Annotated in this window: 40 protein-coding genes and 1 tRNA gene (1 of these 41 cut by a window edge); 8 read left to right on the plus strand and 33 right to left on the minus strand. The window is 74.0% G+C overall.

Features of this window, described 5'->3' with window-relative positions; all coding sequences use genetic code 11:
- The 3 genes from BLV24_RS21745 to BLV24_RS18285 form a co-directional block, all read right to left on the minus strand.
- Positions 1 to 113: the beginning of a P-loop ATPase, Sll1717 family gene (locus BLV24_RS21745; protein WP_176954818.1), read on the minus strand. Its footprint begins 1,450 nt before the window's first position; the window shows 113 of its 1,563 coding nt (coding positions 1-113); the start codon lies at positions 111 to 113; the stop codon falls past the left edge of the window.
- Between the two features lie 184 nt (positions 114 to 297).
- On the minus strand, positions 298 to 1,260 hold the full coding sequence (trxB, locus tag BLV24_RS18280; RefSeq protein ID WP_092684500.1) for a thioredoxin-disulfide reductase: 963 nt from the start codon (positions 1,258 to 1,260) through the stop codon (positions 298 to 300).
- Positions 1,261 to 1,392: 132 nt separating this feature from the next.
- Positions 1,393 to 2,451 carry a mitochondrial fission ELM1 family protein gene (locus BLV24_RS18285; protein WP_176954819.1) on the minus strand — a complete coding sequence of 353 codons (1,059 nt, stop codon included), beginning with the start codon at positions 2,449 to 2,451 and terminating at the stop codon, positions 1,393 to 1,395.
- A gap of 145 nt (positions 2,452 to 2,596) precedes the next feature.
- Here BLV24_RS18285 and BLV24_RS18290 point away from each other — a divergent pair, with 145 nt between their 5' ends.
- Positions 2,597 to 3,094, plus strand: coding sequence for an Lrp/AsnC family transcriptional regulator (locus BLV24_RS18290; protein ID WP_092684504.1), 498 nt, complete (start codon positions 2,597 to 2,599; stop codon positions 3,092 to 3,094).
- Positions 3,095 to 3,119: 25 nt separating this feature from the next.
- Here the strand turns inward: BLV24_RS18290 and BLV24_RS18295 are convergent, their stop codons facing one another.
- The 7 genes from BLV24_RS18295 to BLV24_RS22925 all read right to left on the minus strand — a co-directional run bounded on the left by BLV24_RS18295 (position 3,120) and on the right by BLV24_RS22925 (position 12,706).
- On the minus strand, positions 3,120 to 4,268 hold the full coding sequence (locus BLV24_RS18295; RefSeq protein WP_092684506.1) for a M24 family metallopeptidase: 1,149 nt from the start codon (positions 4,266 to 4,268) through the stop codon (positions 3,120 to 3,122).
- 23 nt (positions 4,269 to 4,291) lie between these two features.
- Complete coding sequence (gene pgeF, locus BLV24_RS18300; protein ID WP_092684508.1) at positions 4,292 to 5,074, minus strand: peptidoglycan editing factor PgeF; 783 nt, start codon at positions 5,072 to 5,074, stop codon at positions 4,292 to 4,294.
- Between the two features lie 37 nt (positions 5,075 to 5,111).
- Entirely contained in the window at positions 5,112 to 6,317 is a 1,206-nt protein-coding gene (locus BLV24_RS18305; protein WP_092684510.1) for a class I SAM-dependent methyltransferase, read from the minus strand.
- Entirely contained in the window at positions 6,314 to 7,204 is an 891-nt protein-coding gene (gene lgt / locus BLV24_RS18310) for a prolipoprotein diacylglyceryl transferase (protein WP_092684512.1), read from the minus strand. Before lgt ends, BLV24_RS18305 begins: the two co-directional genes overlap by 4 nt.
- Before the next feature lie 304 nt (positions 7,205 to 7,508).
- The gene (gene smc, locus BLV24_RS18315) at positions 7,509 to 10,976 is read right to left on the minus strand and encodes a chromosome segregation protein SMC (RefSeq protein WP_092684514.1); all 3,468 of its coding nucleotides are present in this window, start codon (positions 10,974 to 10,976) and stop codon (positions 7,509 to 7,511) included.
- Between the two features lie 122 nt (positions 10,977 to 11,098).
- Complete coding sequence (locus BLV24_RS18320) at positions 11,099 to 11,755, minus strand: DsbA family protein (protein ID WP_092684516.1); 657 nt, start codon at positions 11,753 to 11,755, stop codon at positions 11,099 to 11,101.
- Positions 11,756 to 11,953: 198 nt separating this feature from the next.
- Positions 11,954 to 12,706 (minus strand): DUF721 domain-containing protein, encoded by a 753-nt coding sequence (locus BLV24_RS22925; protein WP_281242941.1) that lies wholly within the window; start codon positions 12,704 to 12,706, stop codon positions 11,954 to 11,956.
- 120 nt (positions 12,707 to 12,826) lie between these two features.
- On the opposite strand from BLV24_RS22925, the gene mutY reads away from it, so the two are divergent.
- Positions 12,827 to 14,089 (plus strand): A/G-specific adenine glycosylase, encoded by a 1,263-nt coding sequence (gene mutY, locus BLV24_RS18330; RefSeq protein ID WP_092684518.1) that lies wholly within the window; start codon positions 12,827 to 12,829, stop codon positions 14,087 to 14,089.
- A gap of 61 nt (positions 14,090 to 14,150) precedes the next feature.
- On the opposite strand, the gene BLV24_RS18335 is transcribed toward mutY, so the two are convergent.
- The 8 genes from BLV24_RS18335 to BLV24_RS18370 all read right to left on the minus strand — a co-directional run bounded on the left by BLV24_RS18335 (position 14,151) and on the right by BLV24_RS18370 (position 21,371).
- Entirely contained in the window at positions 14,151 to 14,552 is a 402-nt protein-coding gene (locus BLV24_RS18335) for a DUF805 domain-containing protein (RefSeq protein WP_176954820.1), read from the minus strand.
- A gap of 466 nt (positions 14,553 to 15,018) precedes the next feature.
- Positions 15,019 to 16,221 carry a site-specific DNA-methyltransferase gene (locus BLV24_RS18340; RefSeq protein WP_092684594.1) on the minus strand — a complete coding sequence of 401 codons (1,203 nt, stop codon included), beginning with the start codon at positions 16,219 to 16,221 and terminating at the stop codon, positions 15,019 to 15,021.
- Positions 16,222 to 16,312: 91 nt separating this feature from the next.
- Positions 16,313 to 17,002, minus strand: coding sequence for a ribonuclease HII (locus BLV24_RS18345; RefSeq protein WP_092684522.1), 690 nt, complete (start codon positions 17,000 to 17,002; stop codon positions 16,313 to 16,315).
- Positions 17,003 to 17,069: 67 nt separating this feature from the next.
- A complete protein-coding gene (locus BLV24_RS18350) occupies positions 17,070 to 18,197 on the minus strand; it encodes a PA0069 family radical SAM protein (protein WP_092684596.1) in 1,128 nt (375 codons plus the stop codon).
- Between the two features lie 103 nt (positions 18,198 to 18,300).
- Positions 18,301 to 18,627, minus strand: coding sequence for a TraR/DksA family transcriptional regulator (locus BLV24_RS18355; protein ID WP_092684524.1), 327 nt, complete (start codon positions 18,625 to 18,627; stop codon positions 18,301 to 18,303).
- A gap of 53 nt (positions 18,628 to 18,680) precedes the next feature.
- Positions 18,681 to 19,538 carry an ABC transporter permease gene (locus BLV24_RS18360; RefSeq protein ID WP_092684526.1) on the minus strand — a complete coding sequence of 286 codons (858 nt, stop codon included), beginning with the start codon at positions 19,536 to 19,538 and terminating at the stop codon, positions 18,681 to 18,683.
- Positions 19,539 to 19,560: 22 nt separating this feature from the next.
- Positions 19,561 to 20,328, minus strand: coding sequence for an ABC transporter ATP-binding protein (locus BLV24_RS18365; protein WP_092684528.1), 768 nt, complete (start codon positions 20,326 to 20,328; stop codon positions 19,561 to 19,563).
- Positions 20,329 to 20,345: 17 nt separating this feature from the next.
- Positions 20,346 to 21,371, minus strand: a complete 1,026-nt coding sequence (locus BLV24_RS18370) for an ABC transporter substrate-binding protein (protein ID WP_092684531.1) — start codon at positions 21,369 to 21,371, stop codon at positions 20,346 to 20,348.
- Between the two features lie 729 nt (positions 21,372 to 22,100).
- Between BLV24_RS18370 and BLV24_RS18375 the strand changes: the two genes are divergently transcribed.
- Complete coding sequence (locus BLV24_RS18375) at positions 22,101 to 22,727, plus strand: TetR/AcrR family transcriptional regulator (protein WP_176954821.1); 627 nt, start codon at positions 22,101 to 22,103, stop codon at positions 22,725 to 22,727.
- A gap of 59 nt (positions 22,728 to 22,786) precedes the next feature.
- Here BLV24_RS18375 and BLV24_RS18380 read toward each other — a convergent pair whose 3' ends face one another.
- The 3 genes from BLV24_RS18380 to BLV24_RS18390 all read right to left on the minus strand — a co-directional run bounded on the left by BLV24_RS18380 (position 22,787) and on the right by BLV24_RS18390 (position 25,439).
- Positions 22,787 to 23,041 carry a 2-hydroxymuconate tautomerase gene (locus BLV24_RS18380; RefSeq protein ID WP_092684535.1) on the minus strand — a complete coding sequence of 85 codons (255 nt, stop codon included), beginning with the start codon at positions 23,039 to 23,041 and terminating at the stop codon, positions 22,787 to 22,789.
- 78 nt (positions 23,042 to 23,119) lie between these two features.
- The gene (locus tag BLV24_RS18385) at positions 23,120 to 24,199 is read right to left on the minus strand and encodes a mandelate racemase/muconate lactonizing enzyme family protein (protein ID WP_092684537.1); all 1,080 of its coding nucleotides are present in this window, start codon (positions 24,197 to 24,199) and stop codon (positions 23,120 to 23,122) included.
- Between the two features lie 31 nt (positions 24,200 to 24,230).
- Entirely contained in the window at positions 24,231 to 25,439 is a 1,209-nt protein-coding gene (locus BLV24_RS18390) for an alpha-hydroxy acid oxidase (protein ID WP_092684539.1), read from the minus strand.
- 272 nt (positions 25,440 to 25,711) lie between these two features.
- Here BLV24_RS18390 and BLV24_RS18395 point away from each other — a divergent pair, with 272 nt between their 5' ends.
- Positions 25,712 to 26,686 carry a quinone oxidoreductase family protein gene (locus BLV24_RS18395; RefSeq protein ID WP_092684541.1) on the plus strand — a complete coding sequence of 325 codons (975 nt, stop codon included), beginning with the start codon at positions 25,712 to 25,714 and terminating at the stop codon, positions 26,684 to 26,686.
- Positions 26,687 to 27,171: 485 nt separating this feature from the next.
- Positions 27,172 to 28,740, plus strand: a complete 1,569-nt coding sequence (locus BLV24_RS18400; RefSeq protein ID WP_092684543.1) for a fatty acyl-CoA synthetase — start codon at positions 27,172 to 27,174, stop codon at positions 28,738 to 28,740.
- Between the two features lie 183 nt (positions 28,741 to 28,923).
- Here the strand turns inward: BLV24_RS18400 and BLV24_RS18405 are convergent, their stop codons facing one another.
- Entirely contained in the window at positions 28,924 to 29,349 is a 426-nt protein-coding gene (locus BLV24_RS18405; RefSeq protein ID WP_092684545.1) for an ABA4-like family protein, read from the minus strand.
- A 79-nt stretch (positions 29,350 to 29,428) separates the two neighbouring features.
- Here BLV24_RS18405 and BLV24_RS18410 point away from each other — a divergent pair, with 79 nt between their 5' ends.
- Positions 29,429 to 29,884 (plus strand): MarR family winged helix-turn-helix transcriptional regulator, encoded by a 456-nt coding sequence (locus BLV24_RS18410; RefSeq protein WP_218133468.1) that lies wholly within the window; start codon positions 29,429 to 29,431, stop codon positions 29,882 to 29,884.
- 219 nt (positions 29,885 to 30,103) lie between these two features.
- Here the strand turns inward: BLV24_RS18410 and BLV24_RS18415 are convergent.
- The 11 genes from BLV24_RS18415 to regB form a co-directional block, all read right to left on the minus strand.
- Positions 30,104 to 30,178 (minus strand) — tRNA-Val (locus BLV24_RS18415).
- A gap of 91 nt (positions 30,179 to 30,269) precedes the next feature.
- Positions 30,270 to 30,506, minus strand: coding sequence for an Lrp/AsnC ligand binding domain-containing protein (locus BLV24_RS18420; protein ID WP_092684547.1), 237 nt, complete (start codon positions 30,504 to 30,506; stop codon positions 30,270 to 30,272).
- Positions 30,507 to 30,568: 62 nt separating this feature from the next.
- Positions 30,569 to 31,516, minus strand: a complete 948-nt coding sequence (locus BLV24_RS18425; RefSeq protein ID WP_245710655.1) for a hormone-sensitive lipase — start codon at positions 31,514 to 31,516, stop codon at positions 30,569 to 30,571.
- A gap of 22 nt (positions 31,517 to 31,538) precedes the next feature.
- The gene (gene trxA / locus BLV24_RS18430) at positions 31,539 to 31,859 is read right to left on the minus strand and encodes a thioredoxin (RefSeq protein WP_092684549.1); all 321 of its coding nucleotides are present in this window, start codon (positions 31,857 to 31,859) and stop codon (positions 31,539 to 31,541) included.
- 285 nt (positions 31,860 to 32,144) lie between these two features.
- A complete protein-coding gene (addA, locus tag BLV24_RS18435; RefSeq protein WP_092684551.1) occupies positions 32,145 to 35,741 on the minus strand; it encodes a double-strand break repair helicase AddA in 3,597 nt (1,198 codons plus the stop codon).
- Entirely contained in the window at positions 35,738 to 38,743 is a 3,006-nt protein-coding gene (addB, locus tag BLV24_RS18440; RefSeq protein ID WP_092684553.1) for a double-strand break repair protein AddB, read from the minus strand. Before addB ends, addA begins: the two co-directional genes overlap by 4 nt.
- Positions 38,740 to 39,513 (minus strand): nucleotidyltransferase family protein, encoded by a 774-nt coding sequence (locus tag BLV24_RS18445; RefSeq protein WP_092684555.1) that lies wholly within the window; start codon positions 39,511 to 39,513, stop codon positions 38,740 to 38,742. The genes addB and BLV24_RS18445 overlap by 4 nt, the downstream gene beginning before the upstream one ends.
- A complete protein-coding gene (locus BLV24_RS18450) occupies positions 39,510 to 40,580 on the minus strand; it encodes an aminoglycoside phosphotransferase family protein (protein WP_092684557.1) in 1,071 nt (356 codons plus the stop codon). The genes BLV24_RS18445 and BLV24_RS18450 overlap by 4 nt, the downstream gene beginning before the upstream one ends.
- Positions 40,577 to 41,068 carry a tRNA (adenosine(37)-N6)-threonylcarbamoyltransferase complex ATPase subunit type 1 TsaE gene (gene tsaE, locus BLV24_RS18455; RefSeq protein ID WP_092684559.1) on the minus strand — a complete coding sequence of 164 codons (492 nt, stop codon included), beginning with the start codon at positions 41,066 to 41,068 and terminating at the stop codon, positions 40,577 to 40,579. The genes BLV24_RS18450 and tsaE overlap by 4 nt, the downstream gene beginning before the upstream one ends.
- A 336-nt stretch (positions 41,069 to 41,404) precedes the next feature.
- Positions 41,405 to 43,846: a sensor histidine kinase gene (locus BLV24_RS18460; protein ID WP_176954822.1), complete on the minus strand. Its 2,442-nt coding sequence runs from the start codon at positions 43,844 to 43,846 to the stop codon at positions 41,405 to 41,407.
- A gap of 593 nt (positions 43,847 to 44,439) precedes the next feature.
- The gene (regB, locus tag BLV24_RS18465; RefSeq protein ID WP_092684602.1) at positions 44,440 to 45,921 is read right to left on the minus strand and encodes a sensor histidine kinase RegB; all 1,482 of its coding nucleotides are present in this window, start codon (positions 45,919 to 45,921) and stop codon (positions 44,440 to 44,442) included.
- An 846-nt stretch (positions 45,922 to 46,767) separates the two neighbouring features.
- Between regB and BLV24_RS18470 the strand changes: the two genes are divergently transcribed.
- Together BLV24_RS18470 and BLV24_RS18475 are read left to right on the plus strand one after the other, a co-directional pair.
- On the plus strand, positions 46,768 to 47,412 hold the full coding sequence (locus tag BLV24_RS18470; protein WP_092684563.1) for an SCO family protein: 645 nt from the start codon (positions 46,768 to 46,770) through the stop codon (positions 47,410 to 47,412).
- Positions 47,413 to 47,702: 290 nt separating this feature from the next.
- Positions 47,703 to 48,269, plus strand: a complete 567-nt coding sequence (locus BLV24_RS18475; RefSeq protein ID WP_092684565.1) for an ActR/PrrA/RegA family redox response regulator transcription factor — start codon at positions 47,703 to 47,705, stop codon at positions 48,267 to 48,269.
- Positions 48,270 to 48,775: the final 506 nt, after the last annotated feature.

Consider the following 48,775-nt stretch of genomic DNA (forward strand, 5'->3'; position numbering starts at 1 on the left):
TGCTTATAAAGCCTGTCATGAAAGTCGAAAAGTATTCGTCGAGCTTCAGGATCCGAAATAATATCCGCGTCCGTTGGCCCGACGAGCTGATTTCGGAACACGTACTCCCGCATGAGAGCACAGGTGCGCTTATCTTCCCACCAATTAATCAAAAAATAGCCCTCCCTTAGATTTCCAATCTAAGGGTAGCATTCAAACTATCCCGCCATCAACGCCAATTTAAGGTTCGTTCATCCGCAAAAAAGCAGCTGGCATACAGCTAAGATGGCTCACCGCTTCTTCGGAGCAGACTGTTCTCTACTCCGCGGCGATCTGCGCCTCGCCGTCCGCGGCCAGGAACCGCTCCGCCTCCAGCGCCGCCATGCAGCCCATGCCGGCGCTCGTCACCGCCTGGCGGTAGACGTGGTCCGTCACGTCCCCCGCCGCGAAAACGCCGGGGACGGAGGTCTCGGTGGTTCCAGCCTTCACCTTCACGTAGCCGCCATGGTGCAGCTCAAGCTGGTCCGCGACCAGCTCCGAGCTCGGCGAGTGGCCGATGGCGATGAAGATGCCGGCGCAGTCGATCATCCGCTCCGCCCCCGTCGTCGCGTGCCGCAGCCGCGCGCCGGTGACGCCCAGCGGGTCGGCGTCGCCGATCACCTCGTCAAGCTGGTGGTCCCAGATCAGCTCGACCTTGGGATTCTTGAACAGCCGGTCCTGCAGGATCTTCTCGGCCCGCAGCCCGTCGCGGCGATGCACCAGCGTCACCTTGGACGCGAAATTGGTCAGGAACAGCGCCTCCTCGACCGCGGTGTTGCCGCCGCCGATCACCACGACCTCCTTGCCGCGGTAGAAGAACCCGTCGCAGGTCGCGCAGGCGGAGACGCCGAAGCCCTTGAACTTCTCCTCCGTCTCCAGCCCCAGCCAGCGGGCCTGGGCGCCGGTGGCGAGGATCACCGCCTCGGCCTCGATCACGTCGCCGCCGTCCAGTTCGGCCCGGAACGGGCGCTTGGACAGGTCCAGCTTGCCCACGAGGTCCGAGATGATCTCGGTCCCCACGGCGCGGGCATGGGCCTCCATCCGCTCCATCAGGGCGGGGCCCTGGACCTCGGTGTCGCCGGGCCAGTTCTCGACCTCGGTGGTGATGGTCAGCTGGCCGCCGGGCTGGATGCCCTGCACGAGCACCGGCTCCAGCATGGCGCGCGAGGCGTAGACGGCGGCCGTGTAGCCCGCCGGCCCCGAGCCGATGATCAGAACCTTCACCTGCCGCGTGTCGCCCATGTTCCCGCCTCCTGAATCCATTTCAGCCCATATAGCGACGCCTCCGCGCCGGCGAAACCCGTGCAAGGCCGGGATGCGCCTGCGCGTCGGCTGAGCGGGGAGGCGGGGTGGGCGGGCGGGCGCTCTCCCCGCTCAGTCGGCGCGCAGGCGCGGGGCGAGGATCGCGGCCACGCGCCCGGCTTCGTCCAGCGGAGCGACCTCCCAGACCTGCGGCGCCCCCGCCCAGTCCCGCGCCGCCCCGCGCGAGGCCAATCCCGCATGGAACCGCGCCAGCTTCGCCGCCAGCCCGGCCACCGGCAGCACGTTGACCGGCAGCCCGGCGGACGCGGCCTCGGACGCCATGTTCACCGAATCCGCCGTCGCCAGCGCCGCGTCCGCCAGCCCGAGGATGCCGGGATAGGGGTTCTCCCCCGTCCCGTCCCAGACGAAGGCGCCCGGCGCCGCATCGCGCATCGCCGCCACCAGCCCCGCCGGCGTGCGGCGCGAGGGCGTGACCATCAGCCCCCAGCCGTCCGCCTCCGCCGCGGCCAGCGCCGCCAGCACGGCCCGCCCCTCCGCCTCCCCCCAGCGGTTGGAGCCCGAGGGCCCGCCGATCAGCGCCGCCAGCCGCGGGCGCGCCAGCCCCTCCAGCCGCGCGGCCCAGGGGGCGGCGGCGGCGCGCGCGATCTCCGGCGTCACGGCGGAGAGGGAGCCCAGCGTGGTCACCACCCCCGGTCCCGTCCGTCCGTCATGCTCGGGCAGCACCAGCGCGTCGAAGGCGCCCGCGCCCATCCGGGGGTCCAGGATCTGCACCGCGCGCACCCGCCCGCCCGCCCCCATAGCCGACAGCGCCCGCATCGCCGCCGCCGCGGGGGCGGAGCGGCGTCCGGCCGAGATCACCAGCCCCGGCCAGGGCTTCGCCAGCCCCTCGGGCGCGGCGAATCCCGAGAACGGCCAGCCCCCCACCCGCGCCGGGATCATCCGCCACAGCCGCGCCGGCAGGCGCCCCGCCCAGGCGCGGGGGACCGCGCGGCGCAATTCGGCCGGGGCGAAGCCGTGCGGCTCCAGCGCGCGGGCCAGCGCGCGGGCCGGGTTCTCGTTGCCCGGCCGCCCGTCGGTCACCACCCAGACGGGCGTCTCCGCGCCCTCCGCCCGCCCGTCGGGCGAGTTTCCGCAGGGGCGGACGTGACGTCCTTCGCGATTGTTCGGCATCGGGTCCATTTCCGAATCTTGCGCTTCCGCGCAACATCATTGCATTGTCGCGGCCGACCTACGCAATTCGGCGCACTCGCGCCGCGCCCCTCCGCCCGCGCTTTCGCGGCGAGGCCGCGGCCGTCGCCCCCGTCCAGGACCGCCCATGCCGCCCGCCAAGCTCGACCCCATCGACCGCAAGATCCTCGCCGAGCTTCAGGCCGACGGCCGCATGACCAATGTCGAACTGTCGCGACGCGTCGGCATATCGGCCCCTCCCTGCCTGCGCCGCGTCCGCGCGCTGGAGGAGACCGGCTTCATCGAGGGCTACCACGCGCGGGTCAACACGCGGCAGCTCGGCTTCGAGGTCGCGGTCTTCGCCATGGTCTCCCTGCGCTCGCAGGCCGAAAGCGACCTGAACGCCTTCGAGGACCGGGTGCGATCCTGGCCGCTGGTACGCGAGTGCCACATGCTCAACGGCGAGATCGACTTCATCCTGAAATGCGTGGCGCCGGATCTGTCGACCTTCCAGCGGTTCCTGACCGAGGACCTGGTATCGGCGCCCAATGTCGCCGGCGTGAAGACCTCGCTGGTGATCCGCGAGACCAAATGGGAGCCCGGCGTCCCCTTCGACGTGCTGGAAGCCCGCGCCACGTCCGACTGACGACCGCCCTTCCGCCCTCCCCCCTCTACCCCGTCACCGTCAGGTCCAGCGGAATGCGGGACAGCGGCTCGGCCCCGTCCGGCCCGACCAGGCTGGTGCGCCCGAGGCTCATGGCGGCGCCGCTGTCGCTGTCCGCAAGGATCATGTGCAGGAAGAACACCATGTTCTCCGCCATGATCGCGGGGGCGCCTTCGTAAAACATCTGCGGGTCCATCCAGCTCGGCGCGAAGCGCGCCCCGAGGCTGTAGCCGCAGGCGTTGAGCCGATGCGCCGCCAGGCCATGGGCGTCGAGCACCCGCGCATGGGCGTCGAAGACCTCCGCCATCGGCCGGCCGGGACGCAGGGCGGCTTCGCAGGCTTCCAGCGCCTCGCGGGCGGCGGCGTGCATCTTCAGATGCTCGGGCCGGGGGTCGCCGACGATGGCGGCGCGCATGTTGGCCACGTGGTATTGCCGCGCGACGCCGGCCCATTCGAGAGTCAGCTGGTCCCGCGCCTCCAGACGACGGCGCCCGGACTGGAAGCGGCAGAGCAGCGCCAGGTCGCCCGAGCCGATGATCGTGGGATTGGCGGGATAGTCGCCGCCCTCCGCGAACATGCCGCCCTGAAGCGCCGCGAGGATCTCGGCCTCCTCCGCGCCGGGGCGGATGGCGGGCAACGCGCGCGCCCACCCCGCGTCGGCGATGCGGGCGGCCTCGCGCACCAGGGCGATTTCGGCGGGGCTTTTCACCAGCCGCAGGGCGGGAACCAGGTCCGAGGCCTCCACCAGCTCGGCCCGGCCCGACAGCCGCGCCTCGACCCGGCGACCATTGGCCATGGTCAGGCCGTGGGTGTCCGTCTCCCATCCCAGCCGCCTGCCGGACAGCCCGAAGCCTTCGAGCATCGCCCACAGATCCGCCGAGGGGTCGGCCCCCGCCGCATCCTTCCACACCCGGATGTCGTCGAGCGTCGAGGTCAGCTGCGCCTGCCGCAGATCGGCGGAGCGGGTGACCAGTGCCATGCGCTCGGGCGTCACCACCAGGCACTGGAAGAAGCAGTAGCCGAAGGTGTCGTAGCCGGTCAGCCAGTACTGGCTTTCGGGCGCGAAGAGCAGGAGCGCGTCGAGCCCCCGCGCCGCCATCTCCGCCCGCAGGCGGTCGGCGCGGGCGTCGAATTCGGCGGGGGCGAAGTGCAGCATGGAGGCTCCGGAGATGTCGGGGGTCAGGCGGGTAGGAGCGCGATGGCGGAGCAGAGCCGGCCGTAATCGCCCTCCGCCCGGTGCACGGCCCGGCGGTTGGAGAAGAACCGGGCCTCGTCGCGATAGGTGCAATGGCCGATCCACTCGGCCTCGCCCACCCCGGCCTCGCGCAGGCGGCGCAGGCCGTAGCCGGGCAGGTCGAACATCGGGCGCCCGTTGGGCCCGCCGGAGAAAAAGCGCTCGGCCTCCGGGTCGTCGAGGGTGAAGTCCTCGAAGAACTCCGGCCCGACCTCGTAGGCGGCCTGGGAGATGCAGGGACCGATGGCGGCGCGGATGCGGGCGCGGTCGGCGCCGCTGGCCTCCATGGCGTCCAGCGTCGCCTCCAGCACCCCGCCCAGCGCGCCGCGCCAGCCGGCATGGGCGGCGGCGATCACGCGCGCCTCGGGGTCGAGGAACAGGACCGGCATGCAATCCGCGGCCAGCGCCGCAAGCGCGAGGCCGGGTTCGGTGGTCACCATGGCGTCGGCCTCGCGCGACGCCTCCGGGCCCCAGGGGCCTTCGACGGTCAGCACCCGGTCGGAATGCACCTGGTGGAGGAACAGCAGCCGGTCGGGCGCGACCCCCATGGCGGCGGCGACGCGGGCCTTGTTCTCGGCCACCGCTTCGGGCGCGTCCTTCGAGCCCGCCCCGCAGTTCAGCCCCGCCCGGATGCCTTCCGAAACCCCGCCCTGCCGGGTGAAGAAGCCATGCGGGGTCCCGCGCAGGCCGGCGGCCAGCAGCGGGCGGAGCGGTTCGGCATCGGTCATCGGGGGGCTCCTGAAGCGCGGAGGACGTGGAACGGGCTCAGACCCCGGCGGGGCGCGGCTGCGCGGGGCCGGTCAGGGCGAGCGCCTTGAACAGGTCGCCCATCTCCTCGGGATGGGTCAACCGGCGATGGGCCGAAACGATGGCCTCCACCGGGTCATCCTGGGGCCCCGCCCCGCGCCCCGCTCCGGTCGGCGCGAGGGCGGGCGGGTGGGGAGCGCCGGCCGGAGCGGGGCGGGGGGCGGGGCGGGCCAGCGACCGGACCAGCGACTGGGCGCGCGCGGTGATCCCCAATCGCTCCAGGAACGCGCCCTGCGTCGCCAGCGGCCATGCGCGGGCGCCCTGCCCCTCCGCCGCCCGCGCCAGCGCCCCGAAATCCACATGGGCGGTCAGGTCGGCGCGCCCCGGCTCCGCCAGCGGGTCCACGTATTCATGGGCGCGCAAGGCCTGGAACGTGTCGCCGCCCATCGGCGGGCGCCGGCCATAGCCGTAATCGACGATCAGCGCCGCGCCCCCCGTCCGGGCCAGCCGGGCGCCGATCCAGCCGGCGGCGGCCTCGCCCGCCGGACAGATCTCCACCACCGCGCCGTCCGGCGCGCCCTGCGCCCCATCCCAGTTCCCGGGCGCCGCCCCGCCGAGGCCCAGCGTCAGGGCGCCGTCGCCGGTCATCCCCACCACCCGCTCCCGCCACGCGCCCGCGACCCGAAGAAACTGGCGGATCGGCAGCGCATCGAAGAACTCGTTGGCGACCAGCAGCAGGGGGGCGTCGTCGGGCAGATCCTCCAGCCGGTCGAACCAGCGCGGATCGCGCCCCGCCAGCGCCTCGGCCTGGCGGGCGCGCAGGGCGGGCGAGGTCTCGACCAGGTGCGGACGCGCGGCCTCGGCGAAGCCCGGAACCCGGCCGGCCGCGCGCAGGGCATCGGCCATCAGCGTGCCCCGCCCCGGTCCGGGCTCGGCCAGCACCACCCGCGCCGGGCTCCCGAGGTCCAGCCACGCCTGCGCCAGCCACAGCCCCACCAGTTCCCCGAACATCTGCGAAATCTCGGGCGCCGTCGTGAAATCCCCCGCCGCCCCCAGCGGGTCGCGGGTGATGTAGTAGCCGTGCCGCGGATGGCCGAGGCAGAGCCCCATATATTCCGCCAGCGGCATCGGCCCGCCCTGCGCGATCCGCGCCCGGATCAGGGGCAGCAGCGGCGGCTCGGGCGGGGACTCCGGCGGGGACTCCGGCGGGGACTCGGGGCTCATTCCGCCTCGGCCTCCCGCGGCGCGCCTCTCGCCCACGCCCCGCGCCGCGCCGCGACGATCACCGCCACGCCCGCCAGGATCATCGGGATCGACAGGATCTGGCCCATGGTCAGCCCCGCCTCCGGCCCCCATTGCCAGGCGAGCCCCAGCGGGTTGCCCTCGGATTGCAGGAAACGGTCGGGCTGGCGGAACAGCTCCACCACCGACCGCGCCAGCCCGTAGCCCACCAGGAACACCCCGATCAGCGCGCCGGGGCGCTTCAGCCAGCCGGCGCGGGTGGCCAGCCACCACATGACCAGGAACAGGACCGCGCCCTCCAGCCCGGCCTCGTAGATCTGCGAGGGGTGGCGCGGCTCCGGCCCGCCATTGGGAAAGATCACGCCCCAGGGCGCGTCCGTGGTCCGCCCCCAAAGCTCGGCGTTGATGAAATTTGCGATGCGCCCCAGCAGCAACCCGATGGGCGCGGCGCAGGCCACCGCGTCGCCGACCTCCATCACCGGGCGGCCCTTGGCGCGGGCCCATAGCCAGACGCCGGCGATCACCCCCAGGAACCCGCCATGGAAGGACATGCCGCCGTTCCAGATCGCCGGAATCTCGGCCGGATTCGCGAGGTAATAGGCCGGCTGGTAGAAGATCACGAAGCCCAGCCGCCCGCCGGCGATGACGCCGACCACCATCCAGGTGAGCAGCTCCTCGACCTCGGCCGGGCTCATCGGCGGGGCGCCGCGCCACAGGGCGGGGCGCGCCGCCAGCCGCGCCACGTAGCGCCAGCCGAGGATCAGCCCCGCGATATAGGCCAGCGCGTACCAGCGCAGCGAGAAGGTGAAGCTCCCGAGTTCCAGCGAGAAGATCGCCGGGTCGATGTTCGGAAAGGGAATGGCGAACATGGAGCCTCCGCCCGCTGGCCGTCCGGGCCGGATCGCCCGCGGGGAAGTCATGGCGCCTGAGCCCGGCCTTGGCCAGACCGGCGGGATCAACGGAGGTTGATGAGGCGCCGCCCGGATCATGGCGCCCTGATCATGGCGCGGGGATCATGGCGCCCGGACCATGGCGCGGGGCGCCCCTCGCCGCCCGCGACCGGCACGCCGCGCCGCGCGGGCGGATCGGCGCCGCCGGCGCGGCGGTCGACGCGCGGCTCCCCCGGCCTGCGGCGCGCGGCTCCGCCAACCCGCGGCGGCGCGGCCCGAAAGGCTAGCCCTCGACCAGCGCCTCGGCCTTCTCCAGGTCCACGGAGACCAGCTGCGACACCCCCTGCTCGGCCATGGTCACGCCGAACAGGCGGTCCATCCGGGCCATGGTCACCGCGTGGTGGGTGATGCACAGAAAGCGGGTGTCGGTGCGGCTCCGCATCTCGTCCAGAAGATCGCAGAAGCGGGTCACGTTGGCGTCGTCCAGCGGCGCGTCCACCTCGTCCAGCACGCAGATCGGCGACGGGTTGGCCAGGAACACCGCGAAGATCAGCGACAGCGCGGTCAGCGTCTGCTCCCCGCCCGACAGCAGCGACAGCGTCGACAGCTTTTTGCCCGGCGGCATGCACATGATCTCCAGCCCCGCGTCCAGCGGGTCGTCGGATTCCACCAGCACCAGATTGGCCTGCCCGCCCCCGAACAGCCGCGTGAACAGCTGGGCGAAGCTGGCGTTGACCTCGTCGAAGGCGGTCAGCAGGCGCTTTCGGCCCTCGGAATTCAGGCTCGCCACCCCCTGCCGCAGCTTGGCGATGGCCGCTTCCAGGTCGGTCTTCTCCGAATCCAGCATGTCGCGCTCGGCCTGGAGTTCCTTCGCGTCCTCCTCGGCCCGCAGGTTCACCGCGCCCAGCGCGTCGCGCTTGCGGCGCAGTTCGATGATCGCCAGCTCCGCCTCCTCGGCGCGGGGGGCGCGCTCGGCGTCGATCGACAGGCGGGCGGCGAGGGTCTGGGGGTTGCAGTCCAGCTCCTCCTCGATCCGCTCGGCGGCTTCGCCAACGCGGGAGACGGCGGCCTCGGCCACCGCCTCCAGCCGGGCGCGGCCCTCGCGGGCTTCGCCGGCGGCGCGCTCGGCTTCGCGCTGGGCGCGGTCGGCGTCGCGCAGGGCGGCCTCGGCGGCGGCGAGCGCGTCGCCGGCGGTCTTGCAGCGGATCTCGGCCTTGGAGATCGAGGCGACGAGTTCGTGGCGCCGGGTTTCCAGCTCCTCCGGCGCGGTGCGGGCGCGGGCCAGCTCCTCGGCGGTCTCGGCGATTCGGGCGTCGAGTTCCGCGACCCGCTGGCCGGCGCTTTCCTTGCGGCGATGCCAGCCGGCGCGCTCCTTCACGATGTCGCCCAGCCGCTTGAGCCGGGCCTCGCCCTCGCGCCGGCGCTCATCGGCGGCGGCGCGGGCGGCGAGCATGTCGGTGCGCGCGGCGGCGACGACGGATTTGGCGGCCTCGGCGGCGGCGCGGACTTCGCCCAGATCATCCAGCGCGGCGATGGCGGCTTCGGCCTCGGCGGCGGCGGCGCGGGCGGTGTCGGCCTCCTCCGCCCGTGCGGCGAGGCTGTCGACCAGCGCGGCGTGCCGGGCACGGCGCAGCTCCAGGTCGCCCTCGGCCCGGCCCAGGCCCTTCTCGGCCTCGGCCAGCGCGCTGTCGGCGCCGCGCCGCGCGGTGCGGGCGGCGGCGTCGGCCTCGGTGGCGCGGGTCAGGCGGGCGCGCGCGGCGGCATGGGCCTCACGCGTCGCGGCGGCGGCGGCTTCGGCGGTTTCCAGCTGGGCGCGCAGCGCGGCGAGCCGGTTGCGCTGTTGCAGCCGCAGCGCCGCGGCGGAGGGCGCGTCCCCCGCCCCGGCCCGCCAGCCGTCCCAGCGCCACAGGTCGCCTTCCCGGCTGACCAGCCGCTGACCGGGCGCGAGCGCGCCCTGCAGCCGGTCCCCGTCCGCCTGCGCCACGATCCCGATATGCGCGAGCCGGCGGGCCAGCGCCGCGGGCGCCTTCACATGCGGGGCGAGCGGTTCCGCGCCCTCGGGCAGGCCCGTCCCCGGCGCCGGATAGGCGTCGAGCGTCCGCCACCCGGCCCCCGCGGTCTTGCCCGGCGTGATCTCGGGCGCGCGCAGATCCTCGCCCAAAGCCGCGCCGAGCGCCGCCTCATGCCCCGGCGCGACCTCGATCCGGTCGAGCAGCTGGCCCTCGGCCCCCTTGTCGCGCGCCAGCATCCGGTCAAGCGCGTCGGCCTCCGCCTTCAGCGCGCTGGCCTCGCCCTGGGCGGAGGACGCCTCGGCCCGGGCGGCGGATTCAACGTCATGGGCCTCGGCGCGCTCGGCCTCCGCGGCGGCGAGCGCGGTTTCGGTGGCGGCGGCGCGGGCGCGGGCGCCCTCCGCGGTTTCGGTGGCGCGGGTCAGCGTGGCTTCGGCGGTCGCGATCCCCTGGGCCAGCTCCGCGGCGCCGGCTTCGGCGCGGGCGCGCTCGGCCTCGGCCTTGCGGGCGGCGGCGGCGGTCTCCTCGGCCAGCCGGCGGGCGGACTGGTGACGGGCGGCGAGCCGGGCGGCGTCGCCGGTCAGCCGGTCCAGTTCGCCCTCCTCCGCCTCCACCTTGGCGGTGGCGGCGCGGGCGGCCTCGGCGGCCTCGGCGATGCGGGCGGGGTGGCCGTCCTGCGCGTCCTGGAGCGCCTTCTCCTCCCAGTCCAGCCGGCCCACGGAGTCGTCCGCGTCGCGGCCCAGCGAGGATTCCCGCTCCAGATCCCTGGAAAGCTGCGTGCCCCGCGCCTCCAGCCGCCCGATCTCCGAGGCCGCCTGGCGCAGGCGCTCGTCGATCTGGTCCCGCTCCACCAGTTGCCGTTGCAGGATGGCGCCGGAGACCACGTCCTCCTCGCGCAGGGGGGGCAGCGCCTCCTCCGCCTTCAGGCGGGCGGTGGCGCGGGCGGCGGCTTCGGCCTCGGCGCGGGCGGCCTCGGCGGTGGCGTCGCGCAGGCGGGCGCGGGCGGCCTCGGCCTCCTCCGCGGCCTCGCGCCAGCGCAGCCACAGCAGCAGCCCCTCCGCCCCGCGCAGCTCGGCGGCGATCTCACGGTAGCGCGCCGCCTGTCTGGCCTGGCGGGCGAGCTGGGCGAGCTGCACGTCCAGCTTCTCCAGCACGTCCGACACCCGCAGCAGGTTGTCCTCGGCCGCCCGCAGCTTCAGCTCCGCCTCGTGCCGGCGCTGGTAGAGGCCCCCGATCCCCGCCGCTTCCTCAAGGATCGCGCGGCGCGCCTTGGGCTTGGCGTTGATCAGCTCCGAAATCCGCCCCTGCCGCACCAGCGCCGGCGAATGCGCGCCGGTGGAGGCGTCGGCGAACAGCATCCGCACGTCGCGGGCCCGCAGCTCCTTCCCGTTCAGCCGGAAGGCGGAGCCCGCGTCGCGGGTGATGCGGCGGATGATGTCGAGCTGGTCGGTCTTGTTGAACTCGGCCGGGGCGGTGAAATCCGAGTTGTCGATATGGATGGCGACTTCGGCGTAGGACCGGGCCGGGCGGGTCGAGGCGCCGGCGAAGATCACGTCCTCCATGCCGTCGCCGCGCATGGCCTTGGCCGAGGTCTCCCCCATCACCCAGCGCAGGGCTTCCAGCAGGTTGGACTTGCCGCAGCCGTTCGGGCCCACCACCCCGGTCAGACCGGGGGCGATCACCAGCTCCGTGGAGTCTACGAAGCTCTTGAAGCCCTGGAGCCGGAGACGGGTGAACTGCATGTGCGGAGGCCCTGGATGCGCCGAGTCGCGATTCAGGAAGCATCTGGGGATGGACCCCCAAGGTCAAGGGGGTCCATCAATATGTAGCCCATCAGGGGACAATGCCCCCTAGATACAGCGCGTCAGTCTTCCAGCGCCGCGTCGATGGCGGCGGAGAGGTTGGCGAGGGTCGGGTTCTCCACCTTGTCCTCGCCCACGATCAGGGTCGGCGTGCCGGTCAGGCGCGGATCGTTGCGGAACCCCTGATACATGGTGACCAGCGCGCGGGCGCCGTCCTCGTCGGCGATGCAGGCGTCAATCTGCTCGGCGGACATGCCGACCTGGCGGCCCATGGTCTTGAGCTTCTCGGCCGGATCATCGGCGCGGGTCCAGTCGTCCTGGCGGGTCAGCAGCAGGTCGATCAGGCCGAAATAGCGCTCCGGGCCGGCGCAGCGGGCGACCTGGGCGGCGGCGAGGCCGAAGCGGTCGAAATAGACCTCCCGGAACTCGTAGCGGATCTTGCCGCTGTCGATGTAGTCCCGCTTGATCCCGCCGAACACGTCGCGCTGGAAGGCGGCGCAATGCGGGCAGGTGAGCGAGGCGTATTCGATCACCGTCACCGGCGCGCTTTCCTCGCCCAGGGTGAACACGCCCAGCGCCATGCCCGACGGCGAGGTCTCGACGTCCGCCGCCTGCGCGGCGAGGCCCAGCGCCGAGGCGGTGGAGGTCGGGGCGTGGATCGCGGCGGCGCCGAGCGCGAAGGCGGCGGCGGCGGCGAGCGCGAGGGTCTTGGGGAACATCAGCGTCTCCTGTCGGGGGCGCGGGGGGCGCCGTGAAACTGCGGGTCGGGCAACAGCGGGTCGGGGGTGCAGAGATAACCGGGCCGGGCCGCGGGCTCAAACCGTCCGGGGGCCGCATCCGGTCACTTGCGCGAGATCGGGGGCGGTTTCGGGGCGCGGAGGAGGCGCGTGCGGGGCATGACGGAAGGGAGGGGGCGCTCAGCGCCGCCCGAGCGCCTTTCGGTTGGCGACGCTGGCGCCCAGCCGCTCCAGCGCCGCGCGCAGGCCGGGGTCGGAGACGGCGTCGATCTCCGCTTCGGTCTCGGGCGGGGGGGTCGCGTCGCGCCGCAGGGGGGCGGGGCCGGGCTCGGCGAAACCGGGGGCCGCGCCGGGGCGGACGCCGGGCGCGCCGCCGCGCACGCCCACCGCGCCGGGGCGCGCCACGGTCCCGCGGCCGCCCTGAACGACCTTGATCCGGGACACCGCGCGATAGCCGTAATGGGCGTTGACCCGCTCGGCTATGCGGGGGCCCTGCATCTCGATCTCGGTGGCCCGGGCGCCCTCGGCCTCCACGATCAGGGTGGCGCCATAGGCCGCGCCGGCCCAGGTCAGGCGGATCGGCCGGCAGGCGGCGGAAAGCTGGGCGCCGACGATGGTCGGCCAGTCGGTCAGCACCCGGATCTCGGCGAAGCCGCGGCGGGACGAGGCCTCGCGCACCGAGGGTTCGGCCAGCGCCGAAGCCTGGAGGAAGCCCCGCGCGCTGCGCTTGGGCTCGGCCGCCTTGCGGGGCGCGCGTTTGGCGGGCTTTTCGGCGGGAGGCGCGGCGACAGGCCCGGCGGCGGGCTCGGCGGGCTTGCGGGGCGCGGAAACGCCGCCCGCCGGCCCGGCCATCGCGGCGCGCGGACCGCGGCCCGGCCGCCTGGGCGCGGCGCCCTTGCGCCCGCCGCCGTCCTTGCCGAGGGTGCCGCCCATGATCGCTCCGCCCCCCTTCCGCATCGCGCCGTCCCCCTGCGGGACGCATACGCCCGCGCCGTCCTGCGGCGCCGGCCAAGCATGCCTCGGCGCGCGCCGATTGGAAAGCGGGGGGCGGCGATGACCGGCCGGCCGCCGCGCCCCTCCGGCCCCGCGCGCCCCGGCCGCAAGGCGAAACACGACGCCCCCGCGCCGAAGGCGGAAGCCAAAACGCCGGCGGCGACGCCCCGCCGCGCCCGCGGCGCGCCGAAGAAACCGCCGCCCGAGGCGCCGCCCTCCCCCGCCGACCCCGCGGCGCTGACCGCCGAGCTGCTCGCCTGGTACGACCGCCACGCCCGCGCCCTGCCCTGGCGCGTCGGCCCGGCGGAGCGCGCCCAGGGCGTGCGCCCCGATCCCTACCGGGTCTGGCTGTCGGAGATCATGCTCCAGCAGACCACCGTCCCCCATGCCGCGCCCTATTTCCTGCGCTTCACCGAGACATGGCCGACCGTCTCCGACCTCGCCGCCGCGCCGGACGACGCGGTGATGGCCGCCTGGGCGGGGCTGGGCTACTACGCCCGCGCCCGCAACCTGCTGGCCTGCGCCCGGGCCGTGGCGCGCGACCATGGCGGGGTCTTTCCCGACACCGAGGCCGGCCTGCGCGCCCTGCCCGGCATCGGCCCCTATACCGCCGCCGCCGTCGCCGCCATCGCCCATGATCGCCCCGCCGCGGTGATGGACGGCAATGTGGAACGGGTCATGGCCCGCCTGCACGCCGTCGAAACCCCGCTGCCGGAGGTCAAACCCGTGCTGCACGCGCTGGCCGCCCGGCTGACGCCCGAGGACCGGCCGGGGGATCACGCGCAGGCGGTGATGGATCTGGGCGCCACGATCTGCGCCCCGCGCAGCCCGGCCTGCGGCCTCTGCCCGTGGCGCGATCCCTGCGCCGGGCGGGCCGCCGGCATCGCCGAGACGCTGCCCCGCAAGACGCCGAAAGCCGCGAAGCCCCTGCGTCGCGGCGTGGTGTTCGTGGCGGTGAACGCCTCAGGCGCCGTGTTGCTGGAACATCGCCCGGATCGCGGCCTGCTGGGCGGGACGCTGGGCCTGCCCGGCGACGACTGGGACCGGCGCGGCGGCGGCGAAGGCGAGACGCCCCGCTCCGACGCGACCCTGGCCGGGCTGGCGCCGATCAAGGCGGATTGGCGAAAGATTTCCGCCCAGGCCCGCCACGTGTTCACTCATTTCCAACTGGTGCTCGACATCATGGTCGCCACGACAGGAGAAGAGTCTCGGCCTGCGCACGGCGCATTCGTCCCTCATGCCCGCGCGCAGGCCGACCGCATCCCCACCGTGATGCGCAAGGCGCTTCTGCTCGGGCTCGACGCGCTGGGGATCGAAGACTGACGGACCGGCGCGGCCGAACCGCCGCGCCCGGGTCCGCCCCCCCCGGCGGACGCCGACCGCTTCAGGTGCGCTGCAATCCGGTGACGGAGGAGCCGAAGCGGTTGTCCCGCTCCACCGATGTCCGGGTCAGCATCCACAGCAGCGCCAGCGCGCCGATCACCGGGATCAGCGGCAACAGCAGCCACCAGCCGCTGCGCCCGACATCGTGCAGGCGCCGGCAGCCCACCGCCAGCGTCGGCGGCAGCAGCGCGACCATGCCGAGCACCGAAATCGGCCGCCCGGCGTCGAGGGCGAAAGACGGGAAGCCCATCAACGGGGCCGACACCAGCCCGTCGACGATCTGGAACAGCACTTGCAGGCACAGGGCGAAGAGCACCCAGTACCAGTATTCGGAGCGGGTCGCGCGCCCGCGGAACTCGGCGAAGTTGAGAAGGACGTTCTGGATCGAGTCGCTGAAGGTCATGGCCAGCCGCTTTCGGCAAAGTGGAGTGGTCCGCCACAGGTTGATGAACGTTCGGCACGATTCTGGGGACATCGGCGGAACGGAATGCGCCCAAATCCTGCCTTATTTCATCTGAAACTGAAAGCTATAATGTGAGGAAAGTCGCTCTATCGCCACGTAACGTCCTACAATCGCGAGGTTAGGAAACGAACGGGCGGCGAGGAGCGCGACCGTTGCGCCGCCGTCATCGCAGCGCAGCGAAAAGGCGAAATGCGCCACGAACATGAACATATCGGAGCGTCCGGGCCTGCGGAATCGGCAAAATGCGCGCGATCGCGTCCGCCCCCCCGCGGCGTCGCCGGCCTGCGAACGCGAACGGACGCCCCCGGGGGTCCGGGGGCGTCCGTCAAAACGTCGCGGCGGCTGGGGAGGGGCGGGGGGCCGCCCGGTCAGGCCTGCGCGCCGGGTCCGGCGCGTCGGCCGCGACTCAGGAGTCGAGCTCGGCGATCAGCTGCTGGCGCAGCAGGTCGATCGGGGCCCGCCCGGCCGGACCCTCGAAATGCCAGTAGGTCCAGCCGTTGCACGACGGCGCCCCCTCCAGCGCCGCGCCGACCTGGTGGATCGAGCCCGACACGTCATGCGCCACCAGCGTGCCGTCGGCGCGCACCTTGGCCCGGTGACGCCCGTTGCCCGAGGTCAGCATCTGGCCCGGCGTCAGCAGACCCCGCTCAAGCACCTGCCCGAAGGGGATCCGCGGCGCCTGGCGGCGGGAGGCGGAGACCCGCAGGCTCTCCATGTCATAGGGGCGCACGGCGTCGATGCGGGCGCGGGCGACCTTGCGATAGGTCACGTCCTGCTCGATGCCGATCCAGGCCCGCCCCAGCCGCTTGGCCGCGGCGCCGGTGGTGCCCGAGCCGAAGAACGGGTCGAGGATCACCGCGCCGGGCTGGGTCGTGCCCAGGATCACCCGGTGCAGCAGCGCCTCGGGCTTCTGGGTTGGGTGCGCCTTCTTGCCGTCCTCGCCCTTGAGCCGCTCGGCCCCCGAGCAGATCGGCAGCACCCAGTCGGAGCGCATCTGCACGCCGTCGTTCAGCGACTTCAACGCCTCGTAGTTGAAGTCGTATTTGCCGCCCTCGTCCCGCGCCGCCCAGATCAGGGTCTCATGCGCGTTGGTGAAGCGGCGGCCGCGGAAGTTCGGCATCGGGTTGGACTTGCGCCAGATGATGTCGTTGAGGACCCAGTAGCCCTCATCCTGCAGGGCCGAGCCGACGCGGAAGATGTTGTGGTAGGAGCCGATCACCCACAGCGTCCCGCCCGGCTTCAGCACCCGGCGCGCGGCCTTCAGCCAGGCGCGGGAGAAGCGGTCATAGGCCGAGAACCCGTCGAACCGGTCCCAGGCGTCGTCCACCGCGTCGACCTTGGAATTGTCGGGGCGATGCAGGTCGCCCTTGAGCTGCAGGTTGTAGGGCGGATCGGCGAAGATCATGTCGACCGAGCCCTCGGGCAGCGCGTTCATCTGCTTGATGCAGTCACCGGCGAGGATCTGGCCCAGCGGCAGTTCGCCCGGCGCGACGCGGCGCGGGCGCTTGGACGGGCGCGGCTTGGGGGCCACGCGGGCGACGCGGGGCTTGGGGGCCGGAGTGGCAATGGGGTTCGGCGCCGGAAGACCGGCGGAGTCGCTCGCGGACATGCCGGGCTCCATTCGCTGCATTCGTGTGGGGGCGTGTTGTTGTTGACCCCAATGTGCCCGAGCAGCGAATCAGCGTCAATATCTTTTCGAATCAGTCGGTTGGCCGAGACTCTTCAACCAAGATGTTGTGTATGGGTCGGAAGCTGCGCCGATGATGTGGGGTCACCCCCCAAAGCTTGAGGGCCGCGATATGGGCTGGGGCGCCATAGCCACGGTTGGCCTCCCAGCCGTATTCGGGGTGCAACACGGCCAGCCGATCCATCTCCGCGTCCCGCTCGGTCTTGGCCAGGATCGACGCCGCGGCGATGGAGACGGAGCGCGCATCCCCCTTGATCAGCCAGCCGGAGGGACAGGGCAGGCCCGGCGGAACCCGGCGCCCGTCGATCAGCGCGAAGGCCGGCGGGCGGGGCAGCCCCTCCACCGCGCGGATCATGGCGAGGTCGGCGGCGCGGCCCAGCCCGAGGCGGTCGATCTCCTCCACGCTCGCCACGCCCACGGCCCAGTCGGCGCAGGCCTTCAGCTCGGCGGCCAGCGCCTCGCGCCTTCGGGCGGTGAGCTTCTTGGAGTCGTTCAGCCCCTGCGGGATCGCGTCGGGGTTCAGCACCACGGCGCCGGCATGGACCGGCCCCGCCCAGGGGCCGCGGCCGGCCTCGTCCACGCCGCAGACCAGGGCGCCGGCGGGCAAGCGGGCCAGCGCCTCGGTCTCGTGCGCGTGATCCGGGGCCGGGGGCAGGATCAGGGGCGGTCGGGGCGCCTTGGGGCCGGTCTTGCGGGGGGGCATGGTCTCTCCTCTCGCCATCGGCCCCCCGCTTAGCGCGGTTCGGGCGTCGGCGGGAGGCGCCCGCGCCTCAGAACCCCATTGAAAGCTGGTCCCCCGGCCGTTGCGGGCAGCGGAACAGGTCGGTGCGCAGCGGCTCGGGCTTGCCGGCCAGGCCGAACCTTCGAGCGGCGCCGTGGAAACGCCGGCGCAGCAGGTCGGCCCAGACCCCCTGCCCGCTCATCCTCCGCCCGAAGCGCGAGTCGTAGTCCTTGCCGCCATGCAGTTCCCGCACCCGGCCCATGACGCGCTCCGCCGCGTCGGGGCGATGTTCCTCCAGCCATTCCTGGAACAGCGCCCGCACCTCCAGCGGCAGGCGCAGCACGATGTAGCCGGCGGATTTCGCGCCGGCGCGCGACGCGGCTTCGAGGATCCGCTCCAGTTCGTGATCGGTCAGGGCGGGGATCACCGGGGCGACCATCACCCCGGTCGGGCAGCCCGCCCGGCTCAGCGCCGCGATCGCCCGAAGGCGCGCCTGCGGAGAGGCGGCGCGCGGCTCCAGCGTGCGGCCAAGCCGGTGGTCGAGCGTGGTGATCGACAGGAACACCCGCGCCAGCCCCTGACGCCCCATCTCGCCCAGGATGTCCACGTCGCGGGTCACCCCGGCGCCCTTGGTGACGATGGAAACCGGGTGGCGATGGGCGCGCAGCACCTCCAGCAGCTCACGGGTGATGCGCCTTTCCCGTTCCAGCGGCTGATAGGGGTCGGTGTTGGTCCCCATGGCGATGGGCCGGCAGAGGTATCCGCGGGCGCGCAGCTCCTCCGCCAAACGTGCCGGGGCGTCGGGCTTGATGAGGATCTTCGTCTCGAAATCCAGCCCCGGCGACATGCCCAGATAGGCGTGGCTCGGCCGGGCGAAACAGTAGACGCAGCCATGCTCGCAGCCCCGATAGGGGTTGATCGAGCGGTCGAAGGGCAGGTCCGGGCTGGAATTGCGCGCGATGACCGAACGGGAATGGTCGTGCAGCACCTCGGTGCGCAGGGGGGCGGGGGGCTCGGCCTCCGCCGTATCGGGGCCGTGCCAGCCGTCATCCACCGGGGCGCGGGTCGTCGGCTCGAACCGCCCCGCGCGGTTGCTGGCGGCGCCCCTTCCATGCCGCCGCGCGGGCGCCACCCCGGCCCGGTCGTCGCCGGTCCAGGCGCCCCCGGCCTCTTCCATTCCGAACAGGTCGTCCATCGACTCAGGCCCTCCGCTGGGACCCGAGACTGACGGAACATTGCGGGAACATCAAGAGATGTCCGGCCCGCCGGACGCCCCCCGCTCAGGCCACCTTGCCGACGCAGGTGACGCAGACCGCGGCATAGGGCGCCAGGTCGAGCCGCGCCTCGGGGATCCGTTCCCCGCAGTTCACGCATTCGCCGAAGGTCCCGTGCGCCACGCGATCCAGGGCGGCGCGGATCTGGCGAACCTCCTGCAGACCGGCCTCGCCCAGACCTTCCAGCACCTCGTCGTTCTCGGCCGCCGTCGCCTGCTCCTCGAAATCGGCGGGGCGCCCCTTGTCGAGATCCTCGTCGATGCGGTGCAGCCGGCCTTCCAGCTCGGCCAGGCGGGTTTCCAGCACGGTCTTGTAGTGGTCTGCGGATTTCATGGCGGTTCCTCGTTGGTCCTTGTCGGTCCTTAACGGAAACCAGCCTGAACCTCTCAGCCGCGCCAGTCCAGCAATCGCCGCTCCAGCCGGCCGATGAGAAAGCTCACCGCCAGCCCCAGCGCCGACAGGATCGCCACCCCGCAGAACAGGCTTTCGAGGTCGTAGAGCGACCCGGCCGTCAGCACGAAGGCGCCCACGCCATGTTCGGCGCCCAGCATCTCGGCGGCGACCAGCAGGATGATGGCGATGGCCAGCGACACCCGCATGCCCGACAGGATCGCGGGCGCGGCGCCCGGCAGCACGATCTTCAGCACGATGGAGCGCCAGGAGAGCCCGAAGCTCTGCCCCATGCGGATCAGCGAGCGGTCCACATTGTCCACCCCGCCATAGGTGGCGACGACGGTGGGGGTGAACACGCCGAAGGCGATCAGCGCGTATTTGGAGGCCTCGTCGATGCCGAACCAGATCACGAACAGCGGCAGCAGCGCGATCTTGGGCACCGGAAACAGCGCGGCGACCAGCGGCGCCAGCCCGGCGCGGGCGAGCGAAAAGAGCCCGATCATCAGCCCCACGCCGATCCCCGCCGCCAGCCCCAGCGCGGAGCCCACGGCCAGCCGCCCCAGCGACGGCCCCAGATGCTCCCACAGCCGCCCCGAGGCCCAGAGCTCTCCGAACACCGCCGCCACCGCGGAGGGACGCGGCAGGGTCAGCGGCGTGATCCAGCCGGACGCGGAGCCCCATTCCCAGATCCCGATCAGCAGCACGAACAGCAGCGGCCCGGCCCAGGCCCGCCCGCTGGGCTGAAAACCGCCGCCGCGGAACGGCACCGGGCGCGGCGCGCCGGCGGCGGGCGCGCCGGTCCGCGCGGACGCGGGGGCGGCGGGGGCGGCGTCGAGGGTCGCGTCGGTCATGGGAAAATCCTCTCGGCCGGGGTCAGGCGCCGGTCAGCTCGCGGTCGGCGTCGGCGGCTTCCTCGCGCAGCAGGCGCCACAGGTCGGCCTGCACGGCGACCAGCGCGGGGTCGTCGGGGCGCCGGTCCTCCAGGGGCGTGTCGATCTCGGCGATCTCGCGCACCTGTCCGGGGCGGCGCGACAGCACCGCGATGCGATGGCCCAGCCGCACCGCCTCGGCCAGGTTGTGGGTGACGTAGACGGCGGTGAAGCGTTCCCGCCCCCACAGCGCCACCAGGTCGTCCATCAGCAGTTCGCGGGTCTGGGCGTCCAGCGCCGACAGCGGCTCGTCCATCAGCATCACCGCGGGCCGCGCCGCCAGCGCGCGCGCGATGGCCACCCGCTGCCGCATCCCGCCCGAAAGCTGCCGGGGCCAGGCCTTCGCGAAATCGGTCAGGCGGGTGCGGGCCAGCACGTCGGCCACGATCTCGTCCCGCTCGGCCCGCGACAGGGGGTGATCCTCCAGCACCAGCCGGATGTTGCCGGCCACCGTGCGCCAGGGCAGCAGGGCGAAATGCTGGAACACGTAGGTCAGCGGGTTCAGCGACCCCGCCGGCGGGTCGCCCAGCATCAGCGCCCGCCCGGCATCCGGCCGCTCCAGCCCGCCCAGCAGGCGCAGCAGCGTGGACTTCCCGCAGCCCGAAGGCCCGACGAGGCAGGTGATCCGCCCCGCCGGCGCCTCCAGCGTCACGTCGCGCAGGACCTCGACCCCGCCATAGGCGTGGCTTACGGCGTCGAGCCTCAGGTCCATGCGCGTCGTCCTTTCGTTCAGAGCGTGTCGACGTAGCTGTCGTCGACCAGCATCTCCATGGAGACCTCGTCCTTCACCAGCCCCTCGGACTTGAACCAGGAGAGCTGGTCGCCGATCGAGTCCATGTTCAGCGCCGCGCCGGCGTTGATGCGCATGGCGCCGTTGACGATGGAGCGGGAGGCCTTCTCGTAGGGCTGATCGGCGTAGACGTATTTGTGGATCAGGCGGGTCATCGCCTCGGCCCCGTCATCGCCCTCGGTGCGGTCCACCAGCGCGGCGTTGAAATCCGCGGCGCCCCGGGCGAAGGCGGCGAGGAAGGCCTCGGTCTTGGCCTTCTCGTTCGCGGCGTTCTGGGCGGAGGTGAACACGGTCGTCACCTGGTAGTCGGGGATGTAGTCCGCGACCATGCCGATATGCTTCACCGCGCCACCGCCGACCAGCGCCTTGCCGATATGGGGCACGATCGACCAGGCGTCGATCTGGGAGGACTTCAGCGCCCCGATCACCGCGCCGACCTTCTGAAGCGGCTTGAACTTCAGGTCGTCGATGCCCTCGGCCGCGGCGATCTTCGAGCCCATGTAGTGGAACGACGACCCCGCCGTGGTGATCCCGAAGTTCCGCCCGCCGAGCCGCGCCGGCGTGGTCACGCCCTGGTCATAGGCGGCGACGGAGGCGAGGATCATCTGGCCGTCGACCCCCTGCTCTTCCTGCAGCGCGCCGCCGATGACCTTGGCCGCGCCCTTCTCGGCCAGCGAGATCAGCCCGCCGGAAATCGCCGTGACCCCGAAATCCGCATCGCGCGAGGCGATGGCGACGGCCATCGGCTGGGCGGCCTGGAAGAAGCGGAAATCGACGTCGAGCCCGGCCTCTTTGAAATAACCCCGCTCATAGGCCACGAAGGAGGCCGCGTGCGAGGTGAAGCGCAGCGCGCCGACCGTCACCTTGGAGGCGGCGCGGGCCGGGGCGTAGAGCCCGGTCCCCGCAAGAGCGGCGGAGGCGCCGAGCGCGCCGAGCGCGTGGCGACGGGTAAGACGGACGGTCATGGCGTGGCTCCTCCCAGGGGGCGATCCTGCGCCCTCTGTTCGGGGCGCGTTCAGGGGCGAGGATAGGAGGGGGCGGACGCCGCGCTGTCAACCGCAGGAGGCCTCCCGGCGACGCGAGGGCCCGCCTTTTCACGCCACGTCAGGCCGCCGTTTCCGAGGCGCCCGCGGGCGCCTCGGCCGCGCGCGCCCAGCGGACCCGCTGCCGTCGCGGCGGGGAAACGCCTCGATCCCGACCAGCGGGCGGCGCGTGGCGCGCCGCGAGGTGCTCCGCCGTCGTTCAGGCGTGCGGGGGGGTAAGGAACGACGGCGGAGCGCGGAGCCCGGCCCGTCGGGGGGCGGGCCTTGCTCCGCGAGGGCGCGCATGCGCGCGCTCGGGGGGTGCAACGGCGAGGCCGTCCTCCCCCGCAAACGCGGCCGGGCGGTTCAGCCGGACGGATGGACTGGGGGGCCATCGCCCGGCACGCGAACCCGACCTCCGACCCGCCCTCTCGGACCGGAAGCCGATACCCGACCGCTGACCGCCGAACCGACTGTCCAGGCCGGATCAACGATCGCCATCCACCCGCCGAAGGTCCGAAGGAACCCCGGGCGCGCCGATGGCGGGCCGCATATCGGAGTTGTTCATAACATTGTCAATGACACTGACTATATCATTCTCATTGACTTGATCCGGCGTCGGTTGCGACCTTGCGCAACCCTTGCTTCGCCGCCCGTTCCCCAGGATCCGCCTTGCCCCTGCCCCGTAAGAAAAAGCGGCTGACAGCCAAGGACTTGCAACGGGAGGCGACCCGCGCGCGACTGCTCGACGCGGCCCGTCGGCTGTTCGAGGCGCATGGCTACAACGCGGTCTCGACCACCGAGATCGCGCGCGAGGCAGGGGTGACGCATGGCCTGATCCACGCCCATTTCCACGCCAAGGCCGGGCTGCTGTTCGAACTGATCGCCGAATCCAACGCCGCCCAGACCGACGCCGCCTGGAACGCGGCCCGGGCCGAGCGGTCGCTGGAGGCGCGGATCGCGGCGATCCTGCGGGTCTTCGCGGAGGCCGACGCCTCGGACCCGGAACTGCTGGGGGTGATGGAGGGCTATTTCTGGCAATGGCCCGAGGCGCTGGAGCAGCGCAACCGCGAACAGCGCGTCGCCGGGCTGGCGCCCCTGCACTGGGCGTTGCAGCAGGGCGTGTCGAAGGGCGAGCTGCGGGCGGACCTGGACCTCGACCGGACGGTGAAGGCGCTGTTCGCGATCTACACAATGACCCTGCGCGCCGCGGTGTTCGACGACGCCGCGCCCGCCGCCTGCGCCGACGAGGCGACGGCGCAGGCCTTGCTGCTGATCGACGGCGCCCGCCCCCGCTGATCCCGCCTCGCGCGCGGGACGGGATCGCCCGGGCGGCGTTCGGGGCCGCCGGCGGGCGGTCAGGCCGAGGTGGTTTCGGGCGCCTTGGCCTTGGCACTGGCCTTGCTGACGCCGGCGGCGGCGAAATCGCCGGCCGGGATCTCGTTGACGATGATCCGCACCGATTCCGCCGGCGCGCCGAGGCTGCGGCACACCGCGTCGGTCACCTCGCGATACATGGCGTCCTTCTGGGCCTGGCTGCGGCCTTCGATCAGGGTGATGTTGAGAACGGGCATTCGGCGTCTCCTGCGCAGGAATGAGATCAGGCGAACCATGCGCCCCCGCGCCGGGCGGCGTCCAGACGCTCCGGCGCGGCGCGGGCGGGGGGGCCGGGGGCGCGGGCGACCGCGGGTTCAGAACCGGTGCGGCTCGATGGCGTCGGGATCGAAGCTGAACCCCGTCCCCGGTCCGTCGGGCAGCGCGATCATGCCGTCGGCGTCCAGTTCCATGGTCTCGCGGAACAGGGCGCCGAACCAGGGCATGTGCTCGACATAGGCGCAGCCGGCGGTGGCGAGATGCAGCGAGTGCTCGGTGAAGATATGCGGCGAGAACGGCAGGTTCGCCGCCGCCATCTGGCCGATGGCCCGGCGGAACTCGGTATAGCCGCCCATGCGCTGAAGATCGGGCATCAGCAGGTCGGCGGACCGGCGCTCGATCATGTTGGCCAGGCCGTGGCGCAGGTATTCGGTTTCGCCCGAGGCCAGCGGGGTGTCGATGGCGGCGGCGATGGCGGCGTGGCCGTGATGGTCCCAGGTGGGGATCGGCTCCTCGAACCACACCAGGCCATAGGGCTCCAGCGCGCGGCCCAGCCGGATGGCCTCGGCCACGGTCAGGCCCTGGTTGGCGTCTGCCATCAGCGCGATATCCGGGCCGATGGCGTCGCGCACGGCCTCGACGCGGGCCAGGTTCTCAGCCAGCGGAATCGCCCCCAGCCGCAGCTTCATCGCCTTGAAGCCCTGGTCCAGGAACCCCCGCGCCTCCGCCGCCAGCGCCTCGGGGCCGGACGACAGCCACAGCCCGCCCGAGGCGTAGGCCGGGACCCGCTCCCGCGCTCCGCCCCAGAGCCGGTGCAGCGGCTGGTCCGCGGCCTTGCCGACCAGATCCCAGCAGGCGAGGTCGATCGGCGTCATGGCGATCACCGTCACCCCCGCGGCCCCGAGGAAATTGCAGGCGCGCAGCATGTCCTCCCACAACGCCTCGACCTGGTGGGGATCGCGGCCGATGACCATGGGGCGCAGGGCGTCGACCATCGCCTCCAGCACCGCCAGCCGGTCGCGGCCGAAGCAGAAGGCGTAGCCCTCGCCGGTCAGGCCCTCGTCGGTCTCCAGCGTCACCAGCAGGCAGGTGACCGAGGCGATCTCGTGGATCGAGGTGCGCAGGGGCGCGTCGAGCGGAAGATCGACGCGGGCGGTGGCGAGGTTGGTGATGCGCATGTCGGGCCTCCCTGCCCTGTGGAGGCGGCCCTCAGGCGGCGCCGCGATAGGTTTCGTTCGGGGCCGCGGAGGGGACGAGCCCCCCCGGCGCGGCATGGGGCGTCACATGGGCGGGGCCGATATCCTCGGCCCTCGGGCAGCCCATCAGGGCGAGGTCGATGTCGATCTCCTTGCGGAACAGCGCGATCACATGATCGAGCCCCGCCGCCCCCGACACCGAAGCGCCCCACAGGAACGGCCGGCCCGCGAAGACCATCTTCGCGCCCAGCGCCCGGGCGATCAGCGCATGGCTGCCGCGCCGCACGCCGCCATCCATCATCACCGTCAGCCGGTCTCCCGCCGCCGCCACCACGCCCGGCAGCGCGTCGAGCCCGCCCGGCCCGAAATCCAGCTGCCGCCCGCCGTGGTTGGAGACCACGACCCCGTCGCAGCCGATCTCCGCCGCGCGGACCGCGTCGTCGGGATGCAGCACGCCCTTGATCACCAGCCGGCCCTTCCAGCGGTCGCGCAGCCAGGCGATGTCGTCCCAGTCCAGCCGGTCGCGCCCGCCGCGGAAACTGCGCGGCGCGTCGTCGATGATCCGCGGGCCGATCACGTCGGTCTGGTTGGCGAAGCGCGGCGCGCCGCCGTCGCGCAGGGTGGGGACCAGCGTCCCGGCCATCCAGCGCGGATGCAGCAGCCCGTCCAGCGCCACCCGCCAGGTGGTCTTGAACGGAATGGTGAAGTCATGGCGGGCGATGTTCTCGCGGTTGGCGGCCACGGGCACGTCGACGGTGACCACCAGCACCCCGATCCCCGCCGCCTCCAGCCGCGCGCAGATCCGGTCCAGCAGCGGCCGGTCGGCGGAGAAATAGCCCTGATACCAGGCGCCGGGATGCAGCTTCGCCAATTCCTCCAGCGGCACGGTCGAGGCGCCGGAGATCACGTAGGGCAGGCCCGCCTCGTGGAAGCTTTTCGCCAGAAGCGCGTCGCAGCGGGGGCGGTAGATGGCCGTGACCCCGGTGGGGGGCATGCCGATGGGGGCGTTGAAACGCTGGCCGAAGACCTCGACCGAGGCGTCGACGGACGACACGTCCACCAGCGTCCGCGGAACCAGCGCCCAGCGCTCGAACGCCGCGGCGTTGCGATCGCGGGAGACGTTGTCCTCGACCCCGCCGGACAGGAACTCCCACACGCAGGCGGGCAGGCGACGGCGGGCGGCGGTCTCGTAATCGCCGATGGAAAAGCGGCGGCCGGTCATGCGCGGCGCCCCGCGAACGGGCCCGCCGGGACGGCGGGGACGGCGGGGGCGCGGGTCGCGGCGGGCGGCCGAGGGAGGTGGCGAGGGGGGTGGATCATGGCGGCGTCTCCTCGCGCATCGGGTCCGCCGGCGGGTCCGGCCCCCCCGTCATCCGCGCTGGCGCGTCCCGGGGCTTGCGTCGAAACCTTGCGGCCCGCGGCTTGCGCTCGGCGTCTTATGGCTTTCATCTGCCGCAAAGCGCCGCCACGGCGCGTGACAAGGAGGAGCGACGCATGGTCAGGGCGATCCGATTTCACCGGCCCGGCGGGCCCGAGGTGCTGCAGATCGACGAGATCGACGTCCCCGCGCCGGGCAAGGGCGAGGTGCGGCTGCGCCAGACCGCGTCCGGGGTGAACTTCACCGACATCTATTCGCGGTCCGGGCTCTACCCCGCGCCGATGCCGATGATCCCGGGGCGCGAAGGCGTGGGCGTGGTCGAGGCGGTGGGTCCGGGCGTGAGCGGCTGGTCCCCCGGCGACCGGGTCGCCTATTGCGCCCTGCATGGCAGCTACGCCGAAGCGCGGCTGATCGACCCCAAGCACCTGATCCGCCTGCCCGACGAGATCGACGACGTGACCGCCGCCTCCATCGTGCTGCGCGGGATCACGGCGCATTTCCTGCTGCATGACGTGCATCCGGTGAAGGCCGGCGACACGATCCTGGTGCATGCGGCGGCGGGCGGAGTCGGGCTGATCCTGGCGCAATGGGCCACGGCGATGGGCGTGCGGGTGATCGGCACGGCGTCGTCGGAGGCCAAGGCGGCGCTGGCCCGCGAGGCCGGCTGCGCCCATGTGATCACGGGGCGCGACGCGGATATCCCCGGCGAGGTGAAGGCCTTCACCGACGGCGCCATGGTCGGCGTGGTCTATGACGCGGTGGGCAGGGACACCTATGTCCGCTCGCTCGACAGCCTGGCGCGGCGGGGGCATCTGGTCAGCTTCGGGCAGGCCTCGGGCGCGATCCCGCCGGTGACCATCCAGGAATTCGGCAACCGCGGCTCGCTGAGCCTGACGCGCCCGATGCTGGGCGATTACATCGCCGACCCGGCGCAGAGGGACGTTCGGGCGGCGGCGCTGTTCGACATGGTGGCGGCGGGACGCATCAAGGTGCGGACCGAGCATGTCTATCCGTTCGAGCGGATCGGCCAGGCGCATGAGGACCTGGAGGCCGGGCGCACCTCCGGCAGCCTCGTGCTGACCATGACCTGAGGGAGCCGCGCGCCGGCCGGCCCGAGGGCCGCGAGCGCGCGCCCGCGCGGCGGGGAGAGGGGGGCGCCCGGCGGCGCCGTCGCCTTCCCGCCGACACGCTCTCATGGGGCGACGGAGGCGTCGGGCGGGGCCTGCGCGAACCGCGGCTCCAGGCCCCGGCGAACGCGGCCCGCGCCCCTCCGCCCCCCCTCCGCCCCCCCCGCCGCGCTCCCCCCCTGCGCGCCCGGCCTCCCTCCCGCGTCGGCGCCGCCCGCGGCCCCCTTGCCACGCCGCGCCGGCGCCCCGTCGCAATCCGCGGAACGGTCGGGGCGCGGCGCGTCTCCCGCGCCTCGGCCTCCCTTTCCCTGCGCCCGCGCGACCGCTTGACCGCGCAAAGCCCGCGCTTATTCTGTCCGACAATCCGGAGGGTCGCCCCGCCCGGCATAACCACAACACCCCGCGCGCCCCGGACCCCGCTCCCCGGCCGCGGACAGGGAGGACATCGCATGACCCAACCCGGCGCCCGCGCGGGCCGCAACGGCATCGGCGACGCGCTTCGCCGCACCGTCGCCCGCTATCCCGACAAGACCGCGCTGATCTGGCAGGACCGCGCCTGGACCTTCGCGGAGATGGAGACGGCCGCCTTCCGCATCGCCTGCCACCTGCGCGACGCCGGCCTGAAGAAAGGCGACCGCGTCGCCGCCTTCGCCCGCAATTCCGACAGCTACTTCCTGCTCTGGCTCGCCTGCTGCCAGTCGGGACTGATCCACGTCCCCGCCAATTTCGGCCTCACCGGCCCGGAGCTGCGCTACATCGTCGAGCAGTCCGGCGCCCGCGCCCTGATCCACGACGCCGCCCTGACGGGCGCGGTGGACGACGTGCGCGACGTGGACGGGCTGGAGTTCATCTCCCGCTTCGACGGCGGCGACCCGGTCGACGTGCTGAAGGCCGCGCTGTCGGACGCCGAGCCCGAGCGGGAATGGGACGTCGACGGCGACGACTTCTGCCAGATCCTCTACACCTCCGGCACCACCGGCAAACCCAAGGGCGGGCTGATGAAGCACTCCGCCCTGCTGGCCGAGTTCATGTCCTGCATCTACGCGCTCGACATCTCCGCCAACGACCGCTGCCTGTGGTCGCTGCCGCTCTATCACGCGGGCCAGCTGCACACCTTCACCAACCCCCAGATGCTGGCGGGCTGCACCTCGGTGATCCTGGAGCAGCCCAAGCCCGAGGCGGTGTTCGAGGCGATCGAGACCCACGGCATCACCTCCTTCTTCGCGCCGCCCACGGTCTGGGTCAGCCTGCTGCGCCATCCCGGCTTCGACGGCGCCGGCATGGATCGGCTGGAGAAGATCCAGTACGGCGCGTCGATCATGCCCGAGCCGATCCTCACCGAACTGCGGGAGCGGATGCCCGGCGTGCAGGTCTTCAACTGCTACGGCCAGTCCGAGACCGGCCCCCTGACCACCGTCCTGCGCCCCGAGGATCACGACGGCCGCCTGACCTCCTGCGGGCGCACCGTGCTGAACGTCGAGACCCGCGTGGTGGACGCGCAGATGAACGACGTGCCGGTGGGCGAGACGGGAGAGATCGTCCACCGCACCCCGCATCTGATCACCGAATACTGGAACCGCCCCGAGGCGACCGCCGAGGCGTTCGAGGGCGGCTGGTTTCATTCCGGCGACATGGGGAAATTCGACGAGGAGGGCTTCCTCTACGTGGTCGACCGGCTGAAGGACGTGATCAACACCGGCGGCGTGCTGGTGGCGAGCCGCGAGGTCGAGGACGCGCTGTTCACTCACCCCTCGGTCTTCGAGGTGGCGGTGGTCGGCCTGCCCGACCCCAAATGGCTGGAGGCCATCGCCGCCGTGGTGGTCCTGCGCGAAGGCGCCGCCCCCACCGAGGCCGAGCTGATCGCCCATTCCAAGGCCAGCCTCGCCCATTACAAGGTCCCCAAGCGGGTGATCTTCGCGACCGAGCTGCCCCGCAACGCCTCGGGCAAGATCCTGAAGCGGGAGCTTCGGGTGCTCTATGGCGGCGGCGAAAGCGCGGTGTCTGCCGGCGCGGCCTGAGCGCGGCCCGCCTTCCTGCGGGGCGATGATGCGAAAAGGCCCCCCGGTTCGCCGGGGGGCCTTTGCATTTCGGGGGGCCGATGCGTGATCCCGGAACCCGGAGCGCAACGTCCCGGGCGCGCCCTCGGCGCCCCCACCCGGCATCGGACGTGACGGGCGCGAAGGACGGGCCCGGCATCGCTCCTAGACTTGCCGCATTCGACTGCGCACAGCCCGGACCGCCTGAAAGGCGAGCAGCCCCGCGGGACCGAACAGAAAGATCAGCGGCAAGCATGGCGCGACGAGCCGGAAGCGCAGGCCCTCCGAGCGCGCCTTGCGGCAGGCCCATGCCCCGATGAACAGATCGAAGGCCAGGAAGTGAACCCACCCCGCAAGGGCGGCCTGCTCGTGGGAGAAAAGCGCCATCACCTCCGCCAGCGAGCCGAAGCCGCCGCCGCCGTCTGAAGACGGCAGGATGAGCAGCGCGAGATAGCCGAGCGACAGGACGACCGGCAGGATCATCCCCGCGATCAGGTCGGACCATAGCGGAATGCGCGGCGAGACCAGGAGGCACAGCCACCCCGTCATGGCGACGACGCCGGCGAGTGAGAACAGGGTTTCAAAGGTCATGATGAGAGTCGCCTTCCGATTCGGATCAAGGCGGCCTGTCTCGTGCATATTGCTTGCAAACGCAAGCTATTTGCAATATATGACCCGCATGACGGATACACACACAACCCTTGCGCTGCGTCTGCTCCAGGTCACGGATGATTTCCGGGCCGGGCTGTCGGGCGAACTCTCGGCCGTTCACGGCATCTCCGTGAACGAGTTCCTGCTGCTGCTCCATCTTGAGCGTTCCGCGGCGAACCGGCTTTCCCGGGTCGACCTGGCGAAACGGATGCATGTCAGCGCGTCCACGATCACGCGCATGGCGGCGCCCATGGAGAAGATCGGCCTCGTGGATCGCGCGGCCGACGCACGCGACGCGAGGCTTGTCTTCGTGGTGGCCACGGAGGCCGGCCGCAAGAGGCTGTCCGAGGCGCTCGCGACGTTCTCGAAGCGGGCGGGCTATCTGTTCAGCGACCGCTGGGAGGATCAGGAGGTCGACCGCTTCGCCTCGATGCTGCGCCGCCTGATGGCCGGGTCCGGAGACACGCTGGCCTGAAACGGACGGCGCGCAGGACATGGGCGGGACATGGGCGGGACATGGGCTTGCCGGCGGCCTGGCGGCGGGCCACGGGTCCGTCGCGCTTCGCCCAAAGGCGAAACACAGGCGCAGGCCTGCATCCGGCGCGGCCGCGTGTCGTCATGTCTGGACTGGAATGACCGGCATCCGGTCGGTGTTGCGAAGCGGTCCGCGGGACCGGTCTTCGTTATCGTAGGGTGGTGGGCGCGGCTGGTATCGAACCAGCGACCCCTACGATGTCAACATAGTGCTCTACCACTGAGCTACGCGCCCTCGGGCCGGGGAGATATACGCCCCCCCGCCCCCTGTCAACACGCCCCGGACACGCGGAGGTCACGGAGGCCGCGGAACCCGGCGCCCGCGCTCAGAACGCCTTGAAAGTCAGGGTGGTGAAGGTGCGCTCCAACCCGTCGAGCCCGTGCACCTCCTCGTTGATGAAATGGCCGATATCCACGTCGTCGGCGACGTAGAACTTGGCCAGCAGGTCCCATTCGCCGGAGGTCGAGTAGATCTCGGACGCCACCTCGCGCCGGGCCAGCTGATCGGCCACGTCATAGGCCCGCCCGAGCCGCGTCTTGATCTGCACGAAGAAGCATTGCATCGCCGGGATCTCCCTGTCGCCTCGCGGACGGCGCCGTGCGCGGTCCCTGTCCAGCCGCCCTCTTACCAGTCCAGCAGCGCCCGCGTCAGGGGGCTGTCGAGCTCGGCCAGCGGCGCGATCACGTCGAAATGGTGGGCGCCGGGGGCGAGATGGGCGGCGACCTCCGCCTCCGCGCCCCAGGCGGCGGCGATCAGCCGGGCCTGGCGCAGGTATTCGGGCCGCTCCGCCGCCCCGGTCCAGGCCAGCAGGCGGGCGCCGGGGGCGGGGGGCAGATGCGCGGGGCTCTCGCCCGCCGCCTCCGCCGCATCGAGCCCCAGCACGTCGTTCAGGCCCGTCCGCAGCAAGGGCCGCAGGTCGAACAGGCCGGAGATCGCCACCGCCCGCGCGATCCGGGCGCGCAGAGGGGCGGGCAGGTCCATGTCGGCGCAGAGCAGCCGGGCCGCAAGCTGCCCGCCCGCCGAATGGCCCGCGACGGCCACCGGCCCGCCGGGCACGGCCTCCGCCGCCGCGATCAGGGCGGCGCGGGCCTGCGCCCCGATCCCCGCGATGCGCGCGGCGGGGGCGAGCGTGTAGGAGGGCATGGCCACCGCCCAGCCCCGCGCCACGGCGCCCGCGGCGAGATGCGACCACGTCTCCCGCCCGAAGGCGCGCCAATAGCCGCCATGCAGGAACAGGACGAGGCCGGCGGGATCGCCCTCGGGCAGGAACAGGTCGAAGGCCTCGCGGCCCGGATCCGCCAGCGGGCCGGGATAGGGCAGGTCCAGCCGGGCGCGGGGGCCGAGCGCGGCGCGGAAGGCGGCGGCGTCGGCGGCCCAGCGCGGCGGGTAGTCGGCGGCGCCGGGGATGTGGCCGCCGTTGTCATAGGCGTCCGACCAGTCGGTCACGGGGACGGAGGGCGCGGGCGCCGCCGAACCGGCGAAGCCCGACTCAACCGGATCAACCGGATCAACCGGGCCCGAATCGAAAGGGGCGGCGCCGGTCATCGCCGGCCCCGCCCCATCCGCTTGCATGACGTCATCCGATCCATGGAGATCAGAGCGCGCTTTCGATCCAGTTCTGCAGCGCCGACTTGGGCGCCGCGCCGACCTTCGAGGACGCGACCTTGCCGTCCTTGAACACCAGCAGGGTCGGGATCCCGCGCACGCCGAACTTGGAGGCGGCGTTGGGGTTCTCGTCCACGTTCAGCTTCACGATCTTCACGCGATCGCCGAACTCGGCCGACAGCTCCTCCAGCGAGGGGCCGATCTGCTTGCAGGGGCCGCACCATTCGGCCCAGAAGTCCACCACGACGGGCGTGTCGGACTTGATGACATCCATCTCGAACGTCGCGTCGGTGACGGGGGACGTGCCCATCTCGGCTCTCCTTGTCTCGTGTCGGCGAAGCGGAGGCGTCGCGCTTGCGCAGCGCCCCGCCGCCGGGTTGTCAAAGCTAGGTATGGCGCCGGCGCGGGTCAAGACAACGATCCGTTCACGGCCCCGCGCGCATAGCGGCGTTGCGCGGCCGCCCCGCGCGCATGCCAACATTCCGCGGCCGCCCCGCGCGCATGCCAACATTCCGCGGCCGCCCCGCGCGCATGCCGACATTCCGCGGCCGCCCCGCGCGCATGGCGACATTCCGCGGCCGCCCCCCTTGCCCGGTCAGCCGGTCTTCAGCGCCGCGACCGCCCGACCGAAGGCGGCGTCGAGCGTGGCGGGGTCCAGCACCTCCAGCCGCTGGGCCGAGGTCCAGAACAACGCCGCCTCGATCTCCGCCTCCGGATAGGCGGCGGCGAGCGCGGCGCGGTAGCCGGCCATCTGGCGCAGATAGGCCTCGGGCGTGGCGGGCGGAACCGGGCCGGTCTTCCAGTCCAGCAGGCGCAGGCGGCCGGGCGCCACGATCAGCCGGTCGAGCCGCCCGATCATCCGCGCCCCGCCCGGCAGGTCGGCCGAAAGCGTCGCCTCGGCCAGCGCATCGGGGGCGAGGAACGGGGCGGCGTCGGGATGGTCGAGCGTGCGCAGGGCTTCGGCCACCGCATCCGCCCGGACGCCCGCATCCATGTCGGGATGCGCGGCGGCGACGAGCGCGGCGCCCCGCCCGGCCCGGTCCCCGCCGGGTTGGTCGGGCAGGTCGGGCAACAGTTCCAGCAACATATGCACCGCGTCGCCGCGGGCGCGGGCGACGTCCCGGGCCAGCGGGCGGGCCAGGGGCCCCGCGATGGGCTCGCCCTCCTCCACCGCCGCGGGGCCGTCGCCCAGCGGCGCCGCTCCGGGGGCGAAGGGCGGCGCGTGATCGCCCTCCGCCCCCATCAGCGCCGAAGCCGCGAGCCGCTTCCGCCGCGCCGCGGAGGGCGCCAGGGGCCCCTCGGCCAGCGGCGCCAGTCTCAAGGCGGGGGGGACGTCGGGCGCCTCCGCCGGCTGGGACGCGGCGGGGGGAGCCGCGGGCGGCAGGGCGTCGGCGGGCGGGGTCTCGGGCCAACCCGTCTCCAGCACCATGACCGGGGGCAGGTCCGCCTCTCCGGCCAGCGCGGCGGGGACGGGGCCGGGGCGGGCGCCCAGCGCCTCCATCGCCGAGGCGACGCGGCCGTGCCAGCTCGCCTCCGCATCGCCGCGCCCGGTCTCCACCCCGCAGACCAGCAGCCGGGCGCCGGCGCGGGTCAGCGCGACATAGAGCAGGCGCAGGTCCTCCTCCGCCTCCCGCGCCGCGGCGATCTCCTTGGCCTCGGTCACCGGCGCGGCCTCGTCGGCCCTGGGGGCGGACCAGATCGCCACCTCCGGGTCGCCGGGATCCACGGGAGGCAGTTGCAGCACATCGCCCCCCCTGTGCCCCTGCCGCGGCCCGGCGTCGCCGAGGATCACCACCGGCGCCTCCAGCCCCTTGGCGCCGTGCACCGTCATCACCCGCACGGCATCGCCGGCCCGCCCCATCTCACGCTTCAGGGCGAGGTCGCCGGCGGCCTCCATCCAGGCGAGGAAGCCGGCCAGCGTCGGCGTCTCCGCCTTCTCATAGGCCAGCGCCTGGGCGAGCAGTTCGTCGACCGCGTCCTCCTCCTCCGGGTTCAGGCGGGCGCGGATGCGGGCGCGGGCGCCGTGGCGGACCAGGGCGTTCTGCAGGATCTCGTAGGGGCGGGCGAAATCGGCGCCGTCGATGGCCTCGTTCAGCAGCGCATGGGCGACGGGCCAGTCCCCCGCGCGATCCCTGAGGCGGTTCCACAGCGAAACGCCCTTCGGCCGCCCGGCGGCCAGCTCGAACACCCCCGCCTCGTCCACCCCGCCGAGGGGCGAGCGCAGGACCTCGGCCACCGACAGATCGTCGCCGGAATCCAGCGCCGCACGCAGCAGCGACAGCAGGTCCCGCACCGCGAGGCTCGACATCAGCATCAGACGGTCGGCGCCGGCCACCGGCACCGCCCGGCGCTTGAGCTGATCGACCAGCATCGTGGCCAGCGCGCCCCGCCGGCGCAGCAGCACGATGACGTCGCCGGGCCGCATGGCGCGCCAGCCGGAGGGGGCGTCGCGGTCCGGAACCGCCCCGCCCTCGCGCAGCATCCGGTCCACCTGCTCGGCCAGCGCCGCCGCCAGCCGCGCGGTGGGGGCCAGCGGCGGGCGCGCGTCGACGGGGGCGTGCCAGGGCGGCTCCTCGCCCTTTTCGGGCGGGGTCAGCAGGGGCCACAGCTCCACCCGGCCCGGCATGGCGGCGTGGAACGCGGAATGCGAGGGGGCGTCGCCATCGGCGCTCAGCCCCTCGGGCGCGTCGGCGAAGACCTGGTCGACCAGCCCGAGGATCACCGGAGAGGACCGGAACGACCACGCAAGCTGGGTCTCCCGCAGGGCGGGCCCCTCCCCCGCCGCCTCCATCGCCGCGAGCCGGTCGCGGAACAGGTCGCGCATCCGCCCGAATTCCCGCGGCTCCGCGCCCTGGAAGGAATAGATCGACTGCTTCTCGTCCCCCACGGCGAAGACGGTGCGCCCGGCCTCCCGCGCGCCGGCGCCGGCGAAGAACTCCTCGGCCAGCGCGCGGACCAGCCGCCACTGGTCGGGGGAGGTGTCCTGCGCCTCGTCGATCAGGATGTGGTCGAGGCCGCCGTCCAGCTTCCACAGGGCGAAGGCGGCCATCTCGGCCTCGGTCAGCAGGCGGCCGGCGATGCGCACCAGGTCGTCGAAGTCGATGGCCCCGCGCCGCGTCTTCTCCACGGCGTAGCGGGCGAGCAGCGCGTCCCCGAACCGGTGCAGGTCGAGCGATTTCGCCAGCCCGTCCTGCGCGATGCGGCCCTGGCGCAGCTCCACCGCCATTTCAACGACGCCCTCCACCGCCTCGGCGGCCCAGGGCCAGGCCGCGCGCACCGCCTTGGTGGGCAGGGTCTTGAGGCTGCGCGGCTCGCCCTTCTGGGTCAGGCCCGCGGCCTCCACCGCGCGGATGGCGGCGGGGATGTCGCCCGCGTCGAGCGCCGAGGCCGCGCCCGCCAGCAGGTCCGCCAGCTTGCGGTCCGTGGCCCCGCCCGTGGTCAGCGCGGCGGCGAGATCGCGCAGCCCGTCCGGCCCCTCGGCCATCATCCGCCCGCCGGCATGGTCGAGGAAATCCCAGCCCTCGGGCACGTCATAGGCCGCGTGCAGGGCGGGGGCGGCGCGGTCGGCGCCGGGGAACCAGCCGCGGCGGTGAAAGACGGATTCGGACAGGCTGGTCAGTCCGGTTTCGGTCAGCCGGTCGGCGGCGGCGTCGAAGGCGGGGTCGGCCCCGGCCTCGGCGGCGCCGGCCATGTCGTCGCGCAATTCGTCCAGGATGCGGGCGCGGGTGCGGTCGTCCAGCTCCACGAATCCCGCCGGCGCCCCGGATTCCAGCGGGAACCGGCGCAGCAGCGCGGCGCAGAAGGCGTGGATGGTCTGGATCTTCAGCCCGCCCGGCGTCTCCAGCGCCTTGGCGAAAAGCTTCCGGGCGCGGGCCAGGTCATCCTCGCCCTCCGGCGGGTCGCCGCCCAGCGCCGCAAGCTCCGCCGCCAGCGCGGCGTCCTCCATCAGCGACCACTCGCCCAGCATCCGGAACAGCCGCTCCTGCATCTCGGCGGCGGCGGCGCGGGTGTAGGTCAGGCACAGGATGCGCTCGGGCGGGCAATCGGCCAGCAGCAGGCGCGCCACCCGCTTGGTCAGCACCGAGGTCTTGCCCGACCCCGCATTGGCCGAGACCCAGGCCGAGGCGCCGGGGCTCGCCGCCTCGATCTGGGCGCGGGTGGCGGGGTGGAGTTCGGGGCGGGTGTCGGTCATTCGCCGCCCTCCTCACCGGATTCGGACCATTCGCCATGGCGGGCGAGCTGGTCGTAGTCCCCCGCGAAGCGCACCGTGGCCATGCGGGCGCGGGACAGGTAGCCGGTCGCCGCGTCGTCATAGCGGGCCACCAGCGCGCCCAGATCCGCCCAGACATCCGCCACCGGGTGCTTCACGAAATCCACCGCGCTGGCCTTGCCCCCGACGCCGGCGCCCGAAAGGCCGAGATATTCCGCCGCCGCCACCGGGGCGCCGGGCACGTTCTCGAACCCGCCGGCCTCGGCCACCGCGGCCTCCAGCAGCAACTGCACGCTGAACACGCCGATCTGTTTGGAGGAGGGGACCGAGCCGGTCTTGTAGTCGTAAAGCGCCAGCCGCCCGTCCAGCAGCCGGTCCACCCGGTCGGCCTTGCCGGAAAGTTCGAAGGCCCCGCCCGGCGGGCCCTCCAGCACGCGGGCGCCCTTGACCTCCAGCGCCTCGACCCGGCCCTCGGCGCGGCGCGCGGCCTCGCCGGCTGCGATCCAGTCGGCGGCGCGGGCGAGGCGCTTGGACCAGAGCCTCCGCAGGGCGGGCCAGGGGGCGGCCTCGGGCAGCTCGCGTTCCGCGGCCGCCATAAGAGCGGCGCGCAGGGCGGCGGGGGTGGACTCGGCGCCGGTCCAGTCGCGGGTGGCTTCGGCGAAGGCCTCCATCACCGCGTGCAGGGCGGTGCCCATGTCGCGGGCGTCGGGGGCGCGGCCGATCGGGTCCAGCTTGCGCAGCCGCAGGACGTGGCGGGCGTAGATGGCGTAGGGGTCGCGGACCAGCGTCTCGACCTGGGTGAAGGACAGCCCCCGCGGGCGCAGCGCCACCGGCGGGGTCGGCGCGGGCCGCGGCGCGGGGTCGATCCGCGGGCCGGCGTCCAGCCCGTCCGCCCCCCGCGCCAGCGCCTGGCCGCGGGCGCGCATCGCCGCCAGCGCGGCCTTGTCGGCGCCCTTCAGCAGGTTCTCCAGCCGCACCAGCCAGCGCGAGGGCGAGGCCGGCCCGCCATCGTCGCGCAGCGCCCGGCTCAGCACCGTGCGCGGGGCGCAGGCGGCCTGCAGGAAGTCATGCGCGGCCAGCCCGATCCGCCGCTCCGGCGAGGCCAGCCCGAGGGTCTTGCGCATCTGCCGGTTCAGCCAGGGATCAGGGGTCGGATGGGCCGGCCAGACGCCCTCGTTCAACCCGCCGAGGATCATCAGGCTGGCGCTTTCCGCCCGCGCCTCCAGCGCGCCGAGGATGCGGATGCGGTCATGCACGCGGGCCGGGTCGGGGCGGGTCTCCTCGGCCTGGATCAGGGCGAGCCACAGCGCCCCGTAGCCGCCGGGCGGGGGCGAGGCGCCCAGCGCCGGGGCGGCCTCCTCCAGCCCGTCGAGAAAGGCCCGCGCATCGCGCCCCTGCGCCTCGGCCCAGAGCGGGAGATCGGCGGGGTTCTCCTCTCCCGGTCCGGCCTGTCCCGCGGCCAGCGTCTCCGCCACGCGGCGATGCAGGGCCACGGCGGCCGGGAGATCGGCGGGGGGCGAGGCGAGCGGGGTCAGCGCGGCGCGGACCCAGGCGAACCAGGCCAGGAAATCCTCGGGCGGGTCCTTGCGGGCGCGCAGGCGGGCGTCGAGCCGATCCCAGTCCACGTCCTGGGTGCCGCCGCGCAGTCCGTCCCGCTCCAGCTTGCGGAGGAACCGCAGGTGCGGGCCGCGCTGTTCCGGCGCCGTCTCGCGGTTGTCGGCGGTCAGCGGGTGGCGCAGCAGGGCGGCGAGGGTCTCGGCGGTCATCGGCCGGCCCAGCCGCCCGGCGGTCAGCCCCAGCAGGATGCCCGGCGGGGTCAGGCCCAGCGGCCGCCCGCCGCTGTCGTCGGGCGCCACGCCCCAGCGCGAAAGCTCCGCCGCCACGCGCCGGGCCAGCACCCGGTCCGGCGTGATCAGCGCCGGCGTCCCCCCCGCCGCGGCCTCGGAGGCGAGCGCGGCGGCGATGGCGGCGGCCTCGTCGCGCGGGGTCTCGGCCTCCAGCAGGGTCAGGCCGGCGACGGCCTCCGCGGCCTCGGCGGCCTGTTCGGGCAGCTCGCGGCGCCAGGCGTCGGTCACCGGGGCCGGGCGCAGGGCGCGGGTCAGCAGGCGCAGGCGCGCGGGCGCGGGGGGCGCCGGACAGGTCTCGTCCCAGGGCGCGGGATCGTCGGGGCGAAGGCCCAGATCGCTCAGCAGCCGCGCCATGTGGTGATGGGGATGCTCGGGCCGCGGCTCCTCCGCCGTCAGGCTATCCCACACGTCGCCGGCCATCGCCGGATCCCAGCCCGGCAGCACCAGCGCGCCCGAGGGCAGCCGCGCCGCCGCCCGCATCAGTTCGGCCGTCGCGGGGGTCGAGCCGGTGGAGCCCGCCACGATCACCGGATCGGTCGGGGGCGAGGCCTCCCACCGCGCGATCAGGGCGGCGACGGCGAGCCTTCGGCGGGCCTCGCGGTCCGGGGCGCCGTGCTCCTCCTCCGCCAGGTATTCGGGCCAGGCGTCGGCGAGGATCGACAGGAATTCCGCCGTCAGGGTCCAGTGCGCGGCGTGCTCGTTCAATTCGAGGTCGCGCAGCGCCTCCGCGCCCTTGCCGGCCGCCTGAAGCTCATCGAGCAGCGCGCGCAGGGACAGCGCCAGCGCGGGGGCGGAGGCCGGGTCGGCCAGCCCCGGATTGCCGACCAGGAAGGCCTCGGTCAGCCGCATCAGCGCCAGCGTCCGGCGCAGTCGGCCCCGCCCCTGCGGGATGGCGGCGGCGAGCGCCTCCTCCGCCAGTTCGCCGACCAGCGCGATGCGGGGGAGGAAGGCGGCGGGGCGGCCGTGTTCCAGCGCCTCCGACACCGCCCGCCCGGTGCGGCGCGCGTTGAGATAGAGCCGCACGCGGGCCATGGCGGCGGGATCGTCGGCGGGCAGCCGGGCGCGCAGCCCGCGGGCCAGCGCCTCGGAGAAATCCACGCCCGGCGGGGTGAAATAGACTTTCGGCCTGGCGCTCATGCGCTCGCCCCCGGGGCGGCTTCGGAAAGCACCGCGGCGGCTTCCTCCAGCCCGGCGGGGGTTCCCACATCGACCCAGGGTCCGTGATGGAGCGCCCCGAACACGCGCCCCTTCGCCAGCATCCGGTCCCAGATCAGGTTGGTGGAGAACGCGCCCTCCGGCCCGTCCGCGAAGGCGCCCGCGCGAATGATCTGCACTCCGGTATAGACCAGCGGAGCGGTCGGCCGGTCGCCCCGGCGGGTCAGCCGACCGTCCGCCTCCGCGAAGAAGTCCCCGGCCCGCGTATAGGCCCGCGCATCCTCGCGCGCGACCAGCAGCAGCAGCGCGTCCATCCGGGCGGGGTCCCAGGCGGCGGAAAGCGCCGGCAGCGGCGCCGGTCCGCCGAACACCGCATCCGAATTCAGCGTCCACACCGGCCCATGCCCCAGCAGCGGCAGCGCCCGGCGCACGCCGCCGCCGGTTTCCAGCAACGCGTCCGTCTCATCCGAGAACAGGATCTCCGGCGCCGCCCGGCCCGCGAGATGCGCGCGGATCTGGTCGGGGAAGTAGTGCAGGTTGACCACGGCGCGCGCCGCCCCGCCCTCCGCCGCGCGGTCGAGCGCATGGTCGATCAGCGCCCGCCCCCCGGCCCGCAGCAGCGGTTTCGGCGTCGTCGCGGTCAGCGCGCCCATGCGCGTGCCCAGCCCGGCGGCCAGCACCATCGCCGTATCGGGCGCCGTGTCGGGCGCCGTGGCGGGGGTCGTGTCGGGGGCCGTGTCGGGCGCGCTCATGCCGTCCTCCCGGCCCGCAGGCGATCCAGCACGGCGGGCTCGGGCGCCGGGACATGCCGTGCGACGAACGCCGCCAGCGGGGCCAGCGCCGGATGCGCGAGGTCCCGTTGCAGGTGCCCCCAGACCCGCGGGATCAGGTCGAGGTAACGCGTTTTGCCGTCCCGCAGCCGCAGCCGCGCGAAGATGCCCACGATCTTCAGATTGCGTTGCGCGGCGAGCATGGCGGCCTCGGCCTCGAATGTTTCGCGGGCGCCCGCGGGGACCCCGGCCGCGTCCAGATAGCGGGCCGTCGTCGCCGCCCTCAGCCCGGGCGAGGTGTCGCGCCGCGCATCCTCGGTCAGCGAGATCAGGTCATAGGCCGGGTGCCCCGCCAGCGCGTCCTGGTAGTCGATCAACCCGACCCGCGCGGTTCCCTCCCGGCCCGGCAGCCACAGCATGTTCTCCGCATGGTAGTCGCGCAGCGCCAGCGCCGTGCGCGCGCCCGCGACCGGCGCGAAGGCGGCGTCCACCCGCCCCGCATAGTCCTCGGCCAGCGCCTCCGTCCGCAGGCCGAGCCCGTCGAGATACCAGTCCGCCGCCAGCATCGCCTCGCGCCGCAGGGTGGCGGCGTCATAGGGGGGGATCACGTGGCGGGCGGCCCCCGCGGGGGTCTCGGAAGGGGCGGGGGCGGCGTGCAGCTCGGCCAGCAGCTCGGCCGCGGCGAGGTAGAGCGGCGTCTCCGCCTCCGCATCCGCCGCGCAGACGCGGGCGTAGAGGTCGTCGCCCAGGTCCTCGATCAGCGCGAAGCCGGCCGGCGCGTCGGCGGCGATCACCGCGGGGGCGGAGAAGCCGCGGGCGCGCAGAACCTCGGTGATCCCGAGATAGGGGACCATGTCCTCGCCCTTCTCGGGCGGCGCGTCCATCAGCACCGCCCCCGCGCCCCCCGGCCCGCCCGAGAGCCGGTCGTAGCGGCGGTTCGAGGCGTCGCCGGCCAGCGGCCGGATCTCCGCCCCCGCCCAGCCGGCCTCGGCGAGAAAGCGGGCCTGAAGGGCGGCGCGGGCCTCCGGATCGAAGCGGGGTTCGGTCATCGCGTCAACGCGGCCAGCGCCGCCTCCCATCCTGCGCCGCGGGCGTGGACCTCCATCAGCCGTCCCTCGCCCCCGGGCTCGAAATCCAGCGCCAGATCCAGCCGGCGCGGCGGCATCGCATCGCCCAGCCGGTCGGGCCATTCGACGAAGCAGACGGCGTCCTCGAAGGCGTCCTCCAGCCCCAGCTCGATCACCGCGTCGGGGCCCGGGAGCCGGTGCAGATCCGCATGCCAGACCTCGCCCCGCGCCGTCTCGTAGACCTGCACGAGGGTGAAGCTGGGCGAGGGGATGTCCTCCTCGCGCCCGTCCTCGGCCAGCAGGGCGGTGATCGCCGCGCGGGCGAGCGCCGATTTCCCGGCCCCGAGATCGCCGCGCAGCATCACCGCGTCGCCGGCGTTCAGCGTGGCGGCGAGCGCGCGCCCTGCGGCGTCGGTGGCCTCCGCGTCGGGCAGGATGCGGCGCAGGTCGGGGGCGTCGGGGTCGGACATCTGGCGGGGGGCTCGGAGCATTCGGGCGGCGCGACGATCGGCCGGGGGCGACGGGCCGCGATCATGGACCGCCGCGCGGGCAGGGGCAATGCCGGGAGCGGGGCCGCGGGCGGGGCCGTCGGACCAGAGGCCGCGCCCCGCCCGCCCGAGACCGTGAAGACGGCGCCCCCGTCGCCGGCGCGCCGGGGCGGAACCGGGCCGGCGGCGGGCGGTCGGCCGGCGCGCTTCGGACCCGTGACGCTGGGCGCCCCGCCGGGATGAAGGCGCCGCCCGGGAAGACGGGGCGCAGCAAGACGGGGCGCGGAAAGACGGGGGGGGGGCGGCGCCGCGCAGGGATCAGGCGCGCTCGGCGCGGGGCGGCTCCGATACCGCGGGGGCGACGGCCCTCAGCGCGGCCAGCGGCAGCGAGCAGACCACGTGCAGGCGGTCGCCGCGCGGGCCGATCTCCTCGGCCTCCAGCGCCTCATGCGACATCGCGGGCGCGCCGCGGCGCACCAGCTCCACCCGCACCCCGCCGCCATGCAGCTCGGCGAAGCGGCGCACCAGCGCATGGGCGAGCCCGCCGCGCACCGCCGCCTCGGGCTCCGACCGGCCGTCCAGCGCCGCCTCGGGCGCGGGCTCGTCGGTCCAGACCTCGACCCGGTCGCCCAGCTTGCGCGCGCCGGCGCGGACCCAGCCGCCCCGCGGCGCCCGGTGCACCGCGTCGGCCACCAGGTTGAACAGCAGCTGCCGCAGCCGCTGCGCGTCGCCCTGGATCTCCTGGCTCGCGTCCAGCGCCTCGTCGGCCTCCAGCGACAGCGCCACGCCCCGCGCCTGCGCGCGCCGCCGCGCCACGTCCAGCGCCGAGGCCAGCGCCGCATGCAGGTTCACCGGCTCCGAGGTCATCGCCAGCACCCCGGCCTGCGCCGAGGCCAGGTCCGAGACGCCGGTCAGCGCCTCCTGCATCTGGCCCGCGGCCTCCAGCACTCCTTCGAGCAGCGCCAGCTGGCGCGGGCCCAGCGGCGCGTCCGGCCCCTCGGCCGAACCCCCGGCCCCGCCCCCGCCGCCGCCGCGTTCGTCGGCCCCGTCGCGCAGCCGCTGGGTCAGGCCCGACACCCGGGCCAGCGGCGTGCGCATGCGCAGGCTGACCTGCTCGATCAGGGCGCCGCGGATCTCCTCCGCCGCCTCCAGGGCCGAGGTCCGGTCGCGCATCGCCGCCTCCGCCCGCAGCGCGTCGGTCACGTCGAGGAACGCCACCAGCACCGAGCCGTCGGGCAGCGCCGCCACCCGCGCCCGCAGCCGGCGACCGTCGGTCAGCGTCAGCTCATCGGACCAGGCCGAGCGCGCGGCCGTGCCGAAAAAGCCCTGCAACTGGTCCCAGACCTCGCCGCCCACACTGCGGGCGCGGAACCGGGCCATGGCGTCGGCCAGCCGCAGGCCGTCGCCGTCGGCGTCGGGGCGGAACCCCCACATCGCCGCGAAAGCGGGATTGGCGAAGCGCGCCACCCCGTCGGGACCGAAGGTCACCACGCCTTCCTCCAACCGGTCCATGACCGCGCGGCGGGTCTCGGTCTCGGTCAGGAAGCGGCGCTCCAGGCGCGCGGTCTCGGTCACGTCCTCGAACAGGAAGGCCACGGCGCCCTGCGGATGCGGGCGGGCGACCATGCGGATCTGCTCCTCCCCCGGCAGGTGCCAGATCTCGGTGCGCTCGGGGCGCGGGCCGCGCAGGTCGGCGTCGGTCCGGTCCCCGCTTCCGAACAGGCCGAGGATCCCGCGCCGCCACTGGACGAAATCGTCCTGGTCCGGCAGGCGGCGGCTCTCGCGCAGCTGCTCCAGCACCGAAGGCAGGTCCGGCCGCGCCGCCAGCCAGGCGGGGTCGAGCCGCATCAGCTCGGCGAAAGCGGGGTTGAACAGGCCCAGCCGCTGCTCCCGGTCGAAGATGGCGAGGCCGATGCGGATATGGGCGAAGGTCTCGGTCAGCGTCTCCACGAAGCGGCGCAGGGCGCCTTCGGCATGGACCGCGGAGGCGGCGTCGACGGCGAAGCGCAGATCCTCGCCCTGCGCCCCGACGCGCGAGGAGATTTCGAACCAGCGGCGCTCGCCGGTGCCGGCGTCGAAGACCGCGGCGCGGCCGTCGCGCCCGTCGACCCGATCGTCGGGCCCGGACGCGGATCCGGACCCGGACGCGCCGCGCGAGGGCGCGTCGGGGTCGGCCCTGTCGGCGCGCGGCTCGGGCCCGCCGAGATCGCCGCGCAGCTCCGGCAGCGCGGGCGCGGCGGCCGCGCGGCCCGTGCGCCGGGCGCCTTCCGCCCCGGCCGACGTTTCGGCCCCCGGTCTCGCGCCCGTCCCCGGTCTCACGCCCGTTGCGGCCTCGGCCTGCGCCTCGCCGGCGCCCGACATCCGGCGGTAAAGGGCGTTGCCCCAGACCACCCGCCCGGCCGCGTCCCGCCGCCAGGCCATCACCGGGGCGGCGTCGAGCACCGCCTCCGCCGCATCCCGCTCGGCCCGCGTGGCGCGCAGATCGGCCCGCAGGCGGGCGAGCTCGCGGCGCGCGGGACCGGCGGGCGCGAAATCCACCCGCGCCTCGCCGCCGCGCGGGGCGCAGATCAGCTCCCAGGTCTCGCCCTCGGCATCGTCGACCATGGCGCGGAACTCCAGGCCGTCCGACTCCAGCAGGGCGAAGGCGGCGGCCAGGTCGGCCGGTCCCTCGATCACCGCGACCCCGCGCGCGAACGCGGCGACCTCCACGCCCTGCGCGCCCAGGCCGGGAAAGCGGCGGGCGGCCCGGGACAGGGGCATGAGCGCCCCGTCCTCCAGCCGGAAGGGAAGCGCCGGGCCGCCCGCGGGACGCCCCTCGGCCCCGACGGGCCGCAGGGCGCGCGCCCCGGCCAGGCGTTCGCTCAGCCATGCGCCGGGCGCGGACAGGGCGAGCGGGCGCGCCCCCCCGGCCTTTTTACGGACGGCATCCGCGGCGGAGGGCTCGGTCCCGTCGTCGCGACGGGGCGCGCCAGGCGCGGCGGCCGGTCCGGACCCCGCGCCGGACATCCGGTCCGGCAGGGCGTCGAGCGCCGAGTCCCGCGGAGGGGCGGGCATGGCCCGACGCTGCGCACGATCACGATCACGGCCGCGGCCGCCGAACGCGAACCAGACGCCCAGGCCCGGGGCGAGCCCCAGGGCCGCCGCCGCCGTCGCCGCGCCCGCGGCTCCGGCCAGAAGTCCCAAAAGCAGATCCGCGCCGCCGATGGCGAGAAGTCCGGCGAACGCGCCGACGCCGAAATCCGCGGCTCCCGTCAGGCTGTGCATCAACCCGACCTCTCTGAAAGCAAGTTCGGCGGGTCTCACGCCGAAGGACACTTTCGAATTCCTAATGCAACTTTTGCGCGAGTTCTACGTTAAATGTTCTTCAACGAAAAACTGGGGTTGAGCCCCAGTCCCTCGCGCGGGCGGCCCTCGGGCAGGTCCAGCGCGCCGCGGGGCCAGACCGCCTCCACCACCGCCCCGGTGGCGCGGCCGGCGGCGGGGTCGGGGCGGGCGCCGGCGCGGTCGCCGCGGGCGCGGCGGGCGTGGCGGCCCTCGGCGTCGGCGCCGTTGGCGAAGCTGACGCGGGCGCCGGTCCGCTCCAGCAGGGTCTTGGCGATGAACAGGCCCAGCCCCATGCCCTCGTAGCCCGCCCGCGCCTCCGAAGGCGGGGCGATCGGGTCTCCGCCCCGCGGCGCGCGGCGCAGGCGGTTGCGCACGAAGGGATCGCCGAGCCGGCCCAGCATGTCCGCGCCGAAACCCGGCCCGTCGTCGCCCACCGCGATGCGGATCTGGCGATCGTCCCAGTCGATGTCGACCCAGACGCAGTCGGCGGCGAAATCCACCGCGTTCTGCACCAGGTTGCGCAGGCCGTGGATCACCTCCGGGCGGCGCTCGACCTCCGGCTGGGCGGGGGGCGGGTCCGACAGGGGGGCGCCCTGAAGGCGCAGGATCACCCGCTTGCCCCGCGCGCGATGCGGGCCCGCGGCTTCCTCCACCAGCCCGTAGATCGGCAGGGTGCGCACGTGGCGGTCGTCCTTGCCGGTCTCCGACATCTCGCGCAGGATCTCGCGGCAGCGCTCGGCCTGGGCGCGGATCAGCTCCACGTCCTCGGCCAGGTCGGGATCGTCCTTCAGCTCCCGCGCCAGCTCTCCCGTCACCAGCTTGATGGTGGCCAGCGGCGTGCCCAGCTCATGCGCCGCCGCCGCCGCCAGCCCGCCGATGGCGGTCAGCCGCTGCTCGCGCCCCAGCGCGTCCTGCGCGGCCGACAGCGCGCGCGACATGGTCCAGACCTCCGCCGTGATGCGCCGCGCGTAGCCGCCCACGAACACCAGCCCGATCATCAGCGCCGCCCAGGTGCCCAGCACGATCAGGTCCGGGGGGGCCACGACCTCGCCCGTCTCGAACCGCAGCGGCAGGTAGGCGCGGGCCAGCACCGTGACCTCCAGCGCGGCGAAGCAGCCCAGGATCAGGGTGGAGCGCAGGGTGAGCGCGGTGGCCGAGACGATGACCGGGGCCAGCGCCAGCACCGCGAACGGGTTGGTGAGCCCGCCGGTCAGGAACAGGAGCGTGCCGAGCTGGAGCAGGTCGAACAGCAGGATCGCCGCCGTCCAGCGCTCCGACAGGCGCTTGTTGGCCGGGTGCACGGCCTGCGAGGCGATGTTGAGACTGACCGAGGCGGCGATGGCGCCGAAGCACCAGCCGGTGGGGAGCTGGAGGTCGAGCGCCAGGTCCGCGACCAGCACGGTCAGCGCCTGCCCCGCGGCGGCGAGCCATCGCAGGGTGGTCAGGGTGCGCAGCCGCACCCAGTCGGAGCGTGCGGCCGAGGCGCCGCCGAAATGAATTCCATCAGCCATGGCCGAGCGATAGCACCCCGCGCGACCCGGCGGAAGCGGGCCGGCGCCGGGGACGACGCGCGCGCCGGCCGGCGCGGCTGCGGTTTCAGCCCGCAACCCCTTTCCGGGCCCGTCCCGCCCCCGTCCTTGCCGTCGCCCCGCCCCCCTGCCCTGACCGTCGCCGCGCGTCCCGTTCGCCGCCGGGCGCCCCCGCCGCAGCGCCGCGCGGGCGCTCCGCCGCAGCGCTCGGGACGGTCGTCGCGCGGCTCCCGGCACGATCCGGAAGCGCGGGCGTGCCGCATGACGCGCACAGGCGGCGGGCGAAGCGGTTGCCGCCCCCACGCCGCCCGGAGCGCCTACGCCCCGTTGCCCCCGGCGACCGCAGCGCTCGGGCGCCCCCGCACCCGTTCCCGTCCCCGCCCCCGTCTCCGTCGCCTTCCGCGCAGCGCGCGCCCATCCCGCCGGGCGCCGGGCCGCGCGCTCCGCCCCGCGTCGCCGCGTCGCCGCGGGCGGCTCGCGCGCGAAGTCGTGATGGCTCCGCGGCCCGGCGCATACGCGCGTCTCCGCCGGCAAACCGCGCGCCGCCCGGTCGCATATCCCTGTCATTCAACGAAAACGCCCGTCCGGCCCGCCCTCGCGCCGCCCCGCCCCCGTGCCTGCGCGCGCGCCGCGTCCCAGCGTCGCGCGCGGTTTCCCGGACCGGCGGGCGGGTCTATAACCGCGATCCGCGGCATATCCCTGATCGCGGACCCTCCCGCCGCCTCAAAGGGCGCGCGAAACGGGGCCGCGCAGGCCGGAAACGAACAGGCCGGGATCGAACAAGGCCGGAACCGCGCAGGCCGAGACCGCACGAGATTGGGAACCGACATGACCGCCAAACGCCGCAGCTCCGCCCGCTACGCCGCCCTCGCCCTCGGCGCGGTCGCCATCGGCCTCGCCGCCGGCGGCTGGTTCGCCTTCGGCCCCGGCGCCGGCGACGACGACCGCTTCGCCCAGTGCCGCGCCGCCAAGCTCGCCGGCGGCGCCATGAGCCTCGGCGGCCCCCTCGACCTCGTCGACCAGACCGGCCGCGCCGTCACCGAGGCCGACGTCATCACCGGCCCGACCCTGCTCTATTTCGGCTACACCTTCTGCCCGGACGTCTGCCCCTTCGACACCGCCGACATGGCCATGGCCACCGAGATCCTCGACGAACGCGGGATCGAGGTCACCCCGGTCTTCATCACCATCGACCCGGCCCGCGACACGCCCGAGTCGCTCTCGGACTTCGTGGGCGCCCTGCATCCCAGGATGCTCGGCCTGACCGGCACGCCGGAGCAGGTGGACGCCGCCGCCAAGGCCTGGCGGGTCTATTACAACAAGGCCGGCGAGGGCGATGAGGACTACCTCATGGACCATTCCACCTTCACCTATCTGGCCGCGCCCGAGGTCGGGTTCCTCGAGGTCTTCCGCCGCGAGACCACGCCCGAGCAGATGGCCGACCGGGTGCAGTGCTTCGCCGAGCGGCTCTGAACCACGCCGGATCGCCGGAGGCGGCGCCGGACCGCTCCGCGGGCGGGGCGGAGAATCGCCCGCCCCGGTTCCCGGTCTCCGCAAGGCCTCTGCGCCCCGGATTCCCTTGCGGCGCCTTGCGAAACCGCTGCCCGCGGCCCCGCGCCGGGGCCTGTCCCGCGGGCCTCGCCTCCCCCAACATGCGGAGCGTGCTGACGATTTTCCCACGAAAACCGTCACGCGGCTTTGACACGCGCGACAATTTCCCTAGTGTCGCGCGCGAATGAACCCTTGACGGAGGCCGCCGCAACATGACCGACGCCGAAGAAGAGGTTGAGCTGCGGGACCTCGGCCCCGACCGCTCGCTTCTGGTGCTCGACGACGACGAACCCTTCCGGCGCCGACTGGCCCGGGCGATGGAGCGTCGCGGGTTCGAGCCCACCGCCGCCGAGAGCGTGGCCGAAGGGATGGCCGTGGTCCGCCGCGCGCCGCCCGCCTATGCGGTCATCGACCTGCGGCTGGAAGACGGCAACGGGCTCGACGTGGTGGAGGCGCTGCGCGAGGCGCGGCCCGACAGCCGCATCGTGGTGCTGACCGGCTATGGCGCCATCGCCACGGCGGTGGCCGCGGTGAAGATCGGCGCGACCGATTACCTGGCCAAGCCGGCGGATGCCGACGACGTCGAGGCGGCGCTGCTGTCCTCGGGCGAGGTCAAGCCGCCGCCGCCCGAGAACCCGATGTCCGCGGACCGGGTGCGCTGGGAGCATATCCAGCGGGTGTTCGAGCTCTGCGACCGCAATGTCTCGGAGACCGCGCGCCGCCTGAACATGCACCGCCGCACGCTGCAGCGGATACTGGCCAAGCGCAGCCCGCGCTGAGCCGGGACGCAAGGCGCGCGCGCCCTGCCGCTTGTGAACGCCCCCGGCCGCAACGCCGGGGGCGTTCGCGTTTTCCGCCCCTCCCCCTTCTTCCGCCCCCCCCCTTCGAGCCGTCGTCCCCGCCCCGCCGCGCGGGAGCCGCGCGTCATCCGGCCCGAGGGCGGCGAGGTCTCGCCCGCGCGGCCCTTCCGACGGCGCGCGGGTCGACAGGTCGCCCGCCGCCACCGCCCGCGACGGTCCCGCAGGCGCCACGGGCTCAACGCCGCGCGGGCGCACCGGCGCCGTCGGCGCGACAGTCGACGCGCGGCTCCCGCGCCGGGGAGCGGGGCGGGGGGGGGGGGCGGGGGGGGGGGGGGGGGGGGGGGGGGGGGGGGGGGGGGGGGGGGGGGGGGGGGGGGGGGGGGGGGGGGGGGGGCGGGGCGCGACCGGCGCGCAACCTCCCGCCGCGCCCCGCTTGACCTCGCGCGCGCGTGGCGGTTGAGTTCGCGCCCGAGCCGTCGGGCCCG

Origin of the sequence: Albimonas donghaensis (genome assembly GCF_900106695.1) — a bacterium.
GTDB lineage: Bacteria > Pseudomonadota > Alphaproteobacteria > Rhodobacterales > Rhodobacteraceae > Albimonas > Albimonas donghaensis.

Coding starts and splice junctions, on each gene's coding strand:
- smc (WP_092684514.1), bottom strand. CDS start 10,976: ATGCAGTTCACCCGTCTCCGGCTCCAGGGCTTCAAGAGCTTCGTAGAC.
- tsaE (WP_092684559.1), bottom strand. CDS start 41,068: ATGTCCGACCCCGACGCCCCCGACCTGCGCCGCATCCTGCCCGACGCG.
- BLV24_RS18285 (WP_176954819.1), bottom strand. CDS start 2,451: ATGCCGAACAATCGCGAAGGACGTCACGTCCGCCCCTGCGGAAACTCG.
- BLV24_RS18400 (WP_092684543.1), top strand. CDS start 27,172: ATGACCCAACCCGGCGCCCGCGCGGGCCGCAACGGCATCGGCGACGCG.
- BLV24_RS18445 (WP_092684555.1), bottom strand. CDS start 39,513: ATGAGCGCGCCCGACACGGCCCCCGACACGACCCCCGCCACGGCGCCC.
- BLV24_RS18290 (WP_092684504.1), top strand. CDS start 2,597: ATGCCGCCCGCCAAGCTCGACCCCATCGACCGCAAGATCCTCGCCGAG.
- BLV24_RS18320 (WP_092684516.1), bottom strand. CDS start 11,755: ATGTTCCCCAAGACCCTCGCGCTCGCCGCCGCCGCCGCCTTCGCGCTC.
- addA (WP_092684551.1), bottom strand. CDS start 35,741: ATGACCGACACCCGCCCCGAACTCCACCCCGCCACCCGCGCCCAGATC.
- BLV24_RS18350 (WP_092684596.1), bottom strand. CDS start 18,197: ATGGAAGAGGCCGGGGGCGCCTGGACCGGCGACGACCGGGCCGGGGTG.
- BLV24_RS18450 (WP_092684557.1), bottom strand. CDS start 40,580: ATGACCGAACCCCGCTTCGATCCGGAGGCCCGCGCCGCCCTTCAGGCC.
- BLV24_RS18405 (WP_092684545.1), bottom strand. CDS start 29,349: ATGACCTTTGAAACCCTGTTCTCACTCGCCGGCGTCGTCGCCATGACG.
- BLV24_RS18295 (WP_092684506.1), bottom strand. CDS start 4,268: ATGCTGCACTTCGCCCCCGCCGAATTCGACGCCCGCGCCGACCGCCTG.
- addB (WP_092684553.1), bottom strand. CDS start 38,743: ATGAGCGCCAGGCCGAAAGTCTATTTCACCCCGCCGGGCGTGGATTTC.
- BLV24_RS18305 (WP_092684510.1), bottom strand. CDS start 6,317: ATGAGCCCCGAGTCCCCGCCGGAGTCCCCGCCGGAGTCCCCGCCCGAG.
- BLV24_RS18335 (WP_176954820.1), bottom strand. CDS start 14,552: ATGACCTTCAGCGACTCGATCCAGAACGTCCTTCTCAACTTCGCCGAG.
- BLV24_RS22925 (WP_281242941.1), bottom strand. CDS start 12,706: ATGGGCGGCACCCTCGGCAAGGACGGCGGCGGGCGCAAGGGCGCCGCG.
- BLV24_RS18355 (WP_092684524.1), bottom strand. CDS start 18,627: ATGAAATCCGCAGACCACTACAAGACCGTGCTGGAAACCCGCCTGGCC.
- BLV24_RS18340 (WP_092684594.1), bottom strand. CDS start 16,221: ATGTCCGCGAGCGACTCCGCCGGTCTTCCGGCGCCGAACCCCATTGCC.
- BLV24_RS18385 (WP_092684537.1), bottom strand. CDS start 24,199: ATGCGCATCACCAACCTCGCCACCGCCCGCGTCGATCTTCCGCTCGAC.
- BLV24_RS18380 (WP_092684535.1), bottom strand. CDS start 23,041: ATGGTTCGCCTGATCTCATTCCTGCGCAGGAGACGCCGAATGCCCGTT.
- BLV24_RS18390 (WP_092684539.1), bottom strand. CDS start 25,439: ATGACCGGCCGCCGCTTTTCCATCGGCGATTACGAGACCGCCGCCCGC.
- BLV24_RS18360 (WP_092684526.1), bottom strand. CDS start 19,538: ATGACCGACGCGACCCTCGACGCCGCCCCCGCCGCCCCCGCGTCCGCG.
- regB (WP_092684602.1), bottom strand. CDS start 45,921: ATGGCTGATGGAATTCATTTCGGCGGCGCCTCGGCCGCACGCTCCGAC.
- BLV24_RS18475 (WP_092684565.1), top strand. CDS start 47,703: ATGACCGACGCCGAAGAAGAGGTTGAGCTGCGGGACCTCGGCCCCGAC.
- BLV24_RS18410 (WP_218133468.1), top strand. CDS start 29,429: ATGACCCGCATGACGGATACACACACAACCCTTGCGCTGCGTCTGCTC.
- BLV24_RS18420 (WP_092684547.1), bottom strand. CDS start 30,506: ATGCAATGCTTCTTCGTGCAGATCAAGACGCGGCTCGGGCGGGCCTAT.
- pgeF (WP_092684508.1), bottom strand. CDS start 5,074: ATGACCGATGCCGAACCGCTCCGCCCGCTGCTGGCCGCCGGCCTGCGC.
- BLV24_RS18470 (WP_092684563.1), top strand. CDS start 46,768: ATGACCGCCAAACGCCGCAGCTCCGCCCGCTACGCCGCCCTCGCCCTC.
- BLV24_RS18370 (WP_092684531.1), bottom strand. CDS start 21,371: ATGACCGTCCGTCTTACCCGTCGCCACGCGCTCGGCGCGCTCGGCGCC.
- BLV24_RS18345 (WP_092684522.1), bottom strand. CDS start 17,002: ATGCCCCCCCGCAAGACCGGCCCCAAGGCGCCCCGACCGCCCCTGATC.
- lgt (WP_092684512.1), bottom strand. CDS start 7,204: ATGTTCGCCATTCCCTTTCCGAACATCGACCCGGCGATCTTCTCGCTG.
- trxB (WP_092684500.1), bottom strand. CDS start 1,260: ATGGGCGACACGCGGCAGGTGAAGGTTCTGATCATCGGCTCGGGGCCG.
- BLV24_RS18425 (WP_245710655.1), bottom strand. CDS start 31,516: ATGCAAGCGGATGGGGCGGGGCCGGCGATGACCGGCGCCGCCCCTTTC.
- BLV24_RS18460 (WP_176954822.1), bottom strand. CDS start 43,846: ATGCCCCTGTCCCGGGCCGCCCGCCGCTTTCCCGGCCTGGGCGCGCAG.
- BLV24_RS18365 (WP_092684528.1), bottom strand. CDS start 20,328: ATGGACCTGAGGCTCGACGCCGTAAGCCACGCCTATGGCGGGGTCGAG.
- mutY (WP_092684518.1), top strand. CDS start 12,827: ATGACCGGCCGGCCGCCGCGCCCCTCCGGCCCCGCGCGCCCCGGCCGC.
- trxA (WP_092684549.1), bottom strand. CDS start 31,859: ATGGGCACGTCCCCCGTCACCGACGCGACGTTCGAGATGGATGTCATC.
- BLV24_RS18395 (WP_092684541.1), top strand. CDS start 25,712: ATGGTCAGGGCGATCCGATTTCACCGGCCCGGCGGGCCCGAGGTGCTG.